Consider the following 57671-nt stretch of genomic DNA (forward strand, 5'->3'; position numbering starts at 1 on the left):
CTTTGGTCTGTACGTAGCCGATGGACGGACGCAGGCCGAAGTCGAACTGATACTGTACAACGGCTTCGAAGTTCTGGGTTTTGCCAGCGAAGTAGTTACCCTGGTTTTCCGGGGTCATGTTGTAAGTCTGGGAGTACATGACGGCCGCGTAAACGTTGTTGGCGTCATATTTTGCAGAGGTTGCCCAGGCTTCGGCTTTGTCGCCATTGCCGTCAGCTTTCTGATCTACGCTACGGTTGGAACCGGAGTAGCCAGCAGACAGCGCAATACCGTTGTCGAACGCGTAGGTCGCCGCGGTGCTGAAGCCGTCGCCATTCTGCTTGTGAATCGAACGGTCGTGGTCGTTTTTACCCTGGTACTGCAGCGCGAAGCTCAGGCCGTCAACCAGACCGAAGAAGTCAGAGTTACGGTAGGTTGCCACGCCGTTGGTACGGCCGGTCATGTAGTTGTCGGTGTAGTTCCAGCCGTCGCCGCCCCATTCAACCAGCATATCGGTTGCTGCTTCGACGTCGTAGATTGCGCCGTAGTTACGGCCGTAGTCGAATGAACCATACTCGCCCGCTTTCAGACCTGCGAACGCCAGACGGGTTTTGGTCGGCTGGGAACCTTCAACGTTGGAGGCGTCCATGTTGTATTCCCACTGACCGTAGCCGGTCAGCTGATCGTTGATCTGAGTTTCGCCTTTCAGGCCGATACGGGCGTAGGTGGTATCGTCGCTGCTGGTGTCGCCATTGGTGGTCCAGACGTGCTCGCCGACCATTTTTCCATAGAAGTCCAGTTTGTTGCCGTTTTTGTTATAGATTTCTGCAGCGTTAGCTGCACCGGCTACCAGCAGGGCAGGGATCACCACTGCCAGAATATTGCGCTTCATCATTATTTATTACCCTCATTAATATTTTTTATATGAACACGTGCCACTGCCGTCAATAAGTTCTGTCAATAAAAACTTACAGAACCATTGATGAGAGTTTGGTGTCTGAAGGCATCTTTCCATCCGCGACAACGTTTCGCTAGCCGGAAAATGCTACTAATATCTCATATGAGTAACAAAACGAAAAAACATGTAACTAAATATGTATTTTTGGGAACTTTGTGAACTTAATCAAAATTCCGTTCCACATGGTGAGGTAAATCGCCCTTCCATATCTATCTATATGAAATATTTATGATTAATTTGGATAAAGGTAAATTTGCTCATTTTATGTGTTGAATTCGCCTTCTTTTTATTCAGCCTTTGTCTTGGCAAGATGTGCGGCGTATGGTTAAAAAATGAGCAAATTAATCAGGGGTTTTGCTCTGTTATGAACAAAAAGTGCGATCTGTATCACCAGGATGCACCGAAACAGTGCGTAACATAAATGTGAATTCGAGGCCTTGATGTTTAAGTTTGTTGAATTTTGATAACAGTAATTGACATAAAAAAAGGCCAGCTTGCGCTGGCCTTTCAGGTTTATGTCAGAAAAATTTAGAATGTCGCGTTGCGCGGGGTCCGCGGGAACGGAATGACATCGCGGACGTTCTGCACGCCGGTCACGTAGGCGATCAGACGCTCGAAGCCCAGGCCAAAGCCGGAGTGTGGAACGGTGCCATAGCGGCGCAGATCGCGATACCACCAGTAGTCTTCTTTATTCAGGCCCATCTCGGCCATACGCGCGTCAAGCACGTCGAGGCGCTCTTCACGTTGGGAACCACCGATGATCTCGCCAATACCCGGCGCCAGGACGTCCATTGCCGCGACGGTTTTACCGTCTTCGTTAAGGCGCATGTAGAACGCCTTAATATCTTTCGGGTAGTTTTTCACCACCACCGGCGCTTTGAAGTGTTCTTCAGCCAGGTAACGTTCGTGCTCGGAGGAGAGATCCACGCCCCAGTACACCGGGTTCTCGAATTGCTTGCCGCAGTTTTCCAGAATGGTGACGGCGTCGGTATAATCCACCTGCGCAAAATCAGCGGTGATAAAGCGCTGCAGACGGTCGATAGCGTCTTTATCAACGCGCTCGGCGAAGAACTGCATGTCGTCCGCGCGCTCTTCCAGTACCGCTTTAAAGACGTACTTGAGCATCGCTTCCGCCAGGCCGGCAACATCGTTCAGATTGGCGAAGGCCACTTCCGGCTCCAGCATCCAGAACTCCGCCAGGTGGCGGCTGGTGTTGGAGTTTTCCGCGCGGAAGGTCGGGCCGAAGGTGTAAATCTTCGACAGCGCGCAGGCATAGGTCTCGCCATTCAGCTGGCCGGAAACGGTCAGGAACGACTCTTTACCGAAGAAGTCTTTGTCGAAATCGACTTTGCCCTGATCGTTACGCGGCAGGTTTTCCAGATCCAGCGTCGACACGCGGAACATTTCGCCAGCGCCTTCGGTATCGGAGGCGGTGATCAGCGGGGTGGAGACCCAGAAGAAGCCCTGCTCATCAAAGAAGCGATGCAGCGCCTGCGCCAGGGTGTGACGCACGCGGGCAACCGCGCCGATCAGGTTGGTGCGCGGACGCAGGTGGGCCACTTCACGCAGATACTCGATGCTGTGGCGCTTGGCCGCCATCGGATAAGTGTCCGGGTCTTCCACCCAGCCGGTCACTTCCACGTTGGTCGCCTGGATCTCAAAGCTCTGACCCTGGCCCTGGGAAGCCACGACTTTACCGGTGACAATCACCGAGCAACCGGTGGTCAGACGCAGCACTTCCTGATTGTAATTGGGCAGAGAATTATTAATAACGGCCTGTACAGGATCAAAGCAGGAACCGTCATAGACGGCGAGGAATGAAAAGCCAGCTTTTGAATCTCGGCGGGTACGCACCCATCCGCGGACCGTGACTTCGCTGTCAACGGCAACGCGGCCCTGGAGTACGTCGGCTACAGGCACAACGCTCATAATAATCTCTCTATATAGTCCAATAAAAAAGTCTCTTCCCCCTACAGCGGGGGGGATATCTATGTTACCTGTCATCTTCCATCAGACAAGTAGATTTCGCATCATAAGCGGATAATTCGGCAATAAATAATAAAGAAAAAGGAGCCTGAAAGGCTCCTTAAGAAAATTAGCTCGCTTTTTTAATCGGCGGCAGGTCGAACGCTTCGCGCAGGGCGCGGACGAAGGCCTTATCGTGGCAGATGGTTTTCCCCGGGCTGTCGGAGAGTTTCGCCACCGGCTTGCCGTTACATTCCACCAGCTTAATCACGATATTGAGCGGTTTAACCTGCGGCAGATCGCAGGTTAAACGGGTGCCGATCCCAAAGCTCAGCTTCACCCGCGAGGCGAAGTGGCGATACAGGTCGACGGCTTTCGCCAGATCGAGATTATCGGAGAAGACCAGCACTTTGCTCAGCGGATCGATGCCCAGCTTCTGATAATGGGCGATGGCTTTTTCACCCCATTCCACCGGGTCGCCGGAGTCGTGGCGCAAACCCTGATAGCGGGTGGCGAACTCCGGACCGAAATCGCGCAGGAACGCATCCATGGTGATGCAGTCGGTCAGTGCGATGCCCAGTTGGTCAGGATACTCTTCCAGCCAGGCGGCGAGGGCCGCCCGCTGGCTGCTGGCCAGGTTCGGGCTGATCTGCTGATGAGCCTGGAACCACTCATGGGCCTGGGTGCCCATCGGGGTTAAGTTGAGACGGCGCGCCAGATCGTAGTTGCTGGTGCCAACAAACCATGGCTCCTGCTGCAGGCGTTGCACAATGGCTTCCTGCACCTCGCGTGAAAAACGACGGCGGGTGCCGAAATCCATCAGGCGGAAGGCGCTCATATCGAGGTCAGCGGTCATGGTGGCGAAGTCGCCTAGCTTATGTTCAAGCGCGTTTAGCGCTTGTTCCACGCCCGTCTCGGGTGAACGGTAGCGATGGACCAGCTCGCTTATCACCGCCAGCAGGGGGACTTCCCACATGATGGCTTCCCGCCACGGGCCGGTGAGGCGAATGTTCAGCTTGCCGTTGTCATTGGTGACCGTGACCTGGCGTGGGTCATAGCGAAAATCGCGCAGCCAGTCGAGGTAATCCTGGCGAAAAAAAGGAAGGGTGGACAGCCAGCGATATTCATCATCCCGCAGCCTCAGGTCGCGCATGGACTCCACCTGCTCGCGGATCGCGTCGGCATAGATGCCGAGCAGGTCGTCTCCGCGGCAGCGAAACTCCGCCGCCACATGTACATCGCCGTAGCGGTGGAAGACAGCCTGCTGCATGTGCAGCTTGTAGGCATCCGTATCAAGCAGCGAGTGCAGTACAGGAGAAGTGAATTGTGTCATGGTGCGCAGTAGCATCCTCTCACTGGAGCGTTCCATCGAAACCAACGCGGAAAAAGGAGGCGGAGTATACCTTTATTACCCGGCTCTGTCCCGCGATGGCGAGCAATGGCGACGCTGACGGTCATTTGCGAGGCCTAGTTTAATATATTGAACATGGATCACACCACAAGCTTTGCGTCGGGTCGAGGGCATTTCGTGCCGCGAGTGTTAACAAAATGTAGCGATTTCCGTGTTTCACGTTGAAAAGATGAAGATTCTGCATAGCGCGATTGACACAACGGGAATAGACTGGGACGACACTTTACCGAAGATGCGAAAGGTTTTTTATGACACAACAGCCCCAAGCCAAATACCGCCACGACTATCGTGCGCCGGAGTATCTGATTAGCGATATCGATTTGACCTTTGACCTGGATGCCGCAAAAACCGTTGTTACGGCCGAGAGCAAGGTCTCCCGCCACGCGGCAGCGTCTGATGTGCCATTGCGCCTGGACGGCGAAGATCTGACTCTGATTTCGCTGCAGGTGAACGGACAGCCGTGGAGCGACTATAAAGAAGAAAACAATCAGCTGGTGATCGGCGGCCTGCCGGAGCATTTCACCCTGACCATCGTCAATGAGATCAGCCCGGCGGCGAACACCGCGCTGGAAGGCCTGTATCAGTCAGGCGAAGCGCTGTGCACCCAGTGTGAAGCGGAAGGTTTCCGCCACATCACCTGGTATCTGGACCGTCCGGACGTGCTGGCGCGCTTTACCACCAAAATTATCGCCGATAAAGCCAAATATCCGTTCCTGCTCTCCAACGGCAACCGTATGGCGGAAGGGGAACTGGAGAACGGTCGTCACTGGGTACAGTGGCAGGATCCATTCCCGAAACCGTGCTACCTGTTTGCGCTGGTGGCCGGTGATTTCGACGTCCTGCGCGACACTTTTACCACCCGCTCCGGGCGTGAAGTGGCGCTGGAGCTGTACGTCGATCGCGGCAATCTCGACCGCGCGCCGTGGGCGATGACCTCGCTGAAAAACTCCATGAAATGGGATGAGGAGCGCTTTGGCCTCGAGTATGACCTCGACATCTATATGATTGTCGCCGTCGACTTCTTCAATATGGGCGCGATGGAAAACAAAGGGCTGAACGTCTTTAACTCCAAATATGTCCTGGCGCGGACCGATACCGCCACCGATAAAGACTACCTTGATATTGAGCGGGTAATTGGTCATGAGTATTTCCATAACTGGACCGGCAACCGCGTTACCTGCCGCGACTGGTTCCAGCTCAGCCTGAAAGAGGGGCTGACCGTGTTCCGCGATCAGGAGTTCAGCTCCGACCTCGGCTCGCGGGCGGTGAACCGCATCAACAACGTGCGCACTATGCGCGGGCTGCAGTTTGCCGAAGACGCCAGCCCGATGGCGCACCCGATCCGCCCGGATATGGTTATCGAGATGAACAACTTCTACACCCTGACGGTCTACGAAAAGGGCGCCGAAGTGATCCGCATGCTGCACACTCTGCTGGGTGAAGAAAACTTCCAGAAAGGGATGCAGCTCTATTTTGAACGTCATGACGGCAGCGCCGCCACCTGCGACGATTTCGTCCAGGCGATGGAAGATGCCTCGAACGTCGATCTGTCGCACTTCCGCCGCTGGTACAGCCAGTCCGGTACGCCGATCGTCACCGTCCATGACGACTATAACCCGGAAACCGAGCAGTATACGCTCACCATCAGCCAGCGCACGCCGCCGACCGCCGAGCAGGCTGAGAAACAACCGCTGCATATTCCGTTTGCCATCGAGCTGTACGATAACGAAGGTAAGGTGATCCCCCTGCAGAAGGGCGGCCATCCGCTGCACCCGGTGCTTAATGTGACTCAGGCTGAGCAGACCTTCGTCTTTGATAATGTCTATTTCCAGCCGGTACCGGCCCTGCTGTGCGAGTTTTCAGCACCGGTGAAACTGGAATACAAGTGGAGCGATCAGCAGCTCACCTTCCTGATGCGCCATGCGCGGAATGATTTCTCGCGCTGGGATGCGGCGCAGAGCCTGCTGGCGACCTACATCAAGCTGAACGTTAACCGTCATCAGCAGGGACAGCCGCTGTCGCTGCCGGTGCACGTGGCGGACGCCTTCCGCGCGATTCTGCTCGACGAGAAGATTGACCCGGCGCTGGCCGCCGAGATCTTAACCCTGCCGTCGGCCAACGAAATCGCCGAGATGTTCGCCATTATCGATCCTATCGCCATCGCCACCGTGCGCGAGGCGCTCACCCGCACCCTGGCGAACGAGCTGGCGGACGAATTCCTCGCGGTATATAACGCCAATAAGCTCGACAGCTACCGGGTGGAGCATGCCGATATCGGTAAGCGCGCCCTGCGCAATACCTGCCTGCGCTATCTGGCGTTCGCAGAACCGACGCTGGGCGATAAGCTGGTGGCGGCGCAGTATCACCAGGCGGATAACATGACCGACGCGCTGGCCGCGCTGTCGGCGGCGGTTGCCGCTGAGCTGCCGTGCCGCGATGCGCTGATGCAGGAGTATGACGACAAATGGCATCAGGACGGCCTGGTGATGGACAAGTGGTTTATCCTGCAGTCCACCAGCCCGGCGGCCAATGTGGTCGAAACGGTACGCGGTCTGCTGAACCATCGTTCGTTCAGCATGAGCAACCCGAACCGCGTGCGGTCGCTCATCGGCGCTTTCGCAAGCAGCAACCCGGCGGCGTTCCATGCGGAAGACGGCAGCGGCTACCAGTTCCTGGTGGAGATGCTGACCGAGCTTAACCAGCGCAACCCGCAGGTCGCATCGCGACTGATTGAGCCGTTGATTCGCCTGAAGCGTTACGATGAGAAACGCCAGGCGCTGATGCGCGCCGCGCTGGAGCAGCTGAAGGGTCTGAAGGATCTCTCCGGCGATCTGTACGAGAAAATCAGTAAGGCGCTGGCGTAACGGTGGCAAAATCCCCGGTTGCGCTCTCGCTTACCGGGGCTACAGCGCTGTGCGATTTGGTAGCCCGGCCGAGCGAAGCGCGGGCCGGGGACATGTCGGATGACGATATGCCCCCGTTCTGACAGCAGACCGTCAATCCGGTCAGCCATGACTAAATAAACGCGGCACGCTCTCGCTCTTGCCGCGTTTCATCACCCGATCCAGCACCTCCGCCTCCAGCTCGGCCAGCTTCGCCGAACCGGTGCGCCGCGGTCGCGGAATATCCACGTTCAAATCGAGACCGATCTTCTTCTCTTCAATTAACAGCACCCGGTCGGCCATCGCCACCGCTTCGCTGACGTCGTGGGTCACCAGCAGGACCGTAAAGCCATGCTCCTGCCACAGGGAGACGATCAGCTCCTGCATCTCCAGACGGGTAAGGGCGTCCAGCGCCCCCAGCGGCTCGTCCAGCAATAGCAGGCGCGGGCGATGGATCAGGGCGCGGGCCAGCGCAACGCGCTGCTTTTGCCCGCCCGACAGCGCCGCCGGCCACTCCTGGGCGCGGCTCTCGAGTCCGACGCTGGCCAGTGCCTGCAGGGCGGCTTCGCGCCAGGCGCCTTTTAACCCCAGCCCCACGTTATCAATCACCGTTTTCCACGGCAGCAGGCGTGCATCCTGAAACATCATCCGGGTGTCGTCCTGGATCGCCGCCAGCGGCGTTGCGCCCGCCAGCAGCTCGCCAGCGTTCGGGGTTTCCAGGCCCGCCAGCAGGCGCAGCAGGGTACTTTTGCCGCCGCCGCTGCGGCCCACCACCGCCACAAACTGGCCGCTGGGGATATGCAGATCCAGCTCGTTAAGAATGGTGTTGTCGCCATAGCGTTTAGTCACCCCGTTCAGCAGCAGCGGGATACCTGGGTTTAGACGGGCAGTGTTCATGCGTTCGCCTCCTGAAGATGATACGCCGGGTTCCAGCGCAGCCAGAGCCGCTCCAGCAGCTGGGCGCTGACGTCGGCCAGTTTGCCAAGAATGGCGTAAAGAATGATGGCGACCACCACCACGTCGGTTTGCAGAAATTCACGCGCATTCATCGCCAGGTAGCCGATACCGGCGTTCGCCGAGATGGTTTCGGCGACAATAAGCGTCAGCCACATCAGACCGAGGGCGAAACGCACGCCGACCATAATCGAGGGTAGGGCGCCGGGTAAAATCACGTGACGGAAAAGAGCAAAGCCGGATAAACCATAGCTGCGCGCCATCTCCACCAGTCCACGGTCGATATTGCGGATCCCGTGCCAGGTGTTGATATAGATCGGGAACAGGGTGCCCAGCGATACGAGGAAGATCTTGGCGGTCTCATCGATGCCGAACCACAAGATCACCAGCGGGATCAGCGCCAGATGCGGCACATTGCGCAGCATCTGGATCGACGTGTCCAGCAGGCGCTCGCCCCAGCGTGACAGACCGCTGATCAAGCCGAGCACCAGCCCAATGGAGCCGCCGATGGCGAAGCCGACCAGCGCCCGCCACGAGCTAATGGCCAGATGCTGCCACAGCTCACCGCTGGCCGAGAGGGTCCAGAACGCTTTCAATACGCCCTCCGGCGAGGGCAGCACCCGCGTCGACAGCCAGCCGACGGACGAGGCCAGCTGCCAGACAATGACCGTTCCCACCGGCAGCAGCCAGGGGGCGAGGCGTAATAACAGGGGATGGGTTGATTTTGCCATCACGACCTCCTCAGCTCTGCGCCACTTTACGCGGGATAAACTCGTTAGCGACGGCTTCTCCCTGCAGGCGCAGGCTTTGCGGCTGCGGGACAGACGGCACCGCGACGTCGAGCAGCGGGAACAGCAGTTCGCCGACCCGATACGCCTCTTCCAGATGCGGATAACCGGAGAAGATAAAGCTATCGATACCCAGCGCGGCGTACTCATTGATCCGTTCGGCCACGGTGGCGGCATCGCCCACCAGCGCGGTCCCGGCGCCGCCGCGCGCTAAACCGACGCCAGCCCACAGGTTGGGGCTGATTTCCAGCTTATCGCGTCGGCCATTGTGCAGGGCCGCCATCCGCTGCTGGCCGACGGAGTCGGTTCTGGCGAAGGCTGCCTGGGCGCGGGCGATAGTCTCATCATCAAGATGAGAGATAAGGCTGTCCGCTGCCTGCCAGGCTTCCTCATTGGTTTCCCGCACGATCACATGCAGGCGGATGCCGAAACGCACCCGGCGACCGTGCCGGGCGGCTTTCTCCCGCACCTGAGCAATTTTCTCTGCCACCTGGGCCGGTGGTTCCCCCCAGGTAAGATAGAGATCGACCTGCTCAGCGGCCAGATCCTGCGCCACCTCAGACGAGCCGCCGAAATAGAGCGGCGGACGCGGCTGCTGGAGCGGCGGAAACAGCAGTTTAGCGTCGCGAACGCGCTGATGCTTACCGTTAAAGGTGACAGTTTCCCCTTCCATCAGCTTGCGCCAGATGTGGGTAAATTCAGCCGAGGCCTCATAGCGCTCGGTGTGGTCGAGGAAGACACCGTCGCCAGCCAGCTCGGCGGGATCGCTGCCGGTGACCAGATTGAACAGCGCCCGGCCGTTTGACAGTCGGTCCAGGGTCGCCGCCTGGCGCGCGGCCACCGTCGGCGACACCACGCTTGGCCTGAGGGCGACAAGAAATTTCAGCCGCTGCGTTACCGGGATCATCGAGGCCGCAACCAGCCAGGCATCTTCACATGAGCGCCCGGTCGGGATCAGCACGCCGGTGAACCCCAGCCGATCCGCCGTCTGCGCGATTTGCTGCAGATAGCCATAATCGACCGGACGGGCTCCCTCTTCGGTACCCAGATAACGACCATCACCATGGGTCGGTAAAAACCAGAACATATTCAGACTCATGATTTCGCTCCTTGTGCGGCGGTGGGCTGCCAGATGCGGGCCCGGATATCTACTTTTTTCGGCACCAGCTTGTTCTCATAGAACAGGTCGGCCGTCTGCTGCTGGCGAGCGGCGGTTTCGGCGCTCACCGGGGTAACCGAGGTGGGGGGACGATGGTCCAGGTAGCTGGCGATCACCGCCTCCGGTAACCCCATCGTTTTCGCCAGCAGCGTAATGCTTTGCGCGCGCTGGCTATGGGTCAGGGCATCGGCCTGCGTAAAGGTATCGAGTACACCCTCAATAAAGGCGCCATTGCGTTCAGCGTAAGGGCGGGAAGCGAGATAGAAGGATCCTGTCTGTTTCAGGTCGGTTCCGTCGGTTAGCACCCGGGCGCCGCCCTGCAGCAGCGCGGCGGAGTAATACGGATCCCAGATCGCCCAGGCGTCGACATTGCCCTGCTGGAAGGCGGCGCGCGCATCGGCGGGGGCGAGATAGACCGGCTGAATGTCGCTAAACTTCAAACCTGCCAGCTGCAGGGCGCGCAGCAGCAGATTGTGGGAGCTGGAGCCTTTCTGAAAAGCGACCTTTTTTCCTTTCAGCTCAGCAACGTTATGAATCGGGCTGCCCTGCGCCACCAGAATCACTTCCGCTTTGGGCTTGGGCGGTTCCGAACCGATATACACCAGATCGGCGCCCGCCGCCTGCGCAAAGATAGGCGGAATGTCGCCAGTGCTGCCGATATCGATGCTGCCAACGTTCAGCGCCTCCAGCATCTGCGGACCGGCCGGGAATTCTATCCACGAGATATGGGTCTTTGGGTAGCGCTGCTCCAGCAGCTGATGGCTTTTCGCCAGCACCATGCTGACGCTGCCTTTCTGATAACCGATGCGCAGGGCGTCAGGCGCCGCCGGGGCGGCGTGGCCCAGGGTGGAAAAGAGCAGCAGTCCGCCTAGGGTCAGAGCGCGGAGAGGATTAAGCATGTTCCACCCCACGCAGAGACGTTAATGACGGCGCGCGGCTGCTGGGGCGGTGCAGCGCCTGCCAGAAGGTCTCGAGGGCTTCATCGAGGCGCCGCTGCAGGTTCGGGGTAAACTGCGGCTTGTGCTGGTAATCGGTCACCTGGCTGTCGTCGGCGAAGACGCCGTGGAGGATCTCCTGAGCCTTGAGGGCATTCAGCACCGGCTTCAGGGCGTAGTCCACCGCCAGCATGTGGGCGATGGTGCCGCCGGTGGCCAGCGGCAGTACGATTTTGCCCTCCAGCGCCCGCTCAGGAAGCAGGTCGAGCAGCGTTTTCAGGGCGCCGGAAAACGAGGCTTTATACACCGGCGTGGCGATGATCAAGCCGTCAGCCCCGGCCAGCTGCTCATTGAGCGTCTGCAGCGCCGGGTTGTCAAAGCGAGCGTAGAGAAGGTCTTCCGGGGCAAAGTTCTGCAGATGCCAGTGGCAGACTTCGATATCGGCGGCGGTGAGCGTCTCTCTGGCATATTCCAGCAGGGCGCTGGAACGGGAAGGGTAACGCGGGCTGCCCGCAAGCGTAATGACGCGCATCTCTCTCTCCTTATAACTAAATGTTTGCATTTATCTATAATTGATAACATTTATAGTGAGTGTGACAGAGGGCCATTATTTCCCTAAATGATTTATCCACCGTTAGATAGCCGAAAAGCGCATAACGGCGCGCGGGGAGGTAATCGTTTGCGCTGATGGGGGATTTTTTGTCGCAGGTCAATTCCCTTTCCGCAACAGATCGCACATAATACGCCCCCGGTTTGCACACCGGGAATCCAGGAGAGTTCATGTACTACCCCTTCGTTCGTAAAGCCCTTTTTCAGCTCGATCCTGAGCGCGCTCATGAAGTTACTTTTCAACAATTACGCCGTGTCACCGGGACGCCGCTGGAAATCCTGGTTCGCCAGAAGGTGCCGGCCAGGCCTGTCACCTGCATGGGGTTGACCTTTAAAAACCCGCTGGGTCTGGCGGCCGGGCTGGATAAAAACGGGGAATGCATTGACGCGCTGGGCGCGATGGGTTTTGGCTCCATTGAGATCGGCACCGTGACGCCGCGTCCGCAACCGGGCAACGATAAGCCAAGGATCTTCCGTCTGGTGGATGCTGAGGGGTTGATCAACCGCATGGGCTTTAATAACCATGGCGTCGATAACCTGGTCGAGAACGTGAAAAAGGCGCATTTTGACGGCGTGCTGGGCATCAATATCGGTAAAAATAAAGATACGCCGGTTGAGCACGGGAAAGATGATTACCTGATTTGTATGGAAAAAGTCTATCCCTACGCTGGCTATATCGCCATTAATATCTCCTCGCCGAACACCCCGGGGCTGCGCACGCTGCAATACGGCGAAGCGCTCGACGATTTACTCTCCGGTATTAAAAATAAGCAGCTTGAGCTGCAGCAGAAGCATCAAAAATATGTTCCGGTCGCCGTGAAGATCGCGCCGGATCTTTTGCCTGAGGAATTGATCCAGGTTGCCGATAGCCTCGTGCGTCATAATATTGATGGGGTGATTGCCACCAATACTACTCTCGATCGTTCTCTGGTCCAGGGAATGAAACATTGCGATGAGACCGGCGGGCTTAGCGGTCGTCCATTACAATTAAAGAGTACCGAAATTATTCGCATGCTCTCCGCAGAGTTGAATGGCCGTTTGCCTATCATTGGCGTGGGCGGTATTGATTCCGTGATTGCCGCGCGGGAAAAGATGGCCGCTGGGGCATCGCTGGTGCAGATTTATTCCGGATTTATTTTTAAAGGTCCGCCGCTGATTAAAGAAATTGTTACCCACATCTAATCTTTTACCCCTTTGAATCCCCCCAGGGCTTTATTTCCGGCCCTGGTTGTTTTATATTCCCTCACTGTTGCTTATTTAAACATTTTAGACTTTTCTTAATTTTAGAAAATATTCTGCGGTAAGTCGCAACAGCTTTGCAGAGGCGTATGAAAGGGGACAGGGGGAAAAATGCGGATTAAACCTGACGATAACTGGCGTTGGTATTACGATGAAGAGCACGACCGCATGATGCTCGATCTGGCCAATGGCATGTTATTTCGCTCGCGCTTCGCCCGGCGCATGCTGACGCCGGACGCCTTTGCCCCATCGGGATTCTGCGTTGATGACGCCGCGCTCTATTTCTCTTTTGAAGAAAAATGTCGCGATCTCGAGCTATCGAAAGAGCAGCGTGCGGAATTAGTCCTTAACGCGCTCACCGCCATCCGTTTTCTCAAACCGCAGATGCCGAAAAGCTGGCACTTTATCGCCCATACCCATCACTGGCAGCCGAGCGGCGGCGACGCGGCCTGCGTCTGGCTGAGCGATACCGGCGAGCAGGTGAATTTACTGGTGGTGGAGCCGGGCGATAATGCCGCGCTCTGTCTGTTGGCTCAGCCGGGTCTTACGCTTGCCGGCCGGGTTATGCAGCTGGGCGATGTCATTAAAATCATGAACGACAGGCTGCAGCCGGCGCAGAGCGCGGTCAGCTACAGCCTGGGGCAGGCGGTTTAAGGCGCCAGGCGCAGGGCCGTTTTCGGCACGCAGCTGCAGGCGAGAATGGTGCCATCTCCGGCGACCGCGTTTTCCTTTAACGGACTCACTTCCCCCTCTTCAAGACGGATGCGGCAGCTGCCGCAGATCCCCGCCCGACACGAGTAGGGTACGCGAATGCCCTGTTGCTCCAGTTGTTCCAGCAGCACCTGCTGGTTATTGCCGGTAAATTGTTGACCCTGCCATTCAATGGCAACCGTGGCCTGCTGCTGCGCCTCGGGAGCCGGGGTATCGTCGCTTTCGCCGGCGCCGTAGGCTTTCGCCGGGCCGCGGGCGAGGATTTCCACTTCATCCCCCACCCGGATCACGCCGCTGTTACGGGCAATCAGGTTCTGACCAAAGTCGACATCGCCATTATCCTGCGCGGTGCGGAAGCGCTTTAAGGTTTCCAGCGGCTCTCCGCTGGGATGCTTCTGCCCGCGCTCCGGACTGACGGTGGTAAAAATGCAGCGGCTGCACGGTTTGGCGACGTCAAATACCACCTCGCCGACGCGGATCACTTTCCAGCTATCTTCATCCCAGGCCGCCGCGCCGGTGACCACGAGATTAGGGCGAAACTGTTCTATGCTTACGCTGGCCGGGCAGCGCTGCTGCAGATCGCGCAGGGAGGCTTCGTTCGCCAGCAGGTAAGGGTAGCCGTCGGCGAAGGAGAGCGGTACCGCATCGTGGCGCTTCACCCGGCGGGTTAACTGTGGCCCCAGCCAGCGCAGCTGGACGTCGCGATTGAAAAAGCCGCTGAGCCACTGATTAACCGCTGCGGGCGCGATAAGGGCGGTAAAATGGTTGCCCCAGACTTCTGTCGGTTCGGCCTGAGGGGCGAAATCGTTAAAACGCACCACGGCGCTGCTGCCGTCCGGTGCGGTCAGGTGAAGGCCATCATGCAGCGGCGCCGGAATAAATTTCACCATTTGCGGAAACTGACGGGCGGTAATAAAGGTGCCGTCGGTTTCGGTGACCATAAACAGGCGATCGAAGGCCAGGCCGCTGATATCGGCAAAGGCGTGGGTCAGGCCCATGCCGCGCATGGATTTAACGGGATGAATAAAAAGACGCGAGAGCGTTACCATACGCTGCCTCCGGGTTCCAAAAATAAGCCTATAACTTTATGACATAGGGCACATATTGGCTATAATGCGCACCAATTTTCTTTAAGTAAAAGTGACGATATGAATTCTCTGTTTGCCAGTACGGCTCGTGGGCTGGAAGAGCTGTTAAAAACTGAACTGGAAGGGCTTGGCGCGACGGACTGCCAGGTAGTCCAGGGCGGGGTCCATTTTCAGGGGGATACGCGCCTGCTGTATCAGAGCCTGATGTGGAGCCGGCTGGCTTCGCGCATCATGCTGCCGCTGGGCGAGTGTCGCGTATACAGCGATCTGGATCTGTACCTCGGCGTACAGGCCATTCCGTGGACGGAGATGTTCAACCCTGGCGCCACCTTCGCGGTGCATTTTAGCGGCCTCAATGAGGAGATCCGCAACAGCCAGTACGGCGCGCTGAAGGTCAAAGACGCTATTGTCGACAGCTTCACCCGTAAGAATCTGCCGCGCCCGAACGTCGATCGTGAGTCGCCCGATCTGCGGATCAACGTCTGGCTGAACAAAGAGACGGCGCACATCTCGCTGGATCTGAGCGGCGAAGGTCTGCACCTGCGCGGCTACCGCGATGGCACCGGTATGGCGCCGATCAAAGAAAACCTCGCGGCGGCGATCGTGATGCGCTCCGGCTGGGTGCCGGGCACCCCGCTGCTCGATCCGATGTGCGGCTCCGGTACCCTGCTGATTGAGGCGGCGATGCTGGCGACCGACCGCGCGCCGGGCCTGCACCGCGGCCACTGGGGCTTTGGCGGCTGGGCACAGCACGACGACGTCATCTGGAAAGAGGTCAAAGCGGAAGCGCAAACCCGCGCCCGTCAGGGGCTGGCGGCATATGGTTCACGCTTCTATGGATCCGATGTCGACGCACGCGTCATTGACCGCGCCCGCCGCAACGCCCGTCGGGCCGGCATCGGCGAGCTGATCGATTTTGAAGTCAAAGACGTCGCCCAGTTGAATAATCCGCTGCCGAAAGGCCCGTACGGCACCGTGATCAGCAACCCGCCGTACGGCGAGCGTCTGGAAAGCGAGCCGGCGCTGATCGCCCTGCACAGCTTGCTGGGCCGGATCATGAAAAGTCAGTTTGGCGGCTGGAACCTGTCGGTGTTCAGCGCCTCGCCGGAGCTGTTAAGCTGCCTGCAGCTGCGCGCCGACAAACAGTTTAAAGCCAAGAACGGCCCGCTGGACTGCGTGCAGAAGAATTATCACCTGGCGGAGAGCGAAGGCGGCAAGCCGGCGATGCTGGCGGAAGATTTTGCTAACCGTCTGCGTAAGAACCTGAAGAAGTTTGAAAAATGGGCCAGTCAGGAAGGCATTGAATGCTATCGCCTGTACGATGCTGACCTGCCGGAATACAACGTGGCCATCGATCGCTACGCCGACTGGGTGGTGGTCCAGGAGTATGCCCCGCCGAAAACTGTCGACGCGCATAAAGCGCGCCAGCGCCTGTTCGATATTATCGCCGCGACTATCGCGGTGTTAGGAATCGCGCCGAATAAGCTGGTGCTGAAGACCCGCGAGCGGCAAAAGGGGAAAAATCAGTATCAGAAGATGGCGGAGAAAGGCGACTTTATCGAGGTGCAGGAGTACAACGCGCGTCTGTGGGTCAACCTCACCGACTACCTGGATACCGGTCTGTTCCTCGACCACCGGATCGCCCGTCGTATGCTTGGCCAGATGAGCAAAGGCAAGGATTTCCTCAATCTGTTCTCCTATACCGGCAGCGCCAGCGTCCACGCCGGCCTCGGCGGCGCTCGCTCCACCACCACGGTGGATATGTCGCGCACCTATCTGGAGTGGGCGGAACGCAACCTGCGTCTCAATGGCCTGACCGGCCGCGCGCATCGCCTGATGCAGGCGGACGTCCTGGGCTGGCTGCGGGAGAGCAACGAGCAGTTCGATCTGATCTTTATCGATCCGCCGACCTTCTCCAACTCCAAACGAATGGAAGATGCTTTCGACGTCCAGCGCGATCACATTCGCCTGATGACCGATCTGAAACGTCTGCTGCGTAAAGGCGGCACCATTATGTTCTCGAATAACAAACGCGGTTTCCGTATGGATCATGACGGGCTGGCGGCGCTTGGCCTGAAGGCGCAAGAGATTTCGCAAAAAACGCTGTCGCAGGATTTTGCCCGCAACCGTCAGATCCACAACTGCTGGCTGATTACCGCAGCCTGAAAGGAATAAAGAATGTCACTGATTAGTATGCATGGCGCCTGGCTTTCCTTCAGCGATGCGCCGCTGCTGGATAATGCCGAGCTGCATATCGAAGATAACGAACGCGTCTGCCTCGTCGGACGCAACGGCGCCGGTAAATCGACCCTGATGAAGATCCTCAACCGCGAGCAGGGGCTGGATGACGGGCGCATTATTTATGAACAGGATCTGATTGTGGCGCGTCTGCAGCAGGATCCGCCGCGTAATGTCGCCGGTACGGTGTACGATTTTGTCGCGGAAGGCATCGCCGAGCAGGCGGCCTACCTGAAGGCCTACCATGACGTATCACATCAGGTCATGACCGATCCGAGCGACAAAAATTTAAATGAACTGGCGCGCCTGCAGGAGCAGCTCGATAACCTGGGGCTGTGGCAGCTGGACAGCCGCATTAACGAAGTGATTGAGCAGCTTGGCCTTGACGCCAATGCGCAGCTGGCCTCCCTGTCCGGCGGCTGGCTGCGTAAAGCGGCGCTGGGCCGCGCGCTGGTCAGCGGGCCGCGCGTGCTGCTGCTCGATGAACCTACCAACCACCTGGATATCGAAACCATCGACTGGCTGGAAGGGTTCCTGAAAACCTTTAAAGGCACCATTATCTTTATTTCGCACGACCGCTCCTTTATCCGCAATATGGCGACGCGCATCGTCGACCTCGATCGCGGCAAGCTGGTGACCTACCCGGGCGATTACGATCAGTATCTGCTGGATAAAGAAGAAGCCCTGCGGGTTGAAGAACTGCAGAATGCGGAATTCGACCGCAAGCTCGCTCAGGAAGAGGTGTGGATCCGTCAGGGGATCAAAGCGCGCCGCACGCGTAACGAAGGCCGCGTTCGCGCCCTGAAGGCGATGCGTCGTGAGCGCGGCGAGCGCCGGGAAGTGATGGGCAGCGCCAGGATGCAGGTTGAAGAGGCTTCGCGCTCCGGCAAAATCGTTTTCGAAATGGAGAACGTCAACTATCAGGTTGATGGCAAAGTGCTGGTGAAAGATTTCTCCGCGCAGATCCAGCGCGGCGACAAGATTGCCCTGATTGGCCCCAACGGCTGTGGGAAAACCACGCTGCTGAAGCTGATGCTTGGCCAGCTGCAGGCCGACAGCGGGCGGATCCACGTTGGTACCAAACTGGAAGTTGCCTACTTCGACCAGCACCGCGCAGAGCTGGATCCGGACCGGACGGTGATGGATAACCTTGCGGAAGGTAAGCAGGAGGTGATGGTTAACGGTAAGCCGCGCCATGTGCTGGGCTATCTGCAGGACTTCCTGTTCCATCCGAAACGGGCGATGACTCCGGTGCGGGCGCTCTCTGGCGGGGAACGTAACCGCCTGCTGCTGGCGCGGCTGTTTTTGAAACCCAGCAACTTGTTGATTCTCGATGAACCGACAAACGACCTGGATGTCGAAACGCTGGAGCTGCTGGAAGAGCTGATTGATGGCTATCAGGGCACCGTGATGCTGGTGAGCCACGATCGTCAGTTCGTGGATAACACCGTAACCGAATGCTGGATCTTCGAAGGCGGCGGTCGCATCGGCCAGTATATCGGCGGCTATCACGACGCCCGCGGACAGCAGGCCCAGTCGTTGGCGCAGAAGCAGCCGGCAGCGAAAAAAACGTTGGAAGTCGCTCAGCCAAAAGCAGAAACTGTCAAACGCGGCGGGAACAAACTAAGCTATAACCTGCAGCGCGAGCTGGAACAGCTGCCGCAGAAGCTGGAAGCCCTCGAGGCCGAACTTCAGACGCTGCAGGAGCAGGTGGCCGATCCCGACTTCTTTGGACAACCGCACGATCGCACGCAGCAGGTGCTGGCAAAGCTGGCCGAAGCGGAACAGGCGCTGGAAGCGGCCTTTGAACGCTGGGAATATCTCGAAGGATTAAAGAACGGCGCCTGAGCCGAGGAGTTGTCATGTGCGATCATCATCATGCTGCGCGACATATTTTATGTCCCCAATGTGATTTGCTGGTGGCTTTGCCGCAGCTTGAGCATCGCCAGAAAGCCGCTTGTCCGCGCTGCGGTACAACATTAACCACCACGTGGGACGCGCCTCGCCAGCGTCCCACGGCGTATGCGCTGGTCGCGCTGTTTATGCTGCTGTTGGCCAACCTCTTTCCGTTCATCTATATGAAAGTGGGCGGGATCAGCAGCGAAATAGAGCTACTGGAAATTCCCAATGTGTTATTTACCGAGGATTACGCCAGCCTCGGCACTTTCTTTTTACTCTTTGTGCAGCTGGTACCGGCGTTTTGCCTGGTCACCATTCTGCTGCTGGTCAATCGGGTCAGAATGCCCGCCGGTCTCAAGGCGTTCCTTGCGCGTATTCTGTTCCACCTGAAAACCTGGGGCATGGCGGAGATCTTTCTTGCCGGCGTGCTGGTGAGCTTCGTCAAGCTGATGGCCTACGGCGATATCGGCATCGGTCTGAGTTTTGTGCCGTGGTGTATGTTTTGCCTGCTGCAGTTACGTACTTTTCAGTGCGTCGACCGCCGCTGGCTGTGGGATGATATCGCCCCCATGCCAGCCATTACCCAACCGCTGAAGGTCGGTGTGGCCGGTATCCGCCAGGGGCTGCGCTCCTGCGCGTGCTGCACGGCGGTGTTGCCGGCCGATCTGACGATCTGCCCGCGCTGTCACAGTAAAGGAACGGCGCGGCGTAAAAACAGCCTGCAGTGGACGCTGGCGCTGCTGGTGACCTCATTTATCCTTTATCTTCCTGCCAATATTATGCCGATCATGATCACCGATCTGTTGGGCGATAAAATGCCGTCGACCATTATGGCTGGGGTCGTTTTACTGTGGAGCGAGGGGTCTTATCCGGTGGCGCTGGTGATCTTTATCGCCAGTATTATGGTGCCGACGCTAAAAATGATCGCTATTGCCTGGCTGTGCTGGAACGCCAATGGCAACGGTGAGCGCGATTCGGAACGTATGCATCTGATCTATGAAGTGGTGGAATTTGTTGGCCGCTGGTCAATGATTGATGTTTTTGTCATCGCCGTACTCTCTGCGCTGGTGCGCATGGGAGGGTTGATGAATATCTATCCCGCTATCGGCGCGGTGATGTTTGCGCTGGTGGTGGTGATGACCATGTTTTCAGCCATGACGTTTGATCCCCGTTTACTGTGGGATCGTGAGCCAGATTCAAGCCATGAGGAAATACAACAACATGGAAAATAAGAGCGGAGAAGCGAAAGTGCAGAAGGTGAAGAACTGGTCACCGGTGTGGATCTTTCCTATCGTCACTGCGCTGATCGGGGCGTGGATCCTGTTCTATCATTACAGCCATCAGGGCCCTGAGGTCACGCTGATCACCACCAACGCGGAAGGGATTGAAGGGGGAAAAACCCGCATCAAGAGCCGCAGCGTGGACGTTGGGGTAGTGGAGAGCGCGACGCTGACCGACGATTTAACCCACGTGGAAATCAAAGCCCGCCTCAACTCAGGGATGCAGAAATTACTGCACAACGATTCCGTCTTTTGGGTGGTGAAACCGCAGGTAGGTCGCGAGGGGATCAGCGGTCTTGGGACATTGTTGTCCGGGGCCTATATTGAACTGCAGCCGGGGACGAAAGGTTCGGTGCCAGCGCAGTATCCGCTACTGGATTCTCCGCCGCTGGCCTCGCCGGATGCCAAGGGGATCCGTATTCTGCTGGAAAGCAGCAAGGCGGGGCAGCTGTCGCCGGGCGATCCGGTGCTGTTCCGCGGCTATCGCGTGGGGTCGGTGGAAACCAGCACCTTCGACACCCAGAAACGTCGTATCACTTATCAATTGTTTATCAATGCGCCCAATGACCGCCTGGTGACCACCAATGTCCGCTTCTGGAAGGACAGCGGCATCGCTGTAGATTTGACTTCGGCGGGGATGCGCGTCGAGATGGGTTCGCTGTCGACGCTGTTTGGCGGCGGCGTGAGCTTCGATATTCCTGAAGGATTGGATCTCGGCGAGCCGGTGGCAAATAAAACGGAATACCATTTATTTGACGATCAGAAGAGCATCCAGGATTCGGTCTTTACCGAACATATTGACTATGTGATGTTCTTCAAAGACTCGGTTCGCGGCCTGCAGCCGGGCGCGCCGGTAGAGTTCCGCGGCATCCGTCTGGGAACCGTCGGCAAAGTGCCGTTCTTCATTCCCGGTCTGAAGCAGCGTTTGAACGACGATTATCGCATTCCGGTGGAAGTGCGGGTTGAACCGCAACGTCTGATTAACCAGCTGGGCGGCGATCCGAATATTCGTGCCCATATTGACGATCTGATCAACCGCGGACTGCGCGGCTCGCTGAAAACCGGTAACCTGGTGACCGGCGCGCTGTATATCGATCTCGACTTCTATCCGAAGGCGCCGCCGCGCGGGAAAATTCAGGAGTTTAACGGCTATCCGATTATCCCGACCATCAGCGGTGGTCTGGCGCAGATCCAGCAGCGTCTGATGGATGCGCTGGATAAGATTAATAACCTGCCGCTCAATCCGTTGCTGGAGCAGGCGACCAGCACCCTGGCGCAGAGCGAGAAGACCATGCAGCACGTGCAGACCACGCTGGATAGTCTGAATAAGATCACCTCCAGCCAGTCGATGCAGCAGTTGCCTGCGGATATGCAGACGACGCTGCGCGAGCTGAACCGCAGCATGCAGGGCTTCCAGCCGGGCTCCGCGGCCTACAATAAGATGGTGGCCGATATGCAGCGTCTGGATCAGGTGCTGCGTGAATTGCAGCCGGTCCTGAAAACGCTCAATGATAAGAGCAATGCGCTGGTATTTGAGGCGAAGGATAAAAAAGACCCACAGCCGAAGGGAGCGAAATAATGAAAAAATGGTTACTGGCGGCAGCCGTATGCGTGCTGACGGCGTGCAGTAGCGGCGGCGAAAGCAAAACGTATTACCAGCTGCCGGTGGCGCAGGGCGGCGCACAGAGCGCCGCCAGCCAGGGGGCGCGTCTGCTGTGGGTTGAGCAGGTCAGCATCCCGGATTACCTGGCGGGTAACGGGGTGGTCTATCAGACCACCGACGTGCAGTATGTGATCGCCAATAATAATCTGTGGGCCAGCCCACTGGACCAGCAGTTGCGCACCACGCTGGTGGCGAACCTGAGCCAACAGCTGCCGGGCTGGGTGGTGTCATCCCAGCCGCTGGGTAGCGAGCAGGATACGCTCAACGTCGCGGTCAATGGCTTTCACGGACGCTACGACGGGCGGGTTATCGTCAGCGGTGAGTGGCTGCTGAAGCATCAGGGACAGCTGATCAAGCGCCCGTTCAACATCGTGCTTAAGCAGGATCAGGATGGTTATGACGCGATGGTTAAGACCCTGGCGCAGGCGTGGAGCCAGGAGGCGGCGGCCATTGCCAGCGAGCTTAACCGTCTGCCATAAGTAAAATTCATCACGCTGATCTGCCGTGCGGTTCATCTGAGCCGCACGGCTTTTTTTTGTCAGGTCAGTTCGTTACCGGCCGGTGTGTCAGATGAACAAAAAATGAACTCTTATATAGGTCACAAATATGACAATGGCGTGAATTTTGCGCATTGACGTTGCCTTCATTTCGCGGTATTCGTAACCCGTGGCTGCATAATTTGCGACCACTGTTTTCTTTTCCACCAGATCAAAGAATGAGGGAAACGAGGCATGAAGAGACAAAAACGAGATCGCCTGGAACGGGCACATCAACGCGGATATCAGGCGGGTATCGCAGGAAGATCGAAAGAAATGTGTCCATACCAGAGCCTGAATCAACGCTCATGGTGGCTGGGAGGCTGGCGAGAAGCCATGGAGGACAGGGTACTAACGGCCTGACACTGTCTCTTTAAAAAAGAAGCCTCCGCATAGCGGGGGCTTCGCCTTTTAATCGCTGCTGAAGGTTATCAGAAAGCGGAAGTATCCTGGAACAGACCCACTTTCAGATCGCTTGCGGTGTAGATCAGGCGATCGTCAACCAGCACTTCACCATCCGCAAGGCCCATAATCAGACGACGGTTAACGATGCGCTTGAAGTGGATGCGGTAGGTCACTTTTTTCGCGGTCGGCAGAACCTGACCCGTGAATTTCACTTCGCCAACGCCCAGCGCGCGGCCTTTGCCTTCGCCACCGAGCCAGCCGAGATAGAAACCCACCAGCTGCCACATGGCATCCAGGCCCAGGCAGCCCGGCATCACCGGATCGCCGATAAAGTGGCAACCGAAGAACCACAGGTCCGGGTTGATGTCGAGTTCGGCCTCAACATAACCTTTGTCATAGTTACCACCGGTTTCGGTCATTTTGATGACGCGGTCCATCATCAGCATGTTTGGCGCCGGCAACTGCGGGCCTTTCGCGCCGAACAGTTCACCACGACCAGAGGCAAGAAGATCTTCTTTTGTATAGGATTCGCGTTTATCTACCATGTTTTCAGTAAGCCTTATTTTAAGTTCGGGACGCAGGATAGCTAACACGTGTAAGCTGAACAAGTCCGATCAGTTAGAACTTGTCCCACCTAACCAGCGTAGCGGCCACGGAAAACGATGGCGAGTCTCCTGCTGGGTCGCCTGCGCTATCCGCTCCTGAATGGTTTGTCGCAGCGTCTGTCCTTCACCGTCCCACATCAGCTGGGTCAACATCGGCAGCGCTTCGCTAATATCGTCTATTGCCCAGATAGCAAACTGGTTGTCGGCAACGGCCTGACGTAGTTCGTGGCTCAGGCTGAGATGACGAACGTTGGCGGCAGGGATAATCACTCCCTGTTTGCCGGTTAAACCGCGCTGCTGGCAAATAGTGAAGAAGCCTTCAATTTTCTCGTTCAGACCGCCGACCGGCTGCACACGACCAAACTGGTCGACAGAGCCGGTGATCGCGATGCTTTGATTAATCGGCACGTTGGCCAGAGCGCTGATTAAGGCGCAGAGTTCAGCCATGGAGGCGCTGTCGCCATCCACTTCACTGTAGGACTGCTCAAAGGTCAGCGAAGCGGAGAAGGGGAGTTGTTGCTCCAGCTCCAGCTCGGACATCAGAAAAGCCTGCATGATCATCATGCCTTTCGCATGAATGTTGCCGCCCAGCTCGGCTTTACGCTCGACGTCGATAAACTCGCCGTCGCCAATGTGCACGACGCAGCTGATGCGCGAAGGTTCGCCGAAGGCGCGTGGATGACCGGGGAATTCAATGACCGAGAGGGCGTTAATCTGCCCGACGCATTCGCCTTCGGTTTCAATCAGGATCTGTTCCTGCAGGATTTCCTCCTGCATACGCTCCGCCAGGTAGCCCTCACGCCACTCACGGCGCGCCAGCATCGTCTGCATCGCTTCGCCGGTAATCTCTTCGCCTTCGCAGAAGGCGGCAGACTCACGCAGCTGGCGGGCTATCCATAGCGGGCTGAGCGGCAGGGTCTCCTGGTCGCCGGTGTAGCGCGTCCCTTCATCGATCAGCAGTGGCCAGGCATCGCTCGCCGGGCCCGGTAGTTCCAGCTGCTGTGCATTCTGCCATACCCACTGGCACCAGGCCTTCAGCGTATCGGCGTCTGCAAACTGCAGGGTGTCTTCATACTCACTATAGATGGCCTGGGCAGAGAGCTCTGGCTCCATTTCCTGAAAATCGGCCAGAGATTCGCGTTCGCCCACCAGCATGACTTTCAGGCTCAGCGGCATGGAAGGGATGCTGACCGGCAGCGGCCGTGATTCATCGATGGAGAGCCAGTCAAAGCGTTGACGGGTCACCATATTTTTCAGGCGCACCCACAGTAGCGGTTGTGCCAGTAGTGTGCGTAGTGAAAGCACCAGCACGCCGCCGTTGGCCTGATGGACCAGGCCAGGCTGAAGTGTGATTTCACCGTTAAACTGGCGTACGCAGCCAAACAGCTGTTCTGCCTCCAGCCAATCGGCCGCCACGACCGGAGCGGTACTGGCAAAATTATCTTCAGCGCGTTGCGCCGGCGCGAGCGTCACGTGAGCGCCGTTAACCTCATAGCGGACTCCGTGAAGCGGTGCGGCAGGTTCGTGCAGCGTACGAGTTTCAGCCGCCAGCCATTGCAGATATTCCGGCTCCTCAGGGGCTTTCACCAGCATGAAGGAGGAGACTGCCGGGGTGCACAGCAGCTGCTCAAGCGCATAGAACAAACGCGGCTGCAGATCGCCCGAGAGGGAGGGGGCCGGATGAGAGAGTTCCGCTTGAGCAAACAGCGCCTGGTAAGGTTCCAGATCAGGCGCAAGGTCGGTTCGGGTCAGTTTCGTAATGGTCAAAGTCGCTGTTTTTTAGTTAGATGTAAAGCGCGCAATTATACCTGATGCCGCGTCAGAGCACACGGAGGATTATGAGTACCCCGATGATTACCCGGCCATCCACATCACGAATAATGATTTATATTCAGCACATCAGGAAAAAACTGATATCCTGAAATGAGTTACACGGTCACATTGAGATCGCAATGAAATATCAACAACTGGAAAATCTTGAAAGCGGCTGGAAATGGAAATATCTGGTAAAGAAGCACCGGGAAGGTGAGCTGATTACCCGCTACATTGAGGCCAGCGCTGCGCAAGCTGCGGTAGATGACTTGCTGACGCTCGAGAATGAACCTGTGCTGGTGCATGCCTGGATTGAGCAGCATATGAATCCGGCGCTGATGAACCGCATGAAGCAGACTATCCGCGCGCGACGGAAACGCCATTTTAACGCCGAGCATCAGCATACGCGCAAGAAGTCAATCGACCTTGAGTTTGTCGTCTGGCAGCGCCTTGCCGGTCTGGCGCAGCGGCGGGGGAAAACCTTGTCCGAAACCATTGTCCAGCTGATTGAGGATGCTGAGCATAAAGAGAAATATGCCAGTAAAATGTCGAGCCTGAAGCACGATCTGCAGGTACTGCTGGGTAAAGAGTAACCGGCATGCCCGATTAGCGGTTGCTAAGGCGCAGGTCGCAGCGCACGGTCGACAATGCACAATCCATCGCTCACGGTCTTCAGCTATCAGCTATCAGCTATCAGCTTCAGCCGCTAAAGCGAGCGAGAAGGCATAAAAAAACCCGCCGAAGCGGGTTTTTTCATCAGTGATAACTTAAGCCGCAGGCTGAGTTACAACTTCTTTGTAGCCTTTAACTTCGATCTCTACACGACGATCCGGAGCCAGGCAATCGATCAGGGCAGCGCGAGCTTTCACGTTGTCACAGGTGTTGCCAGTAACCGGGTTGGATTCACCCATGCCACGAGCGGAGATTTTGCCAGCCGGGATGCCTTTAGCAACCAGGTAGTCAACAACGGACTGAGCACGTTTCTCAGACAGCTGCTGGTTGTAAGCTTCGGAACCGATGCGGTCGGTGTAGCCCAGAACAACAGCGGAACCGTCTTTCGGATCCATGTTGCTCAGCTGGGTGTACAGCTGATCCAGAGCCTGCTGACCTTCCGGTTTCAGGGTCGCTTTGTTGAAGTTGAACAGTACGTCAGACTTCAGGGTGAAGTGCTTGGTAGCCACTTCCGGAGCCGGAGCCGGAGCCGGAGCTACAACCGGTGCAGCATCTTCCTGACCGAAACGGTAGGAAACACCCAGGCTCAGCATGCCGTTATCAGGACGGGTACCAACAGTGCCAGCGTCGCCGATGTTGTTAACCCACTGGTATTCCAGACGGGTAGCGATGTCACGAGTAACAGCCCACTCTACGCCGCCAGCAAATACTGGGGAAACGCCAGTGTCGTGTTCGCTACGGGAAACGCCGGTGGAAGCGTAGTTGCCTTTGGAGTCAGCGCGCCAAACCATGCCGCCCAGACGGGTGTAGATATCCAGATCGTCAGTGATCGGGTAACCCAGTTTAGCGGTCAGCTGAACGCCCTGAGCTTTGAAAGCACCGTTATCAACGCTGCCTTTATATGCCATACGGCCCAGCCAGTCATAACCCATTTCGAAACCGAGGTACGGGTTAACCTGGTAACCACCGAACGCACCAGCACCAAGCTGATCGTTACGGGTCGGACCATTGTTGTTCTGGAAACCGTTACCGTAGAAACCGGTGTCGTGATACTGGGACCAACCCAGTTTACCACCTGCATACCAGGTGTTATCTTTCGGAGCGGCCTGCGCTACGGTAGCGAAGCCAGCCAGTGCCACTGCAATCGCGATAGCTGTCTTTTTCATTTTTTGCGCCTCATTATCATCCAAAATTCGCCATGAAGTTACAAAAGACCTCACGGTTAAATCCTTCACCGGGGGCGTGACTTGTTGTTAACTATGCTGATACATGCAGCGTAAGCCGATCACCCCTGGCGATGTAAAGTCTACAACTTAGTTCAAAACTTACAAGTGTGAACTCTGTCAGGCATATGAAAAAAAAGGGTTGTGTACACAATATTTAACAAATATGGTTGATTTTCGTACACGAAAAAAAGGCACAAATCCCCGTGTGGCAGGCATTCCGCGAAAAAGACCCTAAAAAACACAACGCCTTTACCACCGGTAAAAAAAATTCCAGGAATAATCCTAATTTCACTCAATGATACAAATTTGAGTGAATTTTTAGCCCGCTGAGTTGTCTGCCGAGCGTGCCCTGATTTCGGACCGGGCGCATGATGAACCCCATCGCGCAGCCTTCCTGGGCGGCATTGACCAGACGCTCATGTTCGTCAGCGGTTAACTCTTCCGCCAGCCAGCAGATAACCACACTATAATTACCGGTGCGCAGGGCGCGGATCATAGAGTCTACGGTATGGCAAGGAGAGAGCTGGCTAATTTGCATGACTTTAGACAGCGGCAGACCGGCAGACTGAACCCACTCGCGGCTAAGCTTTTGTTGCGGCGTAAGCCACAGCTGCCAGCGAGACTGTTGACCCAGCTGCTGTAATAAAGGTAGCAACAACAACTGTGTCATCATGGGTTGATCTTCACGATAGACAATTTCACTGATCAGCCCATTGGCGGCCTGTTCGCCAGAACGATGAGCGTAGTGGCCTGCCGGAGCAGAAGCCTGTGCTGAACGGTTTGCGTGAGCTGAAGTAAACATAGTCTATCCCGCCTGTAGTTACTGTATGCATATACAGTATATCCACCAGGGGAAAAGATCAACCGCAATTTGTCATTTTGCTGATGGAAATTTAATCACTTTCAGCCACCCTGACTATCCGGCTTTGCGGCTGACCTCAACACTATCCTTAACACCGGCTAATCCTTTCTCTCCTGTCTTCCAGTTGCAGCAACAGCTGCAATTTTCTGAAAGCGTCTCGCAAAACCGCACTCTGGTGGAAAAGCAGGCAAAAATCATCTTGCTGCTGCCAGGGAAGTCCCTTATGTTTTCTCTTAGCGGATCCGTTAACAACTTAAGTTTAATTACATGATTCACAAAGGAATGATCATGAAAAAACTTGTATGTCCGCGGCTCCCGCAATTTCAGGCCTGCGTCTCACCGCTGGGTCAACTTCACTCTCGCCCCCTGTTTGGCGGCTACAGCCTGGCTATCGAAGATACCGTGTTTGCGATGGTGGCAGAGGGAAATATTTATCTGAAAGCCTGCGAGCAGAGCGCTGCCTATCGGGTAGAACACCATAATCCTTTATTGATGCTGCGCCGACATGGGCGCATCGTGCCGCTAAAGTATTATCAAATCGACGATGCCTTGTGGCGCGATGAGAAACAGCTTTTCCGCTTATCGCTGATGTCGTGGCAGAGCGCCCAGCGTGAAAAATGTCGCCGCCGGTCGTCGGGACGCCTGAAGGATTTACCTAATATCAGCTTTCATATGGAATTGCAGCTGATTCACTCGGGCATACCAGACGTGTTAGCACTACGGCAGGTGGGCGCCCGCCAGGCCTGGCTAAAGCTGCGTGAGAACAATGCTTCCCTATCACACAACGTCTTGCTGGCGCTGGAGGGGGCTATCGTTGGCGTCCATGCCGCCGCGCTCCCGACGCCACGGCGTCAGGAGCTTCTGGAATGGGCGGCTGCCCGCTAGTGGACAACGGTTATTCCGTTTGAGCGTGTACCCGCTGCTGCAGGCGGCAGATTTCAGGCAACAGCGCCAGCAGCAGGCCAATCTGCTGTAACACAAGGGGCTCTTTACTGTCCGCGCGCGGCTCCAGATGGTGGATCCGGCTTTGCAGGCTGGTCAACGCCTTCTGCACTCGCTGTTCATCCGCTGGGGTATGATGTAAGGCATCATCCACATAGCAGACCGCATCATCCAGCAGGGCGAGGATGTCCGGCGTGGACAGTTTTTCCCGATGCGCGCCGAGGGCGGAGATGTAGCTGGTGAAGGTATGATTGAGACACAGCAGGCGAAAGGCGGTCTCGCGCTGTGCGGCATCCGCCCGTGGTTCCGTCGACAAGTTCGAGACGACGGATGCCAGCTCAGCATCGCGGTTGTAGGCGTCACGGCGTGCGACACGGTAGGCCAGCCGGTTGTCGCGGCCCTGGTGGTACTGCTCCAGGATGGCATCCAGATAACGGCAGTTCGCGTTCATCGCGCGATCCAACACCCGTGGCAGGTTGCGGAATTTCCAGTCCGGCCAGATGAAGCTCACCGCCGCCCAGGCGATGGCGCAGCCGATCAGCGTATCAATGATGCGCGGCAGGGCGACTTCAAAACCTTCGCCAAGCAGGTTAAAGCACAGCAGCACCAGCAGCGTAATAAACATCGTGGCATGGGCGTACTGCACGTTACGGAAGGCAAAGAACAGCACGCCGGTGAGAACGATCAGCAGCAGCTGTCCTTCAACCGACGGTACCAGCAGGAGGACCGGCAGGCCGATCGCCACCCCGACCAGGGTGCCGATGATCCGCAACGCCAGGCGATGGCGGGTGGCGTTATAGTTCGGCTGACAGACGAACAAGCTGGTCAGCAGGATCCAGTAGCCGTGCTGAAGCCCGGTAAACTGGATAAAAGCGTAGCCGGCGCAAAGCACCAGCGACATACGCACCGCGTGGCGAAAGAGGGCTGACTCTGGCGACATATTGCGCTGCAGGCGCAGCCAGATATCGTTCAGCCCGCCGAGCCTGTCGTCGGCCAGCAGCGTCTCGGTATTACTCCCGGCGGGCGCCGTGGTTTGCACCGATTCAATGGTGGCCAGTTGCGCATCAATGGCGCGCAGGTTATTGAGTAAATAGCCGAGGGCGTTGAGCTGCTCGTCGGATGCGCCGCCGGCGCGCACGCGCTCGAGTGCTGCATCGAGATGCATAAACGCCCGTTCGAAATGGGCATCATGCTGATAGGGTTCGCGTAGCAGAATCGCCCGCGAGAGTTTCTGACAGGCCTGCGCCTGCATCGACAGCATGCGCTGGAAACGGAACATCACATCGCTGTAGCGGAATTGATCGCGCAGAGTCTGATATTGGATATGCGATGAGCTGGCGCGTTCATGAATATCCTGGGCCACAAAGTAATACTGCAGCGTGCGACGAGTACCGCGCTGCCCACGGTCGCCTCGTAGACGGGTCAACAGTGAAACCTTGGTTTGGTTAAGGGTCGCCACCAACTGGCCGTTGGCGAGGGCCAGATCGTACAGCGGCGCCTGGCTCTCATCCTCAAGGTCTGGATCAAACAGCCGTGATTTGAGCTCCAGATAGCGGGCCAGTTGCTCATAGCTACGCGCCAGGTTGTCCTGAAGTGGACGAATCGGAAAGATCAGGTGGCCGGACAGCGTCAGCAGGTTGTACCACACGGCACCCGCCAGCAGGAACAACGGCTGCAGATACCAGTGATCGTACAGCGTAACGCCAAGCATGGTGTAGATGGCGATAAGCAGGGCGCCGAAGGCAATGGTCGCATAGCGCTGGCCGAGGCCGCCGAGCAAAATAAAGCCGATCGTAGACACGGTCAGACCAAGGGCAAACAGCGGCGGCCACGGAAACAGCAGCTCCACAGAGGCGGAGGCGATGAAAAAGCAAACCAGAGTAATGGCGAGGTTGCGCAGACGGCCCGCCAGACGGTCGTCAAGGTCGGTCAGCGCCGCGGCCACGACGCCGAGGGTGAGGGGGATGGTCAGTTTGACTTCGCCGATCCACCAGGGAAACAGCGTCGTGCCGCAGAGCGCGATAAAAATGCGTACGTTATAAAGCCAGGCGCTGTTCCAGGTGTAGCGGCGTAGCAGGGGGCTAATCATGTCCGTGTTCCGTTCGGTTACTGAAAGCGACGACGCGCATTGGCTTCACGCGCGGCGCGCGCGGTTTCCACAGAGACGACCCGGCGCCCCACTGGCCAGAGGGCGATGGCGGCGATTTTAAAATTAGCGATCCCCACCGGGATGCCTATGATAGTCAGGCACTGGGCGATGCCGCTGAAAATATGCATCAGGCACAACCACCAGCCGAAAAAAATAAACCACAAAATGTTCAGGATGGTGCCGCCGGCGTTCAGCAGACTGTTTTGTCGACCAGGCTCGAGCTCATCAACATGAATCGCCTCGTTACCGTAGGGGAATAACGAAAGGCGAGTGATTTCCCAGCAGGAACGAGTCAGCGGCAGCGTGACGATCAGCATAATGCTGACCAGGGTGGCGAGCAGCCAGCCTAAAGTGGTGGCGAAACCGCCAAGAATAAAGTTCAGAATATTCAGAATGGTACGCATAAACCCTCGGTTTTGCCCTGTGGATAAGAAGACCTGACAATTGTAACGTTTTTTTGCGCTGGAGCACCTGGTCCGGGGCGGTTAAACTGAAAAACAATCCACCCTGATTGAAAATCGACATTATATGGAACTTAAAGCGACAACATTGGGCAAACGCATGGCTCAGCATCCTTATGACAGGGTGCAGTTACTGAACGCCGGGGTAAAGGTTTCCGGCGATCGTCATGAGTATCTTATCCCTTTCAATCAGTTATTGTCAGTGCATTGTAAGCGCGGTCTGGTCTGGGGCGAACTGGAGTTTGTGTTGCCGGACGATAAAGTCGTGCGTTTGCACGGTACCGAATGGAGCGAAACGCAGCGCTTTTATCACCATTTGCATACGCTCTGGCAGCAGTGGAGCACGGAAATGAGCGATATCGCCGCCGGGGTGCTGAAGCAGCAGCTGGCAGCCATCGAACGCACCCGGGCAGAAGGTAAGTGGCTGACGCGTCAGCAGGTAGCGGACGTTCAGGATAATATTCGCCATGCGTTAACCGGGCTGCCGATGCCCACCAGCCGGCTTGACGCCTTTGATAACTGCCGGGAACTGTGGCGGGAGTGTCAGCGCTGGTTAGGGGATATTGAAGCGGCGCGTCAGGCCCATAACCAGGCCTTTACCGAGGCGATGCTGGAGCAGTATCGCGGCTTTTTTGACGGCGTGGAATCCTCCCCGCTCACCCCGTCGCAGGCGCGGGCGGTGGTGAACGGCGAGCGCTCCCTGCTGGTGCTGGCGGGAGCGGGCAGTGGTAAAACTTCGGTGCTGGTGGCGCGAGCGGGCTGGCTGCTGGCGCGGGGAGAAGCGGCGGCAGAGCAAATACTGCTGCTGGCGTTCGGCCGCCAGGCGGCGCAGGAGATGGATGAGCGGATCCGCGAGCGTCTGGCTTCAGACGATATTACCGCCCGCACCTTCCACTCGCTGGCGCTGCATATTATCCAGCAGGGCAGCAAAAAAGTGCCCACCATCAGTAAGCTGGAAAGTGATACTGCGGCCCGTCACGCATTGCTGCTGAAAAGCTGGCAAAAGCAGTGCCATGAGAAAAAAGCGCAGGCGAAAGGCTGGCGTCTGTGGCTGGAAGAGGAGATGGGCTGGCAACTGCCGGAGGGGGACTTCTGGCAGGATAAAAAAGTGCAGCGGCGGATGGCCAGCCGGCTTGACCGCTGGATCAGCCTGATGCGCATGCACGGCGGCTCCCAGGCGGAGATGATCGCCGGCGCGCCGGAAACGGTACGCGATCTGTTCAGTAAACGGGTGAAGCTGATGTCGCCCCTGCTGAAAGAGTGGAAGGCGGCGCTGAAGGCGGAAAATGCGGTCGATTTTTCCGGCCTGATCCATCAGGCGGTCAATATTCTCGATAAAGGCCGCTTTGTCAGCCCGTGGAAACACATTCTGGTGGATGAATTTCAGGATATTTCGCCGCAGCGAGCCTCGCTGCTGGCCGCGCTACGCCGGCAAAATAGCCAAACTACGCTCTTTGCCGTTGGCGATGACTGGCAGGCGATTTATCGGTTCAGCGGGGCGCAGCTCTCCCTGACCACCGCGTTCAACCACTACTTTGGCGAAGGGGACTGCTGTGCGCTGGATACCACCTATCGCTTTAACGGGCGAATCGGCGAAATAGCCAATGGTTTTATCCAGCAGAATCCGCATCAGTTAAGCAAACCGCTGAATAGCCTGACGGCGGGAGATAAAAAGGCCGTCACGCTGTTAGCCGACGATAAGCTGGACGATCTTCTGGATAAGCTGAGCGGTTACGTTAAGCCCGAGCAGCGGATCCTGCTGCTTGCCCGCTATCACCATCTTAAGCCCGAGGCGCTCGATAAGGCGGCGACGCGTTGGCCGCACCTGCAGCTTGATTTTATGACCATTCATGCCAGCAAAGGTCAGCAGGCCGACTATGTCATTGTGCTGGGACTGCAGGAGGGCGTGGATGCGTTTCCGGCCCCGGCGCGCGAGTCGATCATCGAGGAGGCGCTCCTGCCGCAGCCGGAAGATTTTCCGGATGCGGAGGAGCGTCGACTGCTGTACGTGGCCATAACCCGCGCCCGTCACCGGGTGTGGCTGTTATTTAACAAGGCGCAACCGTCGCCGTTTGTTGAGATCCTGCAGGCGCTGGATGTGCCTGTGGCCAGGAAGCCGTAATCGCGGCTCGATTATTTCAGGCGCTCGGCAAGATAGCGTGGATAATCCGGGATCAGAATATCGAGCGGTTGAGCGAAGTGCGGCGACTGGATAATAAAGTCAGCGGTGGAGACGTTAGTGGCGACCGGAATGTTCCAGACCGTAGCCAGGCGCAGCAAGGCTTTGACATCCGGGTCGTGAGGAACCGCGTTCAGCGGATCCCAGAAGAAGATCAGTACGTCGATTTTGCCTTCTGAAATGAGGGCGCCCACCTGCTGGTCGCCGCCCATCGGGCCGCTCAGCATGGCATTGACCTCCAGCCCGGTAGCCCGGGAGACCAGGTTGCCGGTAGTGCCGGTGGCGTACAAAACATGTTGCGCCAGCAGCGCCTGATGGCGAGCAACCCATTTCATCAGCATATCTTTGCAGTGATCGTGAGCCACCAGCGCGATATGTTTTTGCGCGGGCAGGGTACGTGTTGTCAGTTCCATATTTTCATTCCACATTTTGACCTGTTGACAGATTACTGAATGTGGCTGTCGCTGCAAGCATCGCGGATGAAAATTTTGCTGGATCTGTGGGTTAGCCTGGATGGCCCCCTGCTGCGGATTAGCATACACTTAGGTGAAATAGCAGGAGGAAACCATGAAAGAGAATGATATTGCTGACATCCTGACCTCGACACGGACGATTGCGCTGGTCGGAGCCAGCGACAAACCTGACCGTCCGAGCTACCGGGTCATGAAGTATCTGCTGGATCAGGGGTATCACGTTATCCCGGTTTCGCCGAAGGTGGCGGGCAAGACGCTGCTGGGGCAGCAGGGATATGGAACGCTTGCCGATGTTCCGGAAAAGGTCGACATGGTTGATGTCTTCCGTAATTCAGAAGCGGCATGGGGCGTGGCGCAGGAGGCGATTGCTATCGGCGCGAAAACGCTGTGGCTGCAGCTGGGAGTGATCAATGAGCAGGCCGCAGTGCTGGCCAGAGAAGCCGGGTTAAACGTGGTGATGGATCGCTGCCCGGCCATAGAGCTGCCGAGACTGGGATTAGCAAAATAACAAAAAACCCCGCCAGGCGGGGTTTTGTTTAGTTGCGAAGGCGCGGAGCCTGCAGCTGCTGGCGAATCGTTTTGGCCAGCTCGTCAAGGGACGGCTGTTCCGGGTGTTCGTCGCGGGTTTCGCTGCTCAGCTGCGCTTCTGCCAGATAGGTGTGGATCGGCTGACCGTCATCATCTTCCATCACTACATGGTACCAGGGCGCCGCACGCAGTTCGTCATTGGCGGCAATTTCATCCTCTTCCGGCTCCGCGAGCGAGTACTCGGGATCGACATCGACGATGACGCCCAGGTAGCCCAAGAGCGTATGGCGGACCTGTTGGCCGATACCGAATTTGCTGGCTATCATAGGCACCTCCTGGGAAACATGAATACTCCCTATATGAGGCTCATGTTTCGTTTTTCAAGTTACATGACGCGACAGGCAAACCCCTTCAGATACAGCCCTTCCGGGTAGGTTGCGATCACCGGGTGGTCGGCAGCCTGACGGAACTGTTCTATAAATTGTACATCACGCCCGGCATCAATTGCGGCATCTGCGATGATTTTCTGAAATAAATCGGTGGTCATCAGGCCGGAACAGGAGAAGGTCAGCAGCACGCCGCCGGGGTTCAGCAGCTGGATCGCCAGCATATTGATGTCTTTATAGCCGCGGCATGCACCCATCAACTGGCTTTTGTTTTCCACGAACTTCGGCGGATCCATCACGATGACGTCGAATTTCTCTCCCTGATCCCGGTACTTACGCAGCAGTTTGAATACGTCGTCGCGCACAAACTCCGCTTTGGACAGATCCAGTCCGTTGAGCTCCACGTTCTGGCGCGCAACGTCGAGCGCCTCCTGCGAGGTATCCACGCTGGTGACCTTGCGGCAGCCGCCCATCAGCGCCGACACCGCAAAGCCGCCGGTGTAGGAGAAGCAGTTCAACACCCGTTTGTCCGCCACGTAGCGACGGGTCGCCAGGCGACTGTCGCGCTGGTCGAGGTAGTAGCCGGTTTTGTGCCCGCCCTGAATATCAACCAACAGCTTCATACCGTGCTCGGTAATCGGCAGCAGCGCTGGCGGCAGTTCTCCCACCACCGGCCCCTGGGCCAGCTCCAGACCCTCTTTTTTACGCACCGCGACATCGCTGCGGTCGTAAATGGCGCAGTCCGGGAACAGGGTCTGCAGGGCGCTGATAATGGCGGCGCGCTGGTATTCGGCGCCTGCGCTGAGGAGCTGCAGCACGAAAAAGTTGCCAAAGCGGTCGATCGTCACGCCCGGCAGCCCATCAGACTCGCCGGCGATCAGACGGTAGCTGTCGAGGCCATCGCGCTCGGCCAGCCAGGCACGCCAGGTTTGCGCTTGCTGCAGGCGGCGTTCAAAGAAGGCGTTATCGATGGCTTCGTTGCGGTCGAATGTCCACACGCGGGCACGGATCTGTGACGAGGGCGAGTAAGCGCCGCGGGCCAGCCATTTTCCCTGATGGTCAACGATATCGATGGTTTCACCGCTGCGGGCTTTACCTTCCATACGGGCGACGCCGCCGGAGAAAATCCACGGATGGCGACGCAGCAGGGATTTCTCGCGTCCTTTGGCTAACACTAAGCGGGGGAATAGGGAATCTGTCATGGAGCTACCTTTAAGCAACGGGAATGTCGGCACCGAAAAATGGCGCGTAGATTAGCACACCTGGCGCACGCAAGCATCTTTCCTCCGGCAGGCGCAGGTGAGCGTTTCGGCACAAAACGCAGGCGCATCGGCACATTCACCGTGCATGGACTGTCATACCCTGTCTTCTCACCCCCAGGAGGAGAAGACGATGAAAACAGGAATGCGGATGACCGTGGCGATGGTCGCGGCAGTGAGCAGTGGCGCGATGGCAGCGCCGTTTAGCGTAAGCAGCGATGATATGCATGACGGGCAAGCGCTGGCCCAGCAGCACTGGTTTGCCGGTTTCGGCTGTACCGGAGGCAATGTCTCTCCGCAGCTGGCATGGAAAAATGCCCCAGCGGGGACGCGCAGCTTCGCGGTCACCGTCCGGGATCCTGATGCGCCTACCGGCAGCGGCTGGTGGCACTGGACGGTGGTCAATATCGCCAGCAGCGTCTTTTCGTTACCCGCTGGTGCGGGAGATAAAAACAGCGCTACACTGCCGGACGGAGCGGTGCAGGGGCGCAATGATTTTGGCTATGCCGGCTTCGGCGGCGCCTGCCCGCCGGCGGGAGATAAACCGCACCGCTACCGTTTTACGGTGTGGGCGCTGGATGTCCCCACGCTGCCGGTGAATGCCGAGGCCAGCGGGGCGCTGGTCGGGTATCTGTTACACAGCCATGCTCTCGCCAGAGCGCAATTGACGGCGACGGCCGGGCGCTAAAACAAAAGGTCGGTCTGATGGAGAGTATCCATTTTCAGCATAACGCCCTGACCGCCGCGGAGATTACCACCCGACGGCTGTGCAGGCTGCACCGCGTGCGTCTGTTTTCCCCGGCGCTCTGTCGGGTGAAACGCGGCAGCAAAGTGATTGTGCAAGGGGAGAGCCGTGTGCTGGCGACACCGCAACAGCTGATTGTGTTGCCGTCTGACGTTGAGCTGGAAGTGATTAACCAGCCGGACAACGGCCTCTTTTGCTCCGATCTGCTGTCGCTGACGCCTGAGCTGCTGACGGCGTTTAAGACCCGCTATCTCAGCGAAAAACCACCGGGGCGTCTGACTTCGCTCTGCGCCCCGGTGACCAGTGAGCTGGCTTTTATGTGGCAAAGCGTTCTGCAGACGGTGCGGGAAGGATTATCCACTGCTTTGCAGCAGCACCAGACCATGGGCCTGCTGCTGGCGCTCCACGAGGCGGGGTATGCCGGCCCGCTGCTCGTCGAGCGGCAGCAGGATCTGTCGGCGCAGGTTCGGCAGCTGGTCATGCTATCGCCGGCGCAGGCATGGAGCGTGTCGCGGGTGGCGAAAATGCTCTTTCTCGGAGAGTCCACGCTGCGCCGTCGTCTGCAGCAGGAATCGCAGAGTTTTCGCCAGATCGTCGAGGAGGTGCGGATGGCCCACGCCCTGGGACAGCTGCAGACCACCTCGCGGCCAATAGGCGAAATCGCGCAGAACAGCGGATATCAGTCGGGATCGCGCTTTACCGCGCGCTTTCGCCAGCACTATGGTTTACTACCAAAGCACGTACGCTGAGCGAATTTGCTATCCTCAGCGTAAAGGGTAAGTCAAAAGGAGAGGTTAATGGCCAGTATCTGCACCATGGCATGGGTATACGGTTCCGTTCAGGGCGTAGGGTTTCGCTATTCCACGCAGCGGGAAGCGCTGCAGCTGGGGTTGACCGGCTATGCCCGTAATCTGGACGACGGCGGCGTAGAAGTCCTTGCCTGCGGCGAGGCGGAGCAGGTGGAGAAACTCATCGCCTGGCTGAAAGCCGGCGGGCCGCGCAGCGCGCGGGTTGACCGGGTGTTGACTGAACCCCATCAACCCACCCGCAGCTGGGACAAATTCGCGATCCTCTATTAGATGCACTTCACCGGCTTCGGCAGCCCGGCGATTTTGGTCGCCTGTTTGGCGGGGCCTTTCGGGAACAGGCGATAGAGATAGCGGCTGTTGCCTTTCTCTTCACCAAACTTGTTGGCCATCGCCTTGACCAGCATGCGGATCGCCGGTGATGTGTTGAATTCAAGGTAAAACTCGCGCACAAAGCGCACCACTTCCCAGTGCTCAACGGCGAGCGTTATCCCTTCCTGTGCGGCGATAACGTCGGCCATCGCCTCGCTCCACTGGGTAGTATCCTTCAGATAGCCTTCGCTATCCGTCTCAATTTCGTTGCCTTCAAAAATAAACATAATTTTTCACATACCGCCTGAAATTGGCCGCAGTGTAGCAAAAAAAAAGGCCCCGCATAAGCGAGGCCTCTGGTAGCAGGGGAGCGGTTAGTCCCGGCTGGCGAAGCCCAGGATGCTCAGCAGGCTGACAAAGATGTTGTACAGCGAGACATACAGGCTGACCGTGGCGCGAATGTAGTTGGTTTCACCACCGCGGATGATGTTGCTGGTCTCGAACAGGATGGCGCCCGAAGAGATCAGGATGAACACCGCGCTAATCGCCAGGTGCAGCGCCGGCAGCTGCAGGAACAGGTTAGCGACCATACCAATCAGCACCACCACGACGCCGGCCATCAGCATCCCGCCGAGGAAAGACATGTCTTTGCGCGTCGTCAGCACGTAGGCCGAGCAGCAGAAGAAGACCAGAGCCGTACCGCCCAGCGCCAGGCCGATTAAATCGCCCATGCCGGCAGAAAGGTACGCGTTCAGCATCGGCCCAAGGATATAGCCGAGAAAGCCGGTGAAGGCGAAGGCGGAAATAATCCCGGTGGGCTTATTCGCCGTTTTATAGGTCAGGAACATCAGACCGTACATCCCCACGAGGGTCAAAATCAGCCCCGGGGAAGGCAACATCAGCACCGTGCTGGCGGTAGCGGTGATGGCGGAAAACGCCAGCGTCAGGCTGAGCAGGAAGTAAGTGTTACGCAGAACCTTGTGCGTGCTGAGCAGCGAGGAACGGTCACGCGATGATGTAATTATGCGATCCATGAGTCACTCTCTTATGACAGATGTAATTAGGGATAAAGAATAAGAAAAACAAGCGTGAAGCCCTAATGCTTTTACCCATCTTTACTTAGTTTTTGCCGCGTTTGACTAGCATAAAATTCTACGTGGATTGGAAAAAGCGATATGTTTTCGCGTTTCGCTTCGGTGAGCCGATCGAAATCTTATAGGTTGCTGAAAAATATTGCTTTATTGAAATTCTGCGACTAAGTGTGGAAGGGGGAATAACTCCGTACGTTAAAGGCAAAGGGAAATGACATTACATAAAAACAATCACATCACGCGAACGCTCCTGGCCGTAAGTATGATAGCAATGTTCGGCGGGGCGCAGGCGGCGCAGGTGCCGCCGGGGACTCAGCTGGCAGAAAAGCAGGAACTGGTCAGAAATAACGGCAGTGAACCTGCCTCACTCGATCCGCATAAAGTCGAGAGCGACATTGAATTCAACATCATTAGCGATCTCTTTGAAGGGCTGGTCAGCGTGACGCCTGCGGGGGCGATCCAGCCCCGACTGGCGGAACGCTGGGAAAACAAGGACAACCTGTTATGGACCTTCCATTTACGCCCTGGTCTGACCTGGTCCGACGGCACGGCCATCACGGCGCAGGATATCGTCTGGAGCTGGCAACGGCTGGTCTCGCCAACCACCGCCTCCCCCTATGCGAGCTATCCCGGCAATATGCATATCGCCAACGCCCGTGAAATTGCCCTGGGGCAAAAGGGACCGGAGACGCTGGGGGTGAAAGCGCTGAACGACACCACGCTGCAGGTCACTCTGAACCAGCCGAATGCCGCCTTCCTGGCGATGCTGGCGCACCCTTCGCTGGTACCGATCGACAAAGTGCTGGTGGAGCGTTTTGCCGATAAATGGACCCGCCCAGAGCATATCGTCACCAGCGGCCCGTATAAGCTGACCCAATGGGTGGTGAATGAGCGGTTGGTGGCTGAACGTAATGCGAAGTACTGGGATAATGCGCACACCGTTATTAATAAAGTGACTTACCTGCCCATCTCTTCGGAGGCTGCCGATGTCAACCGCTACAAAGCGGGGGAGATCGATATTGTTTATACGGTGCCGATCAATCAGTTTGCGCAGTTGCAGAAAACCATGGGCGACCAGCTGGACGTTTCGCCGCAGCTGGCGACCTATTACTACGAATTCAATACTACCCGGCCGCCGTTTAATGACGCCCGCGTGCGTCGCGCGCTGAATATGGCGCTTGATAAAGATATCATTGCCGGAAAAGTTCTTGGCCAGGGGCAGCGCCCGGCCTGGGTGATCAGCCAGCCGGATATCGGCGGCGTGACGCTACACAACCCGGACTACGCCAGCTGGCCGCGCGAGAAGCGGATTGCCGAGGCGAAAAAACTGCTGGCGCAGGCGGGGTATGATGACAGTCACCCATTGGTCTTTACCCTGCTGTATAACACCTATGAGTCGCACCAGCGTATCGCCATCGCCGCCAGCTCTATGTGGAAGAAAAACCTCGGCGTCGAGGTGAAGCTGCAGAACCAGGAGTGGAAGACGATGCTGGATACCATGCATACGCATAACTTTGACGCTGTCCGCTATGCCTGGACCGCCGACTACGACGATGCTGCCACCTTCCTCAACACTTTCCGTACCGGGGATAGCGAGAACACCAGTCAGTACAGCAACCCGGCTTACGATGAGGCGCTGCGCAATGCGGCGAAAGCCTCCGATGTGGCGAGCCGGGGCAAATACTATCAACAAGCGGAAGATCTGCTGGCGCAGGATGTTCCCGCCATTCCGGTCTATCACTATGTGCGTACCCATTTAGTGAAACCCTGGGTGGGAGGCTTCACGCCGGATAAGCTGGGGTATTACTACACCAAAGACATGTACATTAAAAAACACCCATCCGCTAGCGGCGACGGGCGCTGATTTTCTGCGCGAACTGCCTGAAATTCAGACGAATAACACAAAATTGTTTGTTTTTAAGGCAGTTGAACAAAATGGTGCTTTACAGCATCCGCCGAGGTGTTTATAGTGCGCCTCACACCGGAAGTGTGGCCGAGCGGTTGAAGGCACCGGTCTTGAAAACCGGCGACCCGAAAGGGTTCCAGAGTTCGAATCTCTGCGCTTCCGCCATATAAAAGAAGGGGTTACCGAAAGGTAACCCCTTTTTACTTTTCCCCTGGTCTTTCTGACGGCGCGTCATCTTCACGTCACAATTGCGCAAACCCACCCTGCCTGCAGCGTTATCGCTGGTGAAAATGTGACGATTAATCCATTTCAAATTGTTGTTATTTTAATTATTCAGTCTCACATTATAAACGGAAATGGTGCTCAGGAATAAAATACCTGGTGCAAAATATCTTCGTCTATACTTGGAAAACGATGATTTACCTGCCATGGTGCTTTCGCAGAAACAGAGACCAGTGAGGTCAGCATGCCTGTCATTAACCCGCAAGATATCAAAGCATTACGGGCGTTGGTTGAACAGAAATTAAAATACACGCTGTGTGTTAACTTAAATAAAGCGACAAATGGCGATATTTTTAACGCGGTGGCGCTAGCCATTCGTCATTTTCAGCAGGACCATTTTCTGACGAGCCAGGCGCGGCAGCGCGAAGAGCGAAAAAAGCGCGTTTACTACCTGTCGATGGAATTTTTACTCGGCCAGTCGCTGCGTAATAACCTGGTGAATATGAATTTACTGGATGAGATGCGCCAGGTGGTCAATGACCTGGGGTTTGATCTTGAACTGATCCTTGACGAGGAGCCTGACGCCGCGCTGGGTAACGGCGGGTTAGGCCGTTTAGCCGCTTGCTTTATCGACTCGATGGCTACCCTTGATATTGCCGCATCCGGGCATGGCATCAAATACGAATATGGGCTTTTTCGCCAGTCCTTTCAAAACGATCAGCAGGTCGAGCATCCTGATGACTGGCACTCCATGCATTCCCCATGGCTGGTGGAGCATCACGCTCAGCAAATTCTGATCCCGCTGGGGGGGTATATTGAGCACAGCGAAGATATTGATGGCAACTACAATCCGATGTGGCTCGGTTGGAAAACCATCATCGGTATTCCCCATGATTATTTTGTTTCCGGCTACCGGGATACATCAACTAACACGCTGCGCCTTTACAGCGCGGTGGCCTCTGACTCCTTTAATATCCATATTTTTAATCGCGGGGATTATATTAAGGCAGTAAGTGAGAAAATCGCCTCGGAGAATATTTCAAAAATACTCTATCCTTCCGATGAGGTCCTGACCGGAAAAGAGCTGCGTCTGACGCAGGAGTATTTTTTGGTGGCCTGTACGCTACGGGATATTTTTCGTGACTATGCCGAGGTTAATGACGACATTACTTTGCTAGCGCAGCATGTGGCTATTCAGCTTAATGACACCCATCCGGCATTAGCGGTGGTGGAGCTGATGCGGATCCTGGTCGATGAATACCGACTGCCATGGGAGCAGGCGTGGGAGATAACGCAAAATACCTGCGCCTATACCAATCATACGCTGATGCCGGAAGCGCTGGAGACCTGGCCGGTGTCGTTGTTTGAGAAACTACTGCCGCGTCATTTGCAGATTATCTTTGAGATTAACCATCGTTTCCTTGAAGAAGTAGCCCGGCGCTGGCCGGATAAACCTCATCTGTTATCTTCACTGTCTTTAATTGACGAGCATCACGATAAGCAAATTCGCATGGCTAATCTGGCCATTGTCGGTAGCCACCGCGTCAACGGAGTAGCGTGGCTGCATTCGGAACTGGTCAAAAAACAGTTGGTGCCCGACTTCTATTTTATGACCCCGGAGAAATTCATTAATCAGACCAACGGTGTCACGCCGCGTCGTTGGGTGCAGCAGGCTAACCCGGGCCTGGCAGAATTTTTACAGCAACAACTGGGGGAAGGGTGGCCAACTGATTTACCCCTGCTTTCCCGCCTGGAAGATCTGGCCAGCGAGCCAGCCGTGATTGAGCGTATCCGGGCCATAAAATTTGCCAATAAAACCGCACTCAGCGAGCTGGTGGCTCAACGCTACGGCATCGCGCTGGATCCGCTGGCGATGTTTGACTGTCAGGTCAAACGTATTCATGAATACAAGCGCCAGTTGCTCAATATTCTGCACGTGATCGCGCTGTATCTGGATATCAAAGAGAACGGGCGTACTATCGCGCCAAAGGTGCATCTGTTTGCGGGTAAAGCGGCGCCAGGCTATCGGATGGCAAAGCTGATTATTCAGTTGATTAATACCGTTGCCCGAAAAATTAACAGTGACCCGCAGGTTGCCGGGCAGCTTAAAGTGGTATTCCTCGAAGATTATAAAGTCTCGCTGGCGGAAAAAATCATTCCCGCCACGGATCTCTCTGAGCAAATTTCCACCGCCGGCACCGAGGCGTCCGGCACCAGCAATATGAAGTTTGCCATGAACGGGGCGTTAACTATTGGCACCTATGATGGGGCGAACATCGAAATCCGCGAGGCGGTGGGGAGCGAGAATTTTTATCTGTTTGGCGCGGTGGCGGAAGAGATTGAAGAGAGCCGACGCCTTGGGCGGCATCATGGGTTCTATCATGACAACCCGGCTATCGCGCGTGTTGTCGATAGCCTGGTATCCGGGCTGTTTTCAGCCGATCGCGAGCTGTTTGCGCCGCTGCATCAGATGCTGACAGGGGCCGATCATTACTGCCATCTGCTGGATTTCGACAGTTATTGTCTGGTGCAACGGCAGGCAATGGCCGATTTTGAACAGCCGGCTCAGTGGCACCGCCGGGCCTTGCTCAATATTTGCCGGATGGGGGAATTTTCCAGCGACCGAACCATCCGCGGCTACGCCAGGGATATTTGGGGTATCAGGTGCTAAAGAGAACACATGCCGAACAGAGCAGGGACGCGTCGACGGTTATCAGCCAACATTGAGGATGAACATGAACGTTGAATTACATACTGAGCAGGGCGTCAAGGTCATTGTCCCCCTGGTTCACCGGCTGGATGCTTCCGTCGCATCAGCGTTTAAGCAGCAGGTTCTTGAGGCCCTTGACGGTCAGACGAAAAACCTGGTGCTGGACCTGAGCCACGTCGATTTCATCGACAGTAGCTGCCTGGGTGCCCTGGTATCCATTCTCAAGAGCGTCAGTGGGCAGGGAGAGCTGGTGCTCTGCTCGGTCAATGGGACAATCCAAAACCTGTTCAAGCTCACCCGCATGGATCGCGTCTTTTCGATTAAAGAGACTCGTCAGGATGCACTGAACCTGTTGACTGCGAAATGACGCTCAGGCAGGCCTGGAAGGCCGCGGATTATCGATCGCCCGTTCATTCTTCGATAATCCGCGCCTTTGGTTTGCTCAGCAGAAGCATCACCAGCGCGACGTAGGGCATCGGCTTCCAGAAAAAGTAGCCCTGCAACAGATGAATATTCTGGCGATTGAGATACTCTAGCTGAGCCTGAGTTTCGACGCCCTCGGCAATGATGCGCAGTGACAGCGTCCGCGCCATCTCTATCACGCAGTCCAGCAGTTTGCTTGACGGCGCCTCGTCAGTCACCCGGCCGACAAAGCTCTGATCGATTTTGATATAGTCGAAAACCAGCTCATGCAGATAGGAAAGCCCGGAATAGCCGGTGCCAAAGTCGTCCAGCGCGATGGAAAACCCGCGGGAGTGTAACGCGTTGAGCTTGTCGACAACCGCCTCGTTGAGCAACAGCGGCTCCTGTTCGGTGATCTCCAGCATCAGCTTCACCGCTGTGCCCTCAAAGCCGCGCTGAAAGTGCAGGCAGTCATCGATAAACGACGGAGCGTTGATATGTGATGCGCTGATATTGACGCCGATATGAAACCCGTCCGGCAGCTTACTGAAGATCGGCCTCATCTGGGCGGCGACCTGCGCCATCAGGCTACAAGTGAGTGGGATAATCAACCCAGTACGCTCGGCCAGCGGAATAAATTCAGCGGGCGAACGCCACTGCGCCGTGGTGTTTGGCCAGCGGGCGAGGATTTCCACGCCATAGATCTCTCCGGTTTTCCCGTTCACCAGCGGTTGATAGTAGGGAACGATAGCGCCCTGAGCGATGGCGTAGCGCAGCCTCTCCTCTTCTGAGGTATAGACATTGAGGTATTTGCGCAACAGAAAATAAAACAGCAACGAAACAGAGAAAATAAAAATCAGCAGCCCGGACCCATTATGAAATAAGCGGCCGGGGCTAAAAAAAGGCGACTCAGGATAGGCAATATGAAATGGATAGTCTGGTGAGCTAAAAATATCCTGGTTCGGACCAGCGTTGAGTGGCTTCACATCGCCATATCTGGCAATCATTTGATTGTGAACCAAAAGCGCCAGCCCGCCGTTATCCTCATCGCTATACAAGGCATCGCGCAAATGGATATCGCTGATGCTGACAATGACTCTTACCTGCGCCGAACGAGTGTGATAGATCAGCACTGGCCGCTTATTCACCATCATTCTGGCGGGCAGCAGCTGCAGTGGCTCATCGGGTAAAGACTCAGGATGGAGCGTCAGTACCCGATTGCCCGGCAGCGACGAGCACCACACCTTGCCATCTTTTACCAGCACGATCGTGCGCAGATGCGGCTGCAGGGCGGCCTCGGTCCCGAGCTGAAACTGGCCCTGCACGGAGCAACCGCGGCGGCTAACGTTCATCGCCGTCATCGTTGCTGCGCGGGCCTCATCCAGAATAACGGCGATTTTCTTTGCCGCCTGACGGGCGGTGGCGACATGCGAGGCCTGATCGGAATGCCACAGTTGCCAGTTGATAACGAACACGCCAGCCAGAAATACCACCAGCGCCAGGGAAAAGGCAATCCATGCGTTTCGTCGCTTTATCTCTTTCATTTGTTGGGCATGCAATGGTGTTTGTGCATAAAGTGAACCATCTCTCTGGCAGTAAAGGCTTTTCTATGATCGTAGAAGGGAGATAACTTCCGCGATGACGGCGCATCATAAAAATATGATCGCTATCACAATACCTGCCGACAAAGGCCGGTTATATCGCGTTGACGCTATGTACTTCTTCTGCCGGTAATAAAAATAAAAAATTAATGTTTTCTTAATATATTTTTCTGGGCCGGCTGGTTATTAGCATTTTCCAGTCCGTAGTGGCGTGCTTGCGCTATTTTTTGCTTTTTTAAGTTTATGATAATTGTTTTCATTATCATTCTTTTTTTGCTGTGATTTAATCCTCTCCGCTCAGGCTATTTACCATTAATTTCCCTGGTTCATTAAGGATGCGTTCATGAAATCTCGCTTATCGCCCCTCTGTACGGCAGCGCTGGTTGCCGCTTCTCTGTTTCTGGCGCCGCAGGGGATGGCGGCTGACGGTCAGGACGGGATTGTGGTCTACAACGCCCAACACGAAAATCTGGTGAAGTCGTGGGTGGATGGATTTACGAAAGAGACCGGTATTAAAGTCACGCTGCGCAATGGCGATGACAGCGAGCTGGGTAATCAGCTGGTTCAGGAAGGCGCCGCGTCGCCAGCCGATGTGTTTCTGACCGAGAACTCACCGTCGATGGTGCTGGTTGATAACGCCAAACTTTTTGCCCCGCTGGATGCGGCCACCCTGCAGCAGGTTCCGGCACAATATCGCCCTCAGCACGGTCGCTGGATTGGCATCGCCGCGCGTAGCACTGTGTTCGTCTATAACCCGGCAAAAATCAGCGAGGCGCAGCTGCCGCACTCGCTGATGGATCTGGCAAAACCGGAGTGGAAGGGCCGCTGGGCGGCTTCGCCATCGGGGGCTGATTTCCAGGCTATCGTCAGCGCGATGCTGGCGCTGAAGGGTGAGCGGGCGACCCTCGACTGGCTGAAGGCGATGAAAACCAACTTTGTCGCCTATAAAGGCAACAGCACGGTGATGAAAGCGGTCAACGCCGGGCAGATCGACGGCGGAGTGATCTACCATTACTATCGCTTCGTTGACCAGTCAAAAACCGGCGAGAACAGCAAAAATACCCAACTGTATTACTTCAAACACCAGGATCCGGGGGCCTTCGTCAGCATTTCCGGCGGCGGCGTGCTGGCCTCCAGCAAACATAAAGCACAGGCGCAGGCCTTTATTAAATGGATCACCGGTAAGCAGGGACAGGATGCGCTGCGCACCAATAACGCCTTCGAATATGCGGTGGGGGTAGACGCGGCCTCTAACCCGAAACTGACCCCGCTGAAAGATCTGGATGCCCCGAAGGTGGAACCTTCCTCGCTGAACAGTAAAAAGGTCATTGAACTGATGACGCAGGCTGGCCTGCTCTGATCCTGAGGAAGTGATGTTGCTATGTCTGTTCTGAGTCTGTCGCTCGGAAAGAAAACAGGACGCCTGCCTGAGCGCAGGCGTCCTGCATTTCCGATGGTTGCCTTAGCGCTCCTGTTTTCATTGCTGGCGCTGTTGCCGTTAGGGTTTGTGGTGGCGGTCGGATTCGATACCGGCTGGCCGACAATCAAAGCGCTGGTCTTTCGCCCGCGGGTAGGCGAACTGCTCAGCAATACCCTGTGGCTGACGGTGCTGACTGTCCCCATCAGCATTGTGCTTGGCGTGACGCTGGCCTGGCTGACGGAACGTACCGCGCTTGCCGGGCGGCAGCTGTGGTCGGCGCTGGCGGTGGCCCCGCTGGCCATTCCGGCCTTTGTCCAGAGCTACGCCTGGATCAGCGCTGTGCCCTCGCTGCATGGCCTGGGCGCTGGGGTGTTTCTCTCGGTGCTGGCCTACTATCCGTTTATCTATATGCCGGTGGCGGCCGTGCTGCGCCGACTCGATCCCACCCTTGAGGATGTCGCCGCGTCGCTGGGCACGCCGCCGTGGAAAGTGTTTTTCCGGGTGGTGCTTCCGCAGCTGCGGCTGGCCGTCTGCGGCGGTGCGCTGCTGGTGGCCCTGCATCTGCTGGCGGAATATGGTCTGTATGTGATGATCCGCTTCGATACTTTCACTACCGCCATTTACGATCAGTTCCAGTCGACCTTCAGCGGTCCGGCCGCCAATATGCTGGCGGGCGTGCTGGCTCTGTGCTGTCTGGCGATCCTGCTGCTGGAGAGCGCTTCGCGTGGTAAAGCGCGCTATGCGCGTATCGGCGCCGGGGCGGCGCGCGAGCAGAAGCGCCTGGTGCTGGGTAAAGGGGCCGCCTTCGGCGCGCAGCTGCTGCTTCTGCTGCTGGTGCTGCTGGCGATGGGGGTGCCGTTGCTGGTCCTGGGGCGCTGGCTGTGGCTGGGCGGTATCGATAACTGGCTACATGCCGATCTGTGGCATTCCCTGCGCCAGACTCTGTTGCTGGGGGCGGGCGGGGCGCTGCTGACGACGGTCTGCGCGATCCCCATCGCCTGGCTCGGCGTGCGCTATCCGCGTCCGCTGTTCCGCCTGCTGGAGGGGTGTAATTACATCACCAGCTCGCTGCCCGGCATTGTGACCGCGCTGGCGCTGGTCACCGTCACCATCCACTATGCCCGTCCGGTGTACCAGACCGAAGTGACGCTGTTTCTGGCCTATTTGTTAATGTTTATGCCGCGGGCGCTGATTAACCTGCGCGCCGGTATCGCCCAGGCGCCGGTGGAGCTGGAAAACGTCGCCCGCAGTCTCGGACGCAGCCCGGCCCGCGCCCTGTGGAGTATCACCATGCGACTTGCCGCCCCGGGGGCGGCCGCCAGCGCCGCGCTGGTGTTCCTTGGCGTCAGCAATGAGCTTACCGCCACGCTGCTGCTCTCGCCGTTAGGCACCCGCACGTTGTCGACCGGCTTCTGGGCGTTAACCAGCGAGATCGACTACGTGGCGGCGGCGCCCTACGCGCTGTTGATGATCATCATTTCGCTGCCGCTGACGGCGGTTCTCTATATGCAGTCGAAAAAAATGGCAGGGTTGTAACATGCTGGAATTGTCTTCTGTTTCGAAATCCTTCGCCGATGCGCAGGTCCTCGATAATATTCATCTTCAGGTGGCTCCGGGTAGCCGGACGGCAATTGTGGGTCCGTCGGGTTCGGGAAAAACCACGCTGCTGCGCATCCTTGCCGGTTTCGAAACGCCCGACAGCGGACGCATCGTGATGCACGGCGCGCCTCTGTTTGCCGAGGGCGTGTTTGTTCCTGCCCACCAGCGACGGATCGGCTACGTTCCGCAGGAGGGGGCGCTATTTCCTCACCTCAATGTCGCGGATAATATCGCCTGGGGGCTGGACGCCAGCCGCGAGGAAAAACGTCGCCGGGTGGGCTCGCTGATGGAGATGGTCGCCCTTGACCATAGCCTGGCGCGCCACTGGCCGCATGAGATCTCCGGCGGCCAGCAGCAGCGTGTGGCCCTGGCTCGCGCCCTGGCCCAGCAGCCGGCGCTGATGCTGCTCGATGAGCCCTTTTCTGCCCTGGACACCGGACTGCGCGCCAGCACACGCAAAGCGACCGCCGATCTGCTGGCGGAGACCGGCATCGCCTCGATTCTGGTGACTCATGACCAGACCGAAGCGCTGTCGTTCGCCACACAGGTGGCGGTGATGCGCCAGGGACGTTTCGCCCAGGTGGGTACCCCGCTGACGGTTTACTCGCAGCCGGTGGACGAAGAGACGGCGCTGTTTCTCGGCGATGCCCTGATCCTCCCCGCACGGCTGAGCCCCGGGCGGGCCAGCTGCGCGCTGGGCGACCTGGCGACAGACGCAGCGCATCCTGCTGGTGAAGGTAAGGTGATGTTGCGTCCGGAGCAACTGAGCGTCAGCGTGAGCGGACCACAGGAAAGTACCGCCACCATCCGCGATGTTGATTTCTCCGGCCAGCTCTCCACGCTGACGCTGTCGATGTCCGGGCACGATCGGCCGATTGTCCTGCGAACCGTAAGCCAGCCGGCGTGGCAGCCCGGCGCGACGGTGCGACTGACGGTCAGCGGCAAGGCGCGCGTGTTCAGCGGCTAATCTCTGAGCAGGCGCCGCCGGATAACGGTGGCGCCGCACGGAAAGCTAATCAGCTGACGGATTTAGCCGATAGTATCCGCGCCACTGACCTCGTCGCCATGGAGTGGTAGTACGTTGGAACAATTCCGCGAGGTCAGTCTACCTCACCGCCGTTTGTCGGCGCGTCGCTTTTTCATTCGTCCCGCTGCGCTTAACTGCTATCCTGTCCCGCGATCGGCCCTGCTGTTACCGTGAGACATCGTTATGCCTGAATGCCATACTCCTGCGAATCGCTCCATTCCATCCGCTTTGGCGCGGGGTACGTTGCTGCCTGCGCTGCTGGTCATCGTCGCCGTCGCTGTCGGCTGTGCGCTGGTGTCGCCGCCGATCGGCACGTGGCGTGAGATCCTGGCCAACCCCGGGCTCTATATCGATTTGCTGGCGCTGTTGTTTCTGGTGTTTATGCTGTGGAGCTCAGCAAAGGTGCGGATGAGCCATATCGCCGTCAACTGGGTGCGCTATGGGCTGCTGCTGTGGATTGCTGGCGGCACGTTCGATGTGATGGATGAGATAGTGGTTCAGCCGCGCTGGATGGGGTATTACTGCGAAGATCTGCTGCGCCTCTCCGGGATGCTGCTGACCGTGGTGGGCGTCTACAAAATTATTGAGCGCATCAACCTATTGTACGTTGATGCGCGCTCGCAATCACTGAAGGACGAGCTCACTCAGTTGCCCAATCGCCGTTTTTTCATCGATACCATTCGCGAAAAGTCCGGGCATGCGCTGGGGCTCATGATTCTGGATATCGATTTTTTCAAGAAAATCAATGATACCTGGGGCCACCTGGTGGGGGATGAAGTGTTATTTTCCCTGGGGAAACAGCTGGCGAAACTGACCAGCGAGCAGGTCCTGCCGGCGCGTATTGGTGGGGAAGAGTTTGCCATTATCGTCGATGGCCTGTCGGAGCCTGAACTGCACGCCCTGGCGCAGTCGATCCTCGACAATGCCCGCACCATCCTGATCAATCATCAGGCGCCGCTGTCGATCAGCATTGGCGTGGGAACCTGGCGGCCGGGTGAAGCGCAGGAGACGTTTATCCGCAAAGTCGACGAGGCACTGTACAAGGCCAAGCACAACGGGCGTGGGCGCGTGGAGTGGGCGTAATATTCCGACACGGCAGGTTAGGTCTGCTGCGTGCTGCGGCAGTGTCGCCGATACTCTGACGGCGAACGCTCGGTGTAGCGTTTGAAGACCCGGCAAAAATAGTTGCTGTCGACAAAGCCGCAGTTATGGGCGATCTCTTTCACCTTCAGGTCGTAGCCGCGCAGCAGCTGTTTTGCCTTTTCCAGACGCACCCGGGTCAGATATTCGTTAAATCCCACCGAGCCTGATTTCTGAAAAATATGCGAAAGATAGTTGGGCGTGATGTGAAAACGTCTGGCCACCGATTCCCGCGTCAGCGGCAGGCTAAGATTTTCCTCGAGGTAGTCCTGAACGGCGAGAAACAGATCCCGGCTGCGACTGACGCGCATTTCCAGCCCAACCAGCTGTTCGCGACAGTGACTCAGCAGCGCGGCGACCACCAACCGCGCGGTCAGCGGATCGGGCTGCAGGCTGACTTCGTTCAGGCTCAGCAACAGGTAAGAGCCCACGCGCGGTCCAAGGCGGGCAACGCTTTGCTTTTCCGTGTGCAGGCTTTTCCCGTCCCAGCGCTGAATACTGAACCCCAGCTTCTGTCGACCAAACAGAATACTCAGGGTGGTGGCCGGGCCGGTCCACTGCGGCAGCGTCCATTTTCCCGCCTGCACGTACAGCACCTGTAAAGTGGTTAACGTCGAGGCGGCCAGTGGCAGTCCCTGTTCACTGAGCTGGCCCTCCAGCACTATTTCCAGACGCGGAAACGGCACGTTGAGGGCGAGGGCAGGGACGGAGATATCCGGCTCAGGAAATCTCACCTGTAAATGATCTTTTTGACTGATTAACCGATGCAGAATATCTGGCAGATCTTCAATCATTCTTTGCCCTCAGCATGCGCATTATCCTGTTGATGGTAATCTATTTTTTATCCCCAGACAGCGTTTGTTTCGTCAATTTGCGCAGCGAATTCCCTGCCAGGCGCCGCGCATGCATCGCCGGAGAGGCGATTGTTGATGCCCATCACACTTCGGTGGCTCGCGTACGTATGTCCAGTTTTTCGTAGCGCTCGCCTCCTGTCATGCCGCGGATGGACCAGTAGAGTTTGTTTGTGTTATCGGAACGTTAAAAAGGAACGCAAAATGAACTCACCATCGGCTAGTTTTCTCGATGCGTTAGGCGCCAGTCAGGCGCTTAGTGCGCAAATGAAACATGAACTCGACACCCTCGGCTACACCGTCGTGCATAACGTCGTTGACGCCCAGTGGCTGAGCGAAATGCGCCGGCTAATTGATACCCTGGTTGAGCGTGAAGGCGACAATCTGGCGATGGAACACCATCAGGAAGCGACTGCGACGCGGATCGCCAACCTGGTGAATAAGGGGGTTATCTGGGAGAAAGTCTGGTCCCACCCGCTGATCCTCTCCGCCTGCCGCTATATCTTCAACGGTGATTTTAAAGTCTCCAGCCTTAATGCGCGTGAGGCGCTGTATAACGGCGGTCACCAGCCGCTGCACGCCGACTGGAAAAAGCCGCGCCCGGATTTTCCCAAAGTCCACCTGGTGAATACCATCTGGGCAATAGACGATTTAAGCGCCGCTAACGGCGCGCCGCGGATTATCCCTGGAACCCACCTGCGGCCGGAGTTGCCGGAAGAAGTCTTGGACGACCCGGAACAGGCCCACCCAGACGAGATTGTGTTTGCTGCGCCGGCCGGCAGCGTGATGATCTACAACGCCCACGCCTGGCACGGCGGTACCCGTAATCGTGAGGGTAGCCGACGACGCGTGCTGCATGGGTTATATATCGATCGCGCGGATACGCCGCAGCAGGACCAGCGGCGCTGGCTGACGCCGGAAACGGCAAGCCGCCTGACGCCAGCGCAAAAGTGGCTGCTGGATGTAGAGTAAGACTCGTCGCCGGTCAGGGAAGTTCTACATAGACGACCGGCTTTTTCATGATGCTTTTCACGGCCTCGACGATCTGCTGCGGCTGCAGCAGGAAGCTCTTGATGCTGGTTTTAATCGTCCGCAGGCCGCTAAAGCGCTGGGCGTCGTCAATTTCGATATCCGTCACCAGCAGCACCACTTCGGCGCGGGCGATATCTTCTGCGGTAATGCGATTTTCAACGCCGAGCGCGCCCTGGGTTTCCACCTTCAGGTGCCATTTTTCATGATGACCGACCTTTTCCAGCCGTTCGGCAGCCATATAGGTGTGCGCCACCCCGCTGACGCAGGCGGTGACGGCGACAATATTGAAGTCCATAACATCCTCCTGGCGTTAACCGCCGATAGTGACGTGGAATCCGGCCGCTTCGGCCATTATCCGATAAGGTTGAATGTCCGCTTCGCCAGGCGCTTTCACGCTGGCCAGCGCCCAGGGTTTGCCCAGCAGACGGTATTTTGGCTCGCCATATTGATGAAACGGCAACAGGTGCATTTCTTTTAGCGCGAACGGCGCGAGAAACGCCAGTATCTGGCGAAAATTATCCACGCTCATGGTGTAACCCGGGATCAGCGGCACCCGCGGGATCAGATTGATGTTTCTTGTCGCCAGCTGGCGAAAATTGTCCAGTACCCGCGGCTGATTCATTCGCAGCAGCGACCGCGCCAGCTCAGGATCCATGATTTTAAAATCAAACAGCACTTCGTCGCTGGATTCAGCCACCGGCAGCAAACGGTCAAAGGCGCCGTCGCCGGCGGTCTCGATGGCGGTGCGGATCCCCCACTGGCGCAGGCACTGAAGAAAACGGGCGGCAAACCCGGCCTGCATGAGCACCTCCCCGCCGGAGAGGGTGACACCGCCGCCGGAGGCGCGGAAGAAGACTTCATCTTTGAGCACCTCCTGAAGGAGGTTCTCCAGCGTCACGTCGCGACCGATCTGCTCCCATGCCCCGGAGGGACACTCGGCGACGTCCTGCAGACAGCGGGCGCAGCCCAGACATTTGCTCTGCCGGCGCAGGGTCTGGATCTTCGGCGACATTGACTCCGGGTTGGCGCACCACGGGCAGGTGTGGGGGCAGCCTTTGAAAAAGACCACCGTGCGGATCCCCTGGCCATCGTTGAGCGAGTAGCGCTGCAGGTTAAAAATACGCGCCCGATCGGCGCGCGTCTCCATCACCTCACAGCTGATGCGCGGTGCGGCGGATGATGTCATCCTGAATCTCCTTCGACAGCTCAACAAAGAAGGCGCTGTAGCCCGCGACGCGCACCACCAGGCCGGCAAAGTCCTGCGGCCGCTGCTGCGCTTCACGCAGGGTGTCGGCATTGACCACGTTAAACTGAATATGCTGCAGCTTGAGCTTGCAGAAAGCCTGTAAAAAGTCTGCCAGCTTGTTCAGCCCGCCGTCGCCGGCCAGCGTTGCCGGGGTGAATTTGACGTTAAGCAGCGTACCGTTCGACAGTAGATAGTTATCCAGCTTGCTGACCGATTTCAGCACCGCCGTCGGCCCCTGAGCATCCTGGCCGACCATCGGCGACAGGCCGCCGTCCGCCAGTTGTTCGCCGGCCAGCCGCCCGTCCGGGGTAGCCCCCACCACCGAGCCCAGCGGCACATGCGCCGAGACGGTATAGGAGCCGGGAGTAAAATGGCCGCCGCGCGGGTTCAGGTACTGCTCCACCTCTTTGCAGTAAAAGCGCAGCAGATCGGCGCTAATATTATCGACTTCGTCGATGTCGTTACCGTACTTCTCAAAACGGTTAATCAACCGGGCGCGGATCTTTTCTCCCTCCGGCGTGCGGAAGTTGGCTTTCAGGACCGCCATCAGTTGGTCAAAACTGAGACGCTGCTGATCGAAAACCATCCCCTTCAGGGCGTGCAGTGAATCGCTCAGGTTGGCGATCCCGATGCCCTGGACGCCGGAAAAGTTATAGCGCGCGCCGCCGGCGGTGATATCTTTGCCGTGCCGGACGCAATCTTCAATGAACGAGGAGAGCAGGGGGACCGGCGCCCAGTCGCGATGGCCGATATCGCAGATATTGCTGCCCTCGACCATCAGCTTGATGTAATAACGAATTTTGTCACGGATCTGACTGATAAGTCCTTCCCAGCTGACCTCCGGTTGCCCTTCATTTTCCTGCAGGACCAGTTCCATAACCTTCAGCAAGTTGAACATGGCGATATCATGCAGGCCGTAGGTGCGGCCAGGGATCGACAACTCGACGCAGCCGACCACCGCGTAGTCGCGGGCGTCTTCCAGCGACACGCCGCGATTGAGGAAGGCGGGGACCACCACCTCGTCGTTGAAAATCTGTGGAATGCCGGTGCCCAGGCGGATGGTTTCAGCGGTTTTACGCAGGAACGGGCGGTCAATCAGCTCGTTGACCCGCACGCCAAGATTCGGCTGCGGCAATTGCACGTTCTGATAGGCATCGAGGCATAAAAACGACAGCGCGTTGACCGCGCTGCGTCCGGTTTCCGTCAGTCCGCCGAGCAGAGCTGTGTAGCCGGTGGGAAAACCAGCGAAATAGCGCGCGCTGCTCGAGGAGCGCAGCAGCACGATATCGTTGCATTTCACCCACAGCGACTCCAGGAGCTCCCTGAGATACGCCGGATCCTGACCCTGATTCAGCGACGCCTGATAAAACGGCAGCATATACTGATCAAAACGCCCCAGTGAAATTGAGCTGGCGTTGGATTCGTACTGCAGAATGATGTTCATATACCAGAACAGCTGGCAGGCCTGGGGGAAGTCCGTTGGCCGGTGCTCCGCGTTGTGGCGCGAAATAGCGGCGATGGTTAACAGCTCCTGCTGACGCTGCGGGTCCTGACAGTGCCCAGCCATCTCCTCGGCCAGCGCGGCGTAGCGCAGAATATGGCGCCGGGAGGCTTCCAGCAGGATCAGCACCGCCTGATAAAAGTGGTTCCCGGGTTGCTGCTCGCAGTGGGCTTTTAGCTCCGCCACCAGCGCCCCGAGGCCATGATTGAGCAGACGCGGATAGTCGATGATGATATGGCCCTGGCCCTTATCGGTCTGGTTCACGCTGAATATCTGGGTGCTGACGGCGGCCTTGACCTCGTCGGTCATCTGGCCGTTGATAAAATCCTTCATTGAGCGCTTTTCCCAGTAGGGGAACAGCGTTTCGCGGTATATTTGCTTATCTTCTTCGCTTATCGCGAAGCGGTCCTGCGGCCGGGTCGGAAAGGCGTCGAGTTCGTTGAGCAGCCAGTAGGGATCCATCTCCGGCGACATAATGCCTGCCCGCGGTTTGATGGTCCGGTTGCCGGCAATCAGTTCATCATCACGAATCGAAATGTCTACCTTATCGAGGATCCAGGCGGTGGCCTTCGCCCGGCGAATAATCACCGGTTCGCCCTCCGTTTGCTGATGACTGGCGGTATACAGCAGAGCGCGCTCCAGGGAGATTTCGCGCGGCTGGGCGAACAGGCTGGCTTTCAGGCGTTGAGTACGATTCGTCATGACAAACTCCATGTGGTGGCGAAGGGCGCGAGGGCGCCCCTTGTAAGGCTTCAGGTACGCTGAGAAAGATGGCTGTCTATCTTGTTCATGATGGCGTCGGCGCGCTTGACCGCATCGCTGATATTGACGCGCACGATAGTTTTCCCGGCAAAACGCTCTTCGAATTTGATACCGATATCTTTGGTCAGGATGACCATATCGGCGGCGGCGATCTCTTCGGCGGTCAGTTCGTTTTCAATGCCGATTGAGCCCTGGGTTTCGACTTTAACCTGCCAGCCTTTGGCTTTGGCGGCGCTTTCCAGCGACTCGGCGGCCATGTAGGTGTGAGCCACGCCCGACGGGCAGGCGGTGACAGCGATAATGTGGGTCATAATCTGTTCCTTCCAGTCTGTTAGTTAATTTCGAAATCAAGATCTAATTCGTCGTCGGCTTTAGCGTCAGACGATTTCTTTTTAGCCAGCGCTTTCAGCACAATGACGCAGGCGGCGCTGACGCAGGCACCGACCAACAGCGCGGCGATAAAGCCAAGTTTGCCCTGGACCACCGGCAGCACGATGAGCCCGCCCCAGCCGGCGTAACACTGGGCCCCCAACAGCGCCGCGGTGACGCAGCCGCTGGCAGCGCCAATCATATTGGCCGGAATAACGCGCAGCGGGTCGGCAGCGGCAAAGGGAATCGCCCCTTCAGTGACCCCGACGCAGCCCATCACCAGCGCCGCTTTGCCGGTTTCCCGCTCTTCGGCGGTGAAATATTTACGGCCGATCAGCGTCGCCAACCCCATCCCCAGCGGCGGCACGGCGATGCCGACGGCGGCGATAGCCACCACGCTGTAGATCCCCTGCGAGACGCAGATCAACATGAAGGCGTAGGCCACTTTGTTCACCGGGCCGCCCATATCAAAGGCCAGCATCAGGCCCATAATGATGGCCAGCACCACGATGCTGCCTTCACGCATACCCTGCAGCCAGCCGGTCAGGTTAGCGGTTAGCGCGCCCACCGGTTCGCCGAGCCCCCACATCATGATCCCGGCGGTAATAAAGGTGCCGATGATGGGAATAATGAAAATCGGCATCACCGAGCGCAGCACCTTGTGGACCGGTATTTT

At 57.2% G+C, this 57671-nt stretch carries 51 protein-coding genes, 1 tRNA gene and 2 pseudogenes (2 of these 54 cut by a window edge); 26 read left to right on the forward strand and 28 right to left on the reverse strand.

All coding sequences use genetic code 11. The features are described from left to right. The 3 genes from ompK35 to pncB all read right to left on the reverse strand — a co-directional run. Positions 1–874, reverse strand: partial view of a porin OmpK35 gene (gene ompK35, locus ABLV64_RS24080; protein ID WP_004201406.1) — the 5' portion only. Its footprint begins 209 nt before the window's first position; the window shows 874 of its 1083 coding nt (coding positions 1–874); the start codon lies at positions 872–874; its stop codon lies off the left edge, out of view. 591 nt (positions 875–1465) lie between these two features. Continuing rightward, positions 1466–2866, reverse strand: a complete 1401-nt coding sequence (gene asnS / locus ABLV64_RS24085) for an asparagine--tRNA ligase (RefSeq protein ID WP_017899452.1) — start codon at positions 2864–2866, stop codon at positions 1466–1468. A gap of 166 nt (positions 2867–3032) precedes the next feature. Further along, positions 3033–4235 carry a nicotinate phosphoribosyltransferase gene (gene pncB / locus ABLV64_RS24090; protein WP_004201408.1) on the reverse strand — a complete coding sequence of 401 codons (1203 nt, stop codon included), beginning with the start codon at positions 4233–4235 and terminating at the stop codon, positions 3033–3035. A gap of 326 nt (positions 4236–4561) precedes the next feature. On the opposite strand from pncB, the gene pepN reads away from it, so the two are divergent. Continuing rightward, the gene (pepN, locus tag ABLV64_RS24095) at positions 4562–7177 is read left to right on the forward strand and encodes an aminopeptidase N (protein WP_017899454.1); all 2616 of its coding nucleotides are present in this window, start codon (positions 4562–4564) and stop codon (positions 7175–7177) included. A gap of 141 nt (positions 7178–7318) precedes the next feature. Here pepN and ssuB read toward each other — a convergent pair whose 3' ends face one another. The 5 genes and pseudogenes from ssuB to ssuE all read right to left on the reverse strand — a co-directional run bounded on the left by ssuB (position 7319) and on the right by ssuE (position 11563). Then, positions 7319–8092, reverse strand: coding sequence for an aliphatic sulfonates ABC transporter ATP-binding protein (gene ssuB, locus ABLV64_RS24100; RefSeq protein WP_004201411.1), 774 nt, complete (start codon positions 8090–8092; stop codon positions 7319–7321). Then, entirely contained in the window at positions 8089–8880 is a 792-nt protein-coding gene (gene ssuC, locus ABLV64_RS24105) for an aliphatic sulfonate ABC transporter permease SsuC (RefSeq protein ID WP_004201413.1), read from the reverse strand. Before ssuC ends, ssuB begins: the two co-directional genes overlap by 4 nt. A gap of 10 nt (positions 8881–8890) precedes the next feature. Beyond that, positions 8891–10036 carry an FMNH2-dependent alkanesulfonate monooxygenase gene (gene ssuD, locus ABLV64_RS24110; protein ID WP_004201414.1) on the reverse strand — a complete coding sequence of 382 codons (1146 nt, stop codon included), beginning with the start codon at positions 10034–10036 and terminating at the stop codon, positions 8891–8893. Continuing rightward, positions 9996–10995 (reverse strand): annotated as a pseudogene (locus ABLV64_RS24115) (sulfonate ABC transporter substrate-binding protein). Before ABLV64_RS24115 ends, ssuD begins: the two are co-directional and overlap by 41 nt. Beyond that, positions 10988–11563, reverse strand: a complete 576-nt coding sequence (gene ssuE / locus ABLV64_RS24120) for an NADPH-dependent FMN reductase (RefSeq protein WP_004201416.1) — start codon at positions 11561–11563, stop codon at positions 10988–10990. Before ssuE ends, ABLV64_RS24115 begins: the two are co-directional and overlap by 8 nt. Before the next feature lie 248 nt (positions 11564–11811). Between ssuE and pyrD the strand changes: the two genes are divergently transcribed. Next, entirely contained in the window at positions 11812–12822 is a 1011-nt protein-coding gene (gene pyrD / locus ABLV64_RS24125; protein WP_004201417.1) for a quinone-dependent dihydroorotate dehydrogenase, read from the forward strand. A 168-nt stretch (positions 12823–12990) separates the two neighbouring features. Beyond that, a complete protein-coding gene (gene zapC, locus ABLV64_RS24130) occupies positions 12991–13533 on the forward strand; it encodes a cell division protein ZapC (protein ID WP_002898308.1) in 543 nt (180 codons plus the stop codon). Here the strand turns inward: zapC and ABLV64_RS24135 are convergent. Next, positions 13530–14639: a YcbX family protein gene (locus ABLV64_RS24135; protein WP_348843078.1), complete on the reverse strand. Its 1110-nt coding sequence runs from the start codon at positions 14637–14639 to the stop codon at positions 13530–13532. The two genes, zapC and ABLV64_RS24135, sit on opposite strands and share 4 nt — an antisense overlap. 99 nt (positions 14640–14738) lie before the next feature. On the opposite strand from ABLV64_RS24135, the gene rlmKL reads away from it, so the two are divergent. From rlmKL to rmf, 6 genes are all read left to right on the forward strand, one after another. Then, positions 14739–16844, forward strand: coding sequence for a bifunctional 23S rRNA (guanine(2069)-N(7))-methyltransferase RlmK/23S rRNA (guanine(2445)-N(2))-methyltransferase RlmL (gene rlmKL, locus ABLV64_RS24140; protein WP_264975164.1), 2106 nt, complete (start codon positions 14739–14741; stop codon positions 16842–16844). Between the two features lie 12 nt (positions 16845–16856). Continuing rightward, positions 16857–18764 (forward strand): ABC transporter ATP-binding protein, encoded by a 1908-nt coding sequence (locus tag ABLV64_RS24145; protein WP_004201421.1) that lies wholly within the window; start codon positions 16857–16859, stop codon positions 18762–18764. A gap of 14 nt (positions 18765–18778) precedes the next feature. Beyond that, positions 18779–20047, forward strand: a complete 1269-nt coding sequence (gene pqiA, locus ABLV64_RS24150) for a membrane integrity-associated transporter subunit PqiA (protein WP_004201422.1) — start codon at positions 18779–18781, stop codon at positions 20045–20047. Next, positions 20037–21674, forward strand: coding sequence for an intermembrane transport protein PqiB (gene pqiB / locus ABLV64_RS24155; RefSeq protein ID WP_004201423.1), 1638 nt, complete (start codon positions 20037–20039; stop codon positions 21672–21674). The genes pqiA and pqiB overlap by 11 nt, the downstream gene beginning before the upstream one ends. Continuing rightward, a complete protein-coding gene (pqiC, locus tag ABLV64_RS24160; protein ID WP_004201425.1) occupies positions 21674–22237 on the forward strand; it encodes a membrane integrity-associated transporter subunit PqiC in 564 nt (187 codons plus the stop codon). The genes pqiB and pqiC overlap by 1 nt, the downstream gene beginning before the upstream one ends. Before the next feature lie 252 nt (positions 22238–22489). Continuing rightward, complete coding sequence (gene rmf, locus ABLV64_RS24165) at positions 22490–22657, forward strand: ribosome modulation factor (protein WP_002898396.1); 168 nt, start codon at positions 22490–22492, stop codon at positions 22655–22657. Between the two features lie 68 nt (positions 22658–22725). On the opposite strand, the gene fabA is transcribed toward rmf, so the two are convergent. Together fabA and ABLV64_RS24175 are read right to left on the reverse strand one after the other, a co-directional pair. Next, positions 22726–23244 (reverse strand): bifunctional 3-hydroxydecanoyl-ACP dehydratase/trans-2-decenoyl-ACP isomerase, encoded by a 519-nt coding sequence (gene fabA / locus ABLV64_RS24170; protein ID WP_004201428.1) that lies wholly within the window; start codon positions 23242–23244, stop codon positions 22726–22728. A gap of 69 nt (positions 23245–23313) precedes the next feature. Then, entirely contained in the window at positions 23314–25071 is a 1758-nt protein-coding gene (locus ABLV64_RS24175; RefSeq protein ID WP_017899459.1) for a Lon protease family protein, read from the reverse strand. A 185-nt stretch (positions 25072–25256) separates the two neighbouring features. Between ABLV64_RS24175 and matP the strand changes: the two genes are divergently transcribed. After that, a complete protein-coding gene (matP, locus tag ABLV64_RS24180; protein WP_002898404.1) occupies positions 25257–25709 on the forward strand; it encodes a macrodomain Ter protein MatP in 453 nt (150 codons plus the stop codon). A gap of 174 nt (positions 25710–25883) precedes the next feature. Here matP and ompA read toward each other — a convergent pair whose 3' ends face one another. Further along, on the reverse strand, positions 25884–26954 hold the full coding sequence (ompA, locus tag ABLV64_RS24185; protein ID WP_002898408.1) for a porin OmpA: 1071 nt from the start codon (positions 26952–26954) through the stop codon (positions 25884–25886). Positions 26955–27306: 352 nt separating this feature from the next. Then, positions 27307–27816: an SOS-induced cell division inhibitor SulA gene (gene sulA, locus ABLV64_RS24190; RefSeq protein ID WP_017899460.1), complete on the reverse strand. Its 510-nt coding sequence runs from the start codon at positions 27814–27816 to the stop codon at positions 27307–27309. Positions 27817–27841: 25 nt separating this feature from the next. Here sulA and ABLV64_RS24195 point away from each other — a divergent pair, with 25 nt between their 5' ends. Beyond that, positions 27842–28147 (forward strand): hypothetical protein, encoded by a 306-nt coding sequence (locus ABLV64_RS24195; protein WP_164877678.1) that lies wholly within the window; start codon positions 27842–27844, stop codon positions 28145–28147. 17 nt (positions 28148–28164) lie between these two features. After that, entirely contained in the window at positions 28165–28761 is a 597-nt protein-coding gene (locus ABLV64_RS24200; RefSeq protein WP_108433010.1) for a TfoX/Sxy family DNA transformation protein, read from the forward strand. 10 nt (positions 28762–28771) lie between these two features. Here ABLV64_RS24200 and yccS read toward each other — a convergent pair whose 3' ends face one another. Next, entirely contained in the window at positions 28772–30907 is a 2136-nt protein-coding gene (gene yccS / locus ABLV64_RS24205) for a YccS family putative transporter (RefSeq protein ID WP_288464923.1), read from the reverse strand. A gap of 17 nt (positions 30908–30924) precedes the next feature. After that, positions 30925–31371 carry a YccF domain-containing protein gene (locus ABLV64_RS24210; protein WP_004201437.1) on the reverse strand — a complete coding sequence of 149 codons (447 nt, stop codon included), beginning with the start codon at positions 31369–31371 and terminating at the stop codon, positions 30925–30927. 124 nt (positions 31372–31495) lie between these two features. On the opposite strand from ABLV64_RS24210, the gene helD reads away from it, so the two are divergent. Continuing rightward, entirely contained in the window at positions 31496–33550 is a 2055-nt protein-coding gene (gene helD, locus ABLV64_RS24215; protein WP_348843077.1) for a DNA helicase IV, read from the forward strand. 11 nt (positions 33551–33561) lie between these two features. Here helD and mgsA read toward each other — a convergent pair whose 3' ends face one another. Beyond that, positions 33562–34020 carry a methylglyoxal synthase gene (gene mgsA, locus ABLV64_RS24220; protein ID WP_004201439.1) on the reverse strand — a complete coding sequence of 153 codons (459 nt, stop codon included), beginning with the start codon at positions 34018–34020 and terminating at the stop codon, positions 33562–33564. 154 nt (positions 34021–34174) lie between these two features. Here mgsA and ABLV64_RS24225 point away from each other — a divergent pair, with 154 nt between their 5' ends. Beyond that, entirely contained in the window at positions 34175–34588 is a 414-nt protein-coding gene (locus tag ABLV64_RS24225; RefSeq protein WP_004201441.1) for a CoA-binding protein, read from the forward strand. A gap of 28 nt (positions 34589–34616) precedes the next feature. Here ABLV64_RS24225 and hspQ read toward each other — a convergent pair whose 3' ends face one another. Further along, positions 34617–34934 carry a heat shock protein HspQ gene (gene hspQ, locus ABLV64_RS24230; protein ID WP_002898441.1) on the reverse strand — a complete coding sequence of 106 codons (318 nt, stop codon included), beginning with the start codon at positions 34932–34934 and terminating at the stop codon, positions 34617–34619. Between the two features lie 59 nt (positions 34935–34993). Beyond that, a complete protein-coding gene (rlmI, locus tag ABLV64_RS24235; protein ID WP_017899465.1) occupies positions 34994–36196 on the reverse strand; it encodes a 23S rRNA (cytosine(1962)-C(5))-methyltransferase RlmI in 1203 nt (400 codons plus the stop codon). Positions 36197–36386: 190 nt separating this feature from the next. Here rlmI and ABLV64_RS24240 point away from each other — a divergent pair, with 190 nt between their 5' ends. The 3 genes from ABLV64_RS24240 to yccX are packed head-to-tail and all read left to right on the forward strand — an operon-like array spanning position 36387 to position 38077. Further along, a complete protein-coding gene (locus ABLV64_RS24240) occupies positions 36387–36941 on the forward strand; it encodes a YbhB/YbcL family Raf kinase inhibitor-like protein (protein WP_060656400.1) in 555 nt (184 codons plus the stop codon). Between the two features lie 17 nt (positions 36942–36958). After that, positions 36959–37747, forward strand: a complete 789-nt coding sequence (locus ABLV64_RS24245; protein WP_062914555.1) for an AraC family transcriptional regulator — start codon at positions 36959–36961, stop codon at positions 37745–37747. 48 nt (positions 37748–37795) lie between these two features. Beyond that, positions 37796–38077, forward strand: a complete 282-nt coding sequence (yccX, locus tag ABLV64_RS24250) for an acylphosphatase (RefSeq protein WP_004201446.1) — start codon at positions 37796–37798, stop codon at positions 38075–38077. Here the strand turns inward: yccX and tusE are convergent. Further along, positions 38074–38403 (reverse strand): sulfurtransferase TusE, encoded by a 330-nt coding sequence (tusE, locus tag ABLV64_RS24255; RefSeq protein ID WP_004201447.1) that lies wholly within the window; start codon positions 38401–38403, stop codon positions 38074–38076. The two genes, yccX and tusE, sit on opposite strands and share 4 nt — an antisense overlap. Positions 38404–38490: 87 nt before the next feature. Further along, complete coding sequence (yccA, locus tag ABLV64_RS24260; protein ID WP_002898458.1) at positions 38491–39150, reverse strand: FtsH protease modulator YccA; 660 nt, start codon at positions 39148–39150, stop codon at positions 38491–38493. 268 nt (positions 39151–39418) lie between these two features. Between yccA and ABLV64_RS24265 the strand changes: the two genes are divergently transcribed. From ABLV64_RS24265 to ABLV64_RS24280, 4 genes are all read left to right on the forward strand, one after another. Beyond that, a complete protein-coding gene (locus tag ABLV64_RS24265; RefSeq protein WP_023317871.1) occupies positions 39419–41071 on the forward strand; it encodes an ABC transporter substrate-binding protein in 1653 nt (550 codons plus the stop codon). 119 nt (positions 41072–41190) lie between these two features. Continuing rightward, a tRNA-Ser gene (locus ABLV64_RS24270) sits at positions 41191–41278 on the forward strand. 301 nt (positions 41279–41579) lie between these two features. Then, positions 41580–44006 (forward strand): glycogen/starch/alpha-glucan phosphorylase, encoded by a 2427-nt coding sequence (locus ABLV64_RS24275; RefSeq protein ID WP_094309340.1) that lies wholly within the window; start codon positions 41580–41582, stop codon positions 44004–44006. 64 nt (positions 44007–44070) lie between these two features. Next, on the forward strand, positions 44071–44412 hold the full coding sequence (locus ABLV64_RS24280; RefSeq protein WP_348843076.1) for an STAS domain-containing protein: 342 nt from the start codon (positions 44071–44073) through the stop codon (positions 44410–44412). Positions 44413–44455: 43 nt separating this feature from the next. Here ABLV64_RS24280 and ABLV64_RS24285 read toward each other — a convergent pair whose 3' ends face one another. Together ABLV64_RS24285 and ABLV64_RS24290 are read right to left on the reverse strand one after the other, a co-directional pair. After that, positions 44456–45283 (reverse strand): cyclic diguanylate phosphodiesterase, encoded by an 828-nt coding sequence (locus ABLV64_RS24285; protein ID WP_170923573.1) that lies wholly within the window; start codon positions 45281–45283, stop codon positions 44456–44458. Positions 45284–45376: 93 nt separating this feature from the next. Continuing rightward, positions 45377–45991, reverse strand: a pseudogene (locus ABLV64_RS24290) (CSS-motif domain-containing protein); the annotation flags it as partial. Positions 45992–46391: 400 nt separating this feature from the next. Here ABLV64_RS24290 and ABLV64_RS24295 point away from each other — a divergent pair. The 4 genes from ABLV64_RS24295 to ABLV64_RS24310 all read left to right on the forward strand — a co-directional run bounded on the left by ABLV64_RS24295 (position 46392) and on the right by ABLV64_RS24310 (position 51177). Then, positions 46392–47408: an iron ABC transporter substrate-binding protein gene (locus ABLV64_RS24295; RefSeq protein WP_348843075.1), complete on the forward strand. Its 1017-nt coding sequence runs from the start codon at positions 46392–46394 to the stop codon at positions 47406–47408. A 21-nt stretch (positions 47409–47429) separates the two neighbouring features. Further along, the gene (locus ABLV64_RS24300) at positions 47430–49004 is read left to right on the forward strand and encodes an iron ABC transporter permease (protein ID WP_181961087.1); all 1575 of its coding nucleotides are present in this window, start codon (positions 47430–47432) and stop codon (positions 49002–49004) included. Between the two features lies 1 nt (position 49005). Then, positions 49006–50034 (forward strand): ABC transporter ATP-binding protein, encoded by a 1029-nt coding sequence (locus tag ABLV64_RS24305; RefSeq protein ID WP_064178128.1) that lies wholly within the window; start codon positions 49006–49008, stop codon positions 50032–50034. 243 nt (positions 50035–50277) lie between these two features. Beyond that, positions 50278–51177, forward strand: a complete 900-nt coding sequence (locus ABLV64_RS24310) for a GGDEF domain-containing protein (protein WP_017899473.1) — start codon at positions 50278–50280, stop codon at positions 51175–51177. A 17-nt stretch (positions 51178–51194) separates the two neighbouring features. Here the strand turns inward: ABLV64_RS24310 and ABLV64_RS24315 are convergent, their stop codons facing one another. Continuing rightward, a complete protein-coding gene (locus tag ABLV64_RS24315) occupies positions 51195–52028 on the reverse strand; it encodes an AraC family transcriptional regulator (protein ID WP_032455802.1) in 834 nt (277 codons plus the stop codon). A gap of 261 nt (positions 52029–52289) precedes the next feature. Between ABLV64_RS24315 and ABLV64_RS24320 the strand changes: the two genes are divergently transcribed. After that, positions 52290–53057, forward strand: a complete 768-nt coding sequence (locus ABLV64_RS24320; protein ID WP_017899475.1) for a phytanoyl-CoA dioxygenase family protein — start codon at positions 52290–52292, stop codon at positions 53055–53057. Positions 53058–53070: 13 nt separating this feature from the next. Here ABLV64_RS24320 and ABLV64_RS24325 read toward each other — a convergent pair whose 3' ends face one another. The 5 genes in view from ABLV64_RS24325 to ABLV64_RS24345 are tightly spaced (at most 50 nt apart) and all read right to left on the reverse strand, a layout consistent with a single transcriptional unit that may run on beyond the window. Then, positions 53071–53412 carry a PTS fructose-like transporter subunit IIB gene (locus tag ABLV64_RS24325; RefSeq protein ID WP_004201460.1) on the reverse strand — a complete coding sequence of 114 codons (342 nt, stop codon included), beginning with the start codon at positions 53410–53412 and terminating at the stop codon, positions 53071–53073. Positions 53413–53427: 15 nt separating this feature from the next. Next, positions 53428–54303, reverse strand: coding sequence for a [formate-C-acetyltransferase]-activating enzyme (locus tag ABLV64_RS24330; protein WP_217325006.1), 876 nt, complete (start codon positions 54301–54303; stop codon positions 53428–53430). Next, positions 54269–56566 carry a formate C-acetyltransferase gene (locus ABLV64_RS24335; protein WP_017899476.1) on the reverse strand — a complete coding sequence of 766 codons (2298 nt, stop codon included), beginning with the start codon at positions 56564–56566 and terminating at the stop codon, positions 54269–54271. Before ABLV64_RS24335 ends, ABLV64_RS24330 begins: the two co-directional genes overlap by 35 nt. A 50-nt stretch (positions 56567–56616) precedes the next feature. Next, positions 56617–56937, reverse strand: coding sequence for a PTS fructose-like transporter subunit IIB (locus tag ABLV64_RS24340; protein WP_004201463.1), 321 nt, complete (start codon positions 56935–56937; stop codon positions 56617–56619). Positions 56938–56957: 20 nt separating this feature from the next. Further along, positions 56958–57671, reverse strand: partial view of a PTS fructose transporter subunit EIIC gene (locus ABLV64_RS24345; protein WP_004201464.1) — the 3' portion only. The gene runs 363 nt beyond the window's last position; 714 of the gene's 1077 nt are visible here — the last part of the coding sequence; its start codon lies off the right edge, out of view — the gene reads right to left on this strand; the stop codon is at positions 56958–56960.

Source organism: Klebsiella sp. JB_Kp031 (assembly GCF_040064295.1).
Classification (GTDB): Bacteria; Pseudomonadota; Gammaproteobacteria; order Enterobacterales; family Enterobacteriaceae; genus Klebsiella; species Klebsiella quasipneumoniae.

Bases quoted from the DNA above. Each gene is read 5' to 3' on its own strand.
- asnS (WP_017899452.1), bottom strand. From the start codon at position 2,866: ATGAGCGTTGTGCCTGTAGCCGACGTACTCCAGGGCCGCGTTGCCGTT.
- pncB (WP_004201408.1), bottom strand. From the start codon at position 4,235: ATGACACAATTCACTTCTCCTGTACTGCACTCGCTGCTTGATACGGAT.
- pepN (WP_017899454.1), top strand. From the start codon at position 4,562: ATGACACAACAGCCCCAAGCCAAATACCGCCACGACTATCGTGCGCCG.
- ssuB (WP_004201411.1), bottom strand. From the start codon at position 8,092: ATGAACACTGCCCGTCTAAACCCAGGTATCCCGCTGCTGCTGAACGGG.
- ssuC (WP_004201413.1), bottom strand. From the start codon at position 8,880: ATGGCAAAATCAACCCATCCCCTGTTATTACGCCTCGCCCCCTGGCTG.
- ssuD (WP_004201414.1), bottom strand. From the start codon at position 10,036: ATGAGTCTGAATATGTTCTGGTTTTTACCGACCCATGGTGATGGTCGT.
- ssuE (WP_004201416.1), bottom strand. From the start codon at position 11,563: ATGCGCGTCATTACGCTTGCGGGCAGCCCGCGTTACCCTTCCCGTTCC.
- pyrD (WP_004201417.1), top strand. From the start codon at position 11,812: ATGTACTACCCCTTCGTTCGTAAAGCCCTTTTTCAGCTCGATCCTGAG.
- zapC (WP_002898308.1), top strand. From the start codon at position 12,991: ATGCGGATTAAACCTGACGATAACTGGCGTTGGTATTACGATGAAGAG.
- ABLV64_RS24135 (WP_348843078.1), bottom strand. From the start codon at position 14,639: ATGGTAACGCTCTCGCGTCTTTTTATTCATCCCGTTAAATCCATGCGC.
- rlmKL (WP_264975164.1), top strand. From the start codon at position 14,739: ATGAATTCTCTGTTTGCCAGTACGGCTCGTGGGCTGGAAGAGCTGTTA.
- ABLV64_RS24145 (WP_004201421.1), top strand. From the start codon at position 16,857: ATGTCACTGATTAGTATGCATGGCGCCTGGCTTTCCTTCAGCGATGCG.
- pqiA (WP_004201422.1), top strand. From the start codon at position 18,779: ATGTGCGATCATCATCATGCTGCGCGACATATTTTATGTCCCCAATGT.
- pqiB (WP_004201423.1), top strand. From the start codon at position 20,037: ATGGAAAATAAGAGCGGAGAAGCGAAAGTGCAGAAGGTGAAGAACTGG.
- pqiC (WP_004201425.1), top strand. From the start codon at position 21,674: ATGAAAAAATGGTTACTGGCGGCAGCCGTATGCGTGCTGACGGCGTGC.
- rmf (WP_002898396.1), top strand. From the start codon at position 22,490: ATGAAGAGACAAAAACGAGATCGCCTGGAACGGGCACATCAACGCGGA.
- fabA (WP_004201428.1), bottom strand. From the start codon at position 23,244: ATGGTAGATAAACGCGAATCCTATACAAAAGAAGATCTTCTTGCCTCT.
- matP (WP_002898404.1), top strand. From the start codon at position 25,257: ATGAAATATCAACAACTGGAAAATCTTGAAAGCGGCTGGAAATGGAAA.
- ompA (WP_002898408.1), bottom strand. From the start codon at position 26,954: ATGAAAAAGACAGCTATCGCGATTGCAGTGGCACTGGCTGGCTTCGCT.
- sulA (WP_017899460.1), bottom strand. From the start codon at position 27,816: ATGTTTACTTCAGCTCACGCAAACCGTTCAGCACAGGCTTCTGCTCCG.
- ABLV64_RS24195 (WP_164877678.1), top strand. From the start codon at position 27,842: ATGCATATACAGTATATCCACCAGGGGAAAAGATCAACCGCAATTTGT.
- ABLV64_RS24200 (WP_108433010.1), top strand. From the start codon at position 28,165: ATGAAAAAACTTGTATGTCCGCGGCTCCCGCAATTTCAGGCCTGCGTC.
- yccS (WP_288464923.1), bottom strand. From the start codon at position 30,907: ATGATTAGCCCCCTGCTACGCCGCTACACCTGGAACAGCGCCTGGCTT.
- ABLV64_RS24210 (WP_004201437.1), bottom strand. From the start codon at position 31,371: ATGCGTACCATTCTGAATATTCTGAACTTTATTCTTGGCGGTTTCGCC.
- helD (WP_348843077.1), top strand. From the start codon at position 31,496: ATGGAACTTAAAGCGACAACATTGGGCAAACGCATGGCTCAGCATCCT.
- mgsA (WP_004201439.1), bottom strand. From the start codon at position 34,020: ATGGAACTGACAACACGTACCCTGCCCGCGCAAAAACATATCGCGCTG.
- ABLV64_RS24225 (WP_004201441.1), top strand. From the start codon at position 34,175: ATGAAAGAGAATGATATTGCTGACATCCTGACCTCGACACGGACGATT.
- hspQ (WP_002898441.1), bottom strand. From the start codon at position 34,934: ATGATAGCCAGCAAATTCGGTATCGGCCAACAGGTCCGCCATACGCTC.
- rlmI (WP_017899465.1), bottom strand. From the start codon at position 36,196: ATGACAGATTCCCTATTCCCCCGCTTAGTGTTAGCCAAAGGACGCGAG.
- ABLV64_RS24240 (WP_060656400.1), top strand. From the start codon at position 36,387: ATGAAAACAGGAATGCGGATGACCGTGGCGATGGTCGCGGCAGTGAGC.
- ABLV64_RS24245 (WP_062914555.1), top strand. From the start codon at position 36,959: ATGGAGAGTATCCATTTTCAGCATAACGCCCTGACCGCCGCGGAGATT.
- yccX (WP_004201446.1), top strand. From the start codon at position 37,796: ATGGCCAGTATCTGCACCATGGCATGGGTATACGGTTCCGTTCAGGGC.
- tusE (WP_004201447.1), bottom strand. From the start codon at position 38,403: ATGTTTATTTTTGAAGGCAACGAAATTGAGACGGATAGCGAAGGCTAT.
- yccA (WP_002898458.1), bottom strand. From the start codon at position 39,150: ATGGATCGCATAATTACATCATCGCGTGACCGTTCCTCGCTGCTCAGC.
- ABLV64_RS24265 (WP_023317871.1), top strand. From the start codon at position 39,419: ATGACATTACATAAAAACAATCACATCACGCGAACGCTCCTGGCCGTA.
- ABLV64_RS24275 (WP_094309340.1), top strand. From the start codon at position 41,580: ATGCCTGTCATTAACCCGCAAGATATCAAAGCATTACGGGCGTTGGTT.
- ABLV64_RS24280 (WP_348843076.1), top strand. From the start codon at position 44,071: ATGAACGTTGAATTACATACTGAGCAGGGCGTCAAGGTCATTGTCCCC.
- ABLV64_RS24295 (WP_348843075.1), top strand. From the start codon at position 46,392: ATGAAATCTCGCTTATCGCCCCTCTGTACGGCAGCGCTGGTTGCCGCT.
- ABLV64_RS24300 (WP_181961087.1), top strand. From the start codon at position 47,430: ATGTCTGTTCTGAGTCTGTCGCTCGGAAAGAAAACAGGACGCCTGCCT.
- ABLV64_RS24305 (WP_064178128.1), top strand. From the start codon at position 49,006: ATGCTGGAATTGTCTTCTGTTTCGAAATCCTTCGCCGATGCGCAGGTC.
- ABLV64_RS24310 (WP_017899473.1), top strand. From the start codon at position 50,278: ATGCCTGAATGCCATACTCCTGCGAATCGCTCCATTCCATCCGCTTTG.
- ABLV64_RS24315 (WP_032455802.1), bottom strand. From the start codon at position 52,028: ATGATTGAAGATCTGCCAGATATTCTGCATCGGTTAATCAGTCAAAAA.
- ABLV64_RS24320 (WP_017899475.1), top strand. From the start codon at position 52,290: ATGAACTCACCATCGGCTAGTTTTCTCGATGCGTTAGGCGCCAGTCAG.
- ABLV64_RS24325 (WP_004201460.1), bottom strand. From the start codon at position 53,412: ATGGACTTCAATATTGTCGCCGTCACCGCCTGCGTCAGCGGGGTGGCG.
- ABLV64_RS24330 (WP_217325006.1), bottom strand. From the start codon at position 54,303: ATGACATCATCCGCCGCACCGCGCATCAGCTGTGAGGTGATGGAGACG.
- ABLV64_RS24335 (WP_017899476.1), bottom strand. From the start codon at position 56,566: ATGACGAATCGTACTCAACGCCTGAAAGCCAGCCTGTTCGCCCAGCCG.
- ABLV64_RS24340 (WP_004201463.1), bottom strand. From the start codon at position 56,937: ATGACCCACATTATCGCTGTCACCGCCTGCCCGTCGGGCGTGGCTCAC.